Origin of the sequence: Acinetobacter zhairuonensis (assembly GCF_022601715.1) — a bacterium.
Taxonomy (GTDB): domain Bacteria; phylum Pseudomonadota; class Gammaproteobacteria; order Pseudomonadales; family Moraxellaceae; genus Acinetobacter.
In genome coordinates, this window is the sequence record NZ_JAKVIM010000023.1 from 1 (window position 1) to 55,443 (window position 55,443).

The following is a 55,443-nucleotide window of genomic DNA, read 5'->3' on the forward strand; positions in this document are numbered from 1 at the left end:
GACCGGGAGCACCTTGGCAGATGGTAGCTATGCTGTTGTTGCGACAGTGACGGATACCGCAGGCAATACAGCCAGCAGTAGTCAGGATGTAATCGTTGATACAGTTGCTGATGCACCTGATGTTATTGCAGTGGCAGGCGGTTCAGTTGGTATTGTTCCAGGCTTGGACAATGTACAGCTTGAGATTTATTACACTAATGAGAATGATGAAGCAATAGTTCTGACAGCAATTAAAGCACCTGATGGAACTTGGAGTTTAGATACGACACCAGTAAATGTAAGTATAAATCCTACCACTGGTGTAGTTAGTATTGGGCGTGATGCAGTAAAAGATGGCAGTCTAGTGAGCTCTGTGGGCACAGATCAACAAGGGAATATTGCTAGTGATGCTGATTTTGCACAATCAGATGATCTTACCCCTAGTGCAGCAGATGCACCAGACGTACTTGCACTAAATGATGGTTCGGTCACGGTAACCCCAGGTGCCGATAATGTTCGACAAGATATTCAGTATAAGAACGAGTCTAATGTAGATGTTTATTTGATTGCGGAACAGGCTGGTGATGGTACGTGGAGTTTAGATAATACCCCTCCGGGTGTAAGTATAGATCCGATTACTGGTGTTGTGACAATTGGTCAGGATGCTGTAAAAGACGGGAGTGAAGTTACATCATTGGCGTTTGATGTATCGAATAATACTGCAACGGATTCTGACTTTGCCAAGGGTGATGTGGTTACACTTTCAGTTTCTGAGGAGGGGCTTTCAGGGGGGAATCCAGATAGTACAGGTAACCCGACAGATACAACGAATCAAGCTTCAATTACTGGGACATTAAGTCTTGGTGTACTGACTGATGTATCTGTAGCAGGACCAGCAGGAATAACCTCAGACAATCAAACTGTGACTTGGAGTGGGGTATTTTCAGCAGGAGTCTACACTTTAACGGGTACTGCGGGTGGGGTTGAGGTTGCAGAATTAACGCTTTCGACTGCAGGAGCATATACCTTTACTTTAAAACAGCCTCTAGATCATTTGGATTCTCTTGCGGAAAATATTTTAGCTTTAGGTTTTACTATAACCTCGACAGATACTGTTGGTACCACAGATTCAACATTAATCATTAATGTTGAAGATGATGCACCGATTGCTGCTCCAGATATAACGCATATCGTAGATGTACAACCAACTTCGGTAGAAGGCGAGTTGGTTGTTAGTTATGGTGGAGATGGTGGTTATGTAAAGAGTATTTCGGTAGATGGTTATACCTTGACGTATTTCCCTGATTCAGATTCTATTTCTGCATCTGGTACTGCGGGTTCAATTACTTATAGTTTTAATACTACAAATGATGAGTTAACGATTAACAAAGGAACAGGTGAAGTTCTGGTGGTTGATATGTTAACGGGGCACTATAGTTACTCAGCACTTGCCACTGAAACTATTGCAGCACCAATAGTAGGCATTAATAAAACTGCAAGCCTACTAGGATTGGTAAATGCAGAGGCTTTAGATTTGATTGGGATAGGTACTAATCAACTCTTAACTGCCGTAGATCCTAATAACGATATTCAATCTGTTGTCGTCAATGCAAGTTCAGTGATTAGCGTTGGTCTGGGTAATTATTATAAATTGGACTGGTCAGCAGCTATGGCAGCTGAATTTGGTTTAAGTGTAATTGAAGATAATAACATTCTAAATTTAGTGTTAGTTACTACTCAGTCTTATTCAAAACTTACAATCACATCCTTGGATGGAGGACCAATTGATAACTTTAAATTGAATGAATTCTTAGCAACAGTTTATGTTCATCAATATGGCTTGAATTTAGTGTCGTTAGGTTTAGCGCCAACGATTTCTATTTCAGCAACAGATAGTCAACCTGTGACTTCAACGGCATCTTATACGGATTTACTGGGTGTAAGTTTATTAGATCCTAATAATGACCCAGCTGGTGTAATAGAGGGTAATGGTAGTGCTAATACACTCAATGGTACGACTTCAGATGATCGTCTATATGGCTATGCCGGAGACGATACTTTAAATGGTGGTCAAGGTAATGACTTACTTCGTGGAGGAGCTGGGACTGATGCGCTTTCAGGTGGCTCAGGCAATGACATTTTAATCGGTGGTACTGGAAACGATACGCTAACTGGTGGCTCAGGCAATGATACCTTCCTGTGGGAAAAAGGCGATCAAGGTACTGTAAATGCGGGTCGTGCTCTCGACATCATTACAGATTTTTCGAATCAGCCTGTTACAGGTGGCGGTGATATTCTTGACTTACGCGGGCTTTTAATTGGTGAGTTGGCGAAAGGTACAAGTATTGGAAATTTGGCAAATTTCTTATTCTTTGTTAAGAGTGGGGCTGATACGATTCTTTATATCAGTACTGATGGTGCCTTTGGTGCTACACCATCTTCTACACTAGCTGATCAGCAAATTACCTTTCAAAATGTTGATTTAATTGGAAGCTTCACCACTCAACAAGAGATCATTTCCAATTTATTGAAAAATGGTAACCTTTTGGTGGATCAAGCAACGACCACGACCGATGTAAATGGTACCTCATCATTTGATGTTGTGATTGCTGACAATGATGGTGATACAGCATCTACTAATCTAACCTTTGACTCCTCTACGCCATTAACGACAAATCCTGATAATGTTGCACCTGTCGCTCAAGCTACAGATGCAACTCTACTTGGATTGGTTGGTTTAGATGCACTTGGCATTATTGACTTAAATCAGCAAGCATTTGTTGTTGCGGATGCTAATCAAAACTTACGCTCAGTCGAGGTTAAGTTTACAGGTTTACTTACGGTGAATTTGGGTACTCTTACAATGTCTGCCTCAAATCAGTTGGCATCAGATTTGGGACTCGAAATTCATATTAGTAATACTGCAGGTGTGTTGAACGTTGTCGGTGCAACATCCACCATTACAATTACTGCTGTGGATGGCGGCAATATCGATAACTTGGCAATCAATGAGTTATTGGCGACCATTCAGCTTGAATCTGGTGTTGATCTACTAGGACTTTCGGCAACTCTTGGTCTTCAGGCTTTAGGTAGTTTTACAGTGACTGCAACCGATAGTTATGGATTAACGGATACGGATACAGTTTCTTCTTTATTGAATGCAAGCGTATTGCAGCGTTTATTAGGTGGAGATGCAAGCCAAGATATCATTGAGGGATCCTCAGCAAACGATACATTGAATAATAGTCTGTTAGGTACGATTCACGAGCGCCTCTACGGCTTCGATGGTGATGACACACTGAATGGTGGGAATGGAAATGACTTGCTACGTGGCGGTGCAGGTAATGATATCCTGAACGGAGAAGATGGTAACGATATACTGATTGATGGTAATGGTGCTGATACCTTAAATGGTGGTAATGGTAATGATCTGATTCTTATTTCAGGAACTGGATTTGCTGCGATTGATGGTGGTGCTGGTACTGATACCTTGACATTGTTGGGGGGGATTGATCTGGACTTATCGGCACATAATAACATTACTAATATTGAACGTATTGATTTAGCCAATGGAACCGAAGGTTCAAAACTCACCTTAACCGAATCCGATGTTCTTGAAGTCACAGGAACAAATACTCTGCAAATATTTGGTGATGCCAATGACCAGGTCGAAATGATCGGTGCAATTAAAGGCTTATCTACCAGCATTGGTGGAGTTGCGGTTACCCAATATACCTTGGGTGCAAATACAGTCTATGTTGATAACGACATTGTGAATGGTATGGGGGTTATTATTGTTTAATTCGCCAAAATCACACTAAATCTATTATCGTGTTGGTTAAACCTCTCTGATTGATCGGGGAGGTTTTTCTTTATCTAGTTTCAATTACCCATTAAAAATATGAAGTATAAAAAATCCCGCCATCAAGGCGGGATTTTTGAATTCATTTACTTACCAGCTTAACGCACCACCAGTTTGGTAGTCTGTTACGCGAGTTTCAAAGAAGTTCTTCTCTTTACGCAAGTCCATCATTTCTGACATCCACTGGAATGGGTTGTTCACACCAGCAAACTGTTCAGGTAAGCCCAACTGGCTTAAACGACGGTTACAGATAAACTTCAAGTATTCTTCCATCATCGCTGCATTCATACCTAATACACCGCGCGGCATCGTGTCACGTGCGTATTCGATTTCAAGCATTGTACCTTCAAGAATCATCTGGATGATTTCTTCTTGGAATTCAGCAGTCCAGAGATGCGGGTTCTCAATCTTGATTTGGTTAATCATGTCGATACCAAAGTTCAAGTGCATCGATTCATCACGCAAGATGTATTGGAATTGCTCTGCAACACCGTTCATCTTGTTACGACGACCCATCGACAAAATTTGGCTGAAACCGCAGTAGAAGAAGATCCCTTCGAGTACGCAGTAGAAAGCGATCAAGTTGCGCAGCAAAATTTGGTCGTTTTCAGGTGTACCAGTTTTGAATGAAGGATCGCTTAAAGATTGAGTATACTTTAAGCCCCAAGCCGCTTTACGTGCTACAGATGGAACTTCACGGTACATGTTGAAGACTTCGCCTTCATCCATGCCTAAAGATTCGATACAGTATTGGTAAGCGTGGGTGTGAATCGCTTCTTCAAATGCCTGACGTAAGATGTACTGACGGCATTCTGGGTTGGTAATGTGGCGGTAAATTGCCAATACCAAGTTATTTGCAACCAAAGAGTCCGCAGTCGAGAAGAAACCAAGTGAACGCATAACAATAGTACGCTCATCTTCAGTTAAGCCATTTTCAGACTTCCAAAGTGCGATGTCATGGTTCATGTTCACTTCTTGAGGCATCCAGTGGTTTGCACAACCGTCTAGATATTTCTGCCAAGCCCATTCGTATTTGAACGGTACAAGTTGGTTCAAGTCTGCACGACAGTTAATCATGGCTTTGTCGTCAACTTGAACACGCTGTGCGCCCATTTCAAGTTCTTCAAGACCAGGTGCAACGTCCAAAGTTTCTAGGGAAGCAGATGCTCTTGCCAACGGATCGGCTGGATCTGTTGATCGCACTGAACGGGTTCCAGCGGATTGTGCAGCTGCCACATTCTTCTGTGGTTGTTCTGCATCAGATACCAGCGGTGCAGCAGGCGCTTTTTGCGGTTCGACGGGCGCAGACTTGAGTTCAGGTGCAGCCGGTTTTTGCGAATCATCTTCGAAATCGTCCCAACTTAGGATAGACATATCAATTCTCTCTTCGTTGCGTTATATCTTTTATTAGACACCTCCGCCAAGAAGATGTCTTACTATACGCTCAATTTGTGTAAGCAAAATTAAGTTTTGTCGATAAGTGCTCTAATTTTATTCGGTAGAGCAGATTTCCCCACTACTTATTTTGCTTACGCTGTTGATTGCGAATGGCAACAAATGCGTAGACCATTGGCACATAAAAGAAAATAAAGGAACAGACCAGAACCGCGAGTCCTAACATATAGTTATGGGTCATATGGAGCATGGTCATTTCCTTTATTTAGTGAGAGGTAATTTCCCTTAGTGCTGTTGAATTGAATAACACAACAGCGTACATACATTCTATTTTAAAGAAGCAGAGGGAAATTCCTAGAAGCTCATCAATTACTGACAAGCTTCACAGTCAGGGTTATCAATTGAACATGCCATTGGCACAGGTGCTGCTTGTTCAAAACCTTCGTCTTCTACTACAGCTGCTGCAACAGGCTTTTCTTCTGCTACTGCTGCAACAGGAGCCGCTGTAACGGTAGTTGCTTTAACTGCGTTTAATGCGCCTGTATTAATAGTCGATTTTTCAGCAGATGTTGCACCTAATGCACGGAGGTAATAAGTGGTTTTAAGACCACGTAACCATGCCATTTTATAGGTAAGGTCAAGTTTCTTACCATTTGCACCAGCAATGTAAAGGTTCAATGACTGAGCTTGGTCAATCCATTTTTGACGACGAGACGCAGCATCAACAATCCAGCGTGGCTCAACTTCAAATGCAGTCGCAAAAATTGCTTTTAGCTCTTCTGGAATACGAGAAATCTTCTGTACAGAACCTTCGAAGTGTTTCAAGTCATTCACCATGACCGAATCCCAAAGACCACGTTCTTTTAACGCACGTACCAAGTACGGGTTAATTACAGTGAATTCACCAGAAAGGTTAGATTTCACATACAAGTTTTGGAATGTTGGTTCGATCGATTGAGATACGCCACAAATGTTCGAGATGGTTGCTGTTGGAGCAATCGCCATCACATTTGAGTTACGCATACCATCTTTTTGTACTTTCGCACGTAAAGAATCCCAATCTAAACGCTGTGTACGATCAACTTCGAACATACGTTCTGGACGTGATTGCGCAACTTTGTTCAATGAGTCGATTGGTAGAATACCTTGATCCCACAATGAACCTTTGAATGTCGAGTAAGCACCACGTTCAACGGCTAAGTCACTAGAAGTTTGGATTGCATAGTAGCTAATCACTTCCATTGATTCGTCAGCGAATTCAACCGCAGCATCAGAACCATACGCCATGCCCATTTCATATAAAGCATCTTGGAAGCCCATGATACCCATACCAACAGGACGGTGTTTTAAGTTCGAGTTTTTCGCTTGTGGCACAGCGTAGTAGTTAATGTCGATGACGTTATCGAGCATACGTACTGCTGTTTTAATGGTGCGAGCCAATTTCTCACGATCCAATACACCGCCTTGAACGTGTTGTACAAGGTTGATTGAACCCAAGTTACATACTGCAATTTCGTCTTTATTGGTATTCAGCGTAATTTCAGTACATAAGTTAGATGAGTGCACGACACCTACGTGTTGTTGTGGTGAACGTAAGTTACATACGTCTTTGAAAGTGATCCATGGGTGACCAGTTTCAAACAACATAGACAGCATTTTGCGCCATAAATCTTTCGCACGTACTTTCTTGTGTAGCATGTTGTTTTCTTTTGCTACAGATTCGTAGTACGCATAACGCTCAGCAAACTCTACGCCCATCAGATCGTGTAGGTCTGGAGTTTCAGAAGGTGTGAATAGTGTCCATTCAGCATCTTCAAATACACGTTGCATGAACAAGTCTGGAACCCAGTTCGCTGTGTTCATGTCGTGAGTACGACGACGGTCATCACCTGTGTTTTTACGCAGCTCTAGGAATTCTTCAATATCCAAGTGCCAAGTTTCAAGGTAGGCACACACTGCACCTTTACGCTTACCACCTTGGTTTACCGCAACAGCAGTATCGTTGGCTACTTTCAGGAACGGTACAACACCTTGTGATTTACCGTTAGTCCCTTTGATGTAAGAGTTCAAGGCACGTACTGGAGTCCAATCATTACCTAAACCACCTGCCCATTTAGACAACATTGCGTTATCACGCATTGCGCCATAAATATCAAACAGGTCATCATCAATTGTAGTTAAATAACAGCTTGATAATTGTGGGCGTAAAGTGCCTGAGTTAAATAACGTCGGGGTAGACGCCATGTAGTCAAAGCTTGAAAGTAAGTTATAGAACTCAATTGCACGCGCTTCTTTGTCTTGCTCATTAAGTGCAAGACCCATTGATACACGCATGAAGAACAATTGTGGAAGTTCGAAACGTACACCGTTTGAATGAATGAAGTAACGGTCAAATAAAGTTTGTAGACCGAGGTAGGTAAACTGGTTTGAACGTTCTGGTTGAATCGCAGCGGCTAACTTAGGTAAGTCAAAGTCAAGCAAGTCTGCAGAAAGAAGTTCTAACTCAACACCTTTTTTCAAGAATGCTTCAAGTGCATCACTTTCTAAAGTGTCGGTAGAAAGACCTAAGAATTCTAAACCAGTGGCAACAAGGTCATCACGCAATAAACGCGCTGTTACGTAAGTGTAGTTTGGTTCTTGTTCGATACGGGTACGAGTCGCCATCATCATCGTGGTCGAGATGTCTGACTCTTTTACACCGTTGTATAGGTTTTTAACGGTTTCATCGATAATCGCTTGCGCATCGATGCCTTCTAAACCTTCAGCTGCTTTAGTCACTTGGGCTTGGAGCGCGCTCAAGTCTAAAGGCTTAAGTTTACCGTCTTGTGCAGTAATTTGTAATGTTGGGTGATGGTGTGCACCTGTTTGCTGACGAGCAGACGCACGCTGTTCACGATAAATCACATAAGCACGTGCAACTTTCTGTTCGCCAGTGCGCATGAGGGCCAATTCCACTTGGTCTTGAATTTCTTCGATATGGATCGTACCGCCAGAAGGTAAACGACGGTTGAAAGTATTCATCACCATTTCAGTAAGTTGTGAAATGCGATCATGAATACGACTAGAATCAGCACTTTGTTGTCCTTCTACCGCTAAAAAGGCTTTGCCAATTGCGACAGAAATTTTTTCGGCGTCAAAAGCTGCAACGTCACCAGTTCGTTTAATCACCTGAAGTTGACCAGGGGTGGATGTGATTACGCTCATGTCAGCATAGCTCCATTGTCATCTATTGTTATGTTTATGGACCATTTGAACTGGGCAAAAAGTGTGCCACAGTGTTTGAGGAATAAACACAAGACTTAGTGGTTTAAGATTGAATTGAACACAAGATACGGGAAAATTGAGGGTAGATCAATATTGACATTTTACTAAAAATTTTTCTGATGTTTGTCAAAAAAACATAGCTCAAATTTCGCTGTTTTTATGTTTATGGTTTAAGCCTTATTAGACAAGGGTATAGCATATCAAAGCTCTATTTATCTGCTTATAGATAAACTTGTGGATAAGTGAAAAAGAATAAAATTGATCAGTCAGTTTCTGATCAATAGCTTGATTTGATTGATAAATGATCGCTTTGTAACAAGAAGTGATTGCAGGTGCTGTAAAAGTTACAATCTTAAAAAGCCAATTAATTCAACGATTAAAAAATATTACAAAAAGCTACTTAGATGTATCAGTTTGGTGAATAGCATCTTGTTTACAATGTAAACGTGTGTATATTGCAAAATTATATTACGTCGTATCTGTCGGATTTTTAAAAGATACGCTTCATCCTATTGAAGGGGCAGTTTATGAGCCAAGAAGAAAAGTTACCGAAAATTTTAATTGTAGAAGATGATGAGCGTCTTGCGCGTTTAACCCAAGAATATTTAATCCGTAATGGATTGGAAGTTGGGGTTGAACCAGATGGTAATCGTGCCATTCGTCGTATTATTGCCGAGCAACCAGATTTAGTGGTGCTCGACGTCATGTTACCTGGTGCAGATGGTTTAACCATTTGTCGTGAAGTGCGCCCTCATTATCATCAACCAATTTTAATGCTCACTGCTCGTACTGAAGATATGGATCAGGTGCTTGGTTTGGAAATGGGCGCAGATGACTATGTGGCTAAACCTGTTCAGCCGCGTGTGTTATTGGCGCGTATCCGTGCCTTGTTACGTCGTACAGACAAAGCGCCAGAAGATGAAGTGGCACAGCGCATTGAATTTGATGATTTGGTGATTGATAACGGTGGTCGTTCTGTGACTTTAAATGGTGAGTTGGTTGATTTCACCAGCGCAGAATATGACTTGCTTTGGTTATTGGCTTCGAATGCAGGTCGAATTTTATCGCGTGAAGACATTTTCGAACGTCTGCGTGGGATTGAATATGATGGTCAAGACCGTTCAATTGACGTACGTATTTCGCGTATTCGTCCAAAAATTGGCGATGATCCAGAAAATCCAAAACGAATTAAGACTGTGCGTAGTAAAGGTTATCTTTTCGTGAAAGAAACCAACGGAATGTAATTCATTGCTTATTTTTTAACACAGGACATTTGCGTGTTTAAACACAGTATATTCTTGCGCATCTATGCAGGTCTGGTTGTGCTGGTTGCAATCGTGGCGCTGTTTGGTTATCTCTTGGTGCAAATCATTAACTATCAGCGCGCGCAAGAATATCGTGAGTCTTTAACTGATGGCATTTCCTTTATTATCAGTGAGGGGATTGCACGTCAGCAAACCGTTCAGCAGAAAGTTGACTGGATTTCTGACGCGTCTGATTTATTGGAATTGCCCATTTATTATGTCGATGCCAATAAGGTTGATCTGTCGAGAGCTGAACAAAAACGTATTAGCCAGCAAAAAGCGGCAGTACGCTATGATGCGCAAAATTCAATTGCCTATATTATTATCGGGCTGAAAAATGACACCAATCATTATCTTTATGTCAAAGTAGATAAAATTGGTGAACGTCAGATGAAGGCGTTGCCGATTTTTATTCTGGACTATTTGGTGTATTACCCAGGTCAGGAAAAAGAATATCTGGAGAAAATTCAAAAGCACTTTTCTTATCCAATTGAAATTGAGAAAGTACAGAATTTACCTTTAGATTCCGAGCAAATCGGACGTTTAAGATTAGATCACAGCATTATCTTATATCGTGACAGTGCAACGGTACGCGGCACAACCATTTCCATTGTTTCTCCAATTCCAAGTTCACCATCAGAAGTGTTGGTGTTGGGTCCTGTGCCGTTGTTTAACTGGATGCCATTCCAATTGGCGGCAGGCATTACCTTACTCAGTCTGTTTGTCTTGAGCTTGGGAGTATATGGTCTGATTCTGCCAATGCAACGTAAAATTCGTGAGGTGAATTACGCATTAAATCGCATGAAATCGGGTGATTTAAGTTTGCGTTTACCTGTAGATGGTACCGACGAGATGGCGAGTTTGGCATCAAGTTACAACAGTATGTCGGATCATATTCAGCGCTTGATTGAAGCACAGCGTGAGTTAATGCGAGCGGTTTCGCATGAGCTGCGTACTCCTGTGGCGCGAATCCGTTTTGGTATGGAAATGCTGGCAGAAGAAGATGATTATGAGTATCGCATTCAGCAAGTTGATATGATTGATAAAGATATTGAGGCGTTGAATACTTTAATTGATGAAATCATGACTTATGCCAAGTTGGAGCAAGGTACACCGTCACTCGATTTTGAAAAAATTGTACTGGCTGAAGTGCTTGAACAGGTAGCAACAGAAACTGAAGCGCTGAAAACTCAAAAAGAAATTATTGTTAAAGCACCATTATCTACAGTGGTGGCAGATGCTGAGCGTCGTTATCTACACCGTGTTGTACAAAACTTGGTGGGTAATGCGGTACGCTATTGTGATCATAAAGTTGTGATTAGCGGAGGCATTAATGAAGCAGGTATGGCGTATGTCTGTGTTGAGGACGATGGTCCTGGGATACCAGAAGAAGATCGTAAACGCATCTTTGAAGCCTTTGCGCGTTTAGATGACAGTCGAACCCGTGCTTCGGGTGGCTATGGTTTGGGGCTTTCTATTGTTAGTCGTATCGCATATTGGTTTGGTGGTCGTATTGAGGTAGATGCGAGTCCGAACTTAAAAGGTGCGCGCTTTACTATGAGCTGGCCTGCAAAACGTTTTGCTAAAAGCAACACCAAGAAAAAGCTTGGTTCAAAGGAAAGTTTAGATAGTTAAGTCGAATAATTTAAATTTATGCTAAAGATAAGCCCAGATTTATTCTTGTGAGGGAGTAAGCTGGGCTTTTATCTTGCGGTGTTTCAAAGCAGTTTAATCAATAATGCTGGCATCAGGTTCAATAATGGGTTTTCCACCTTTCAAGCTTTCAAGTGCTTCCTGATTAAAATCGACCAATAAAGAATTGTTTAGCGTATCGAAGGAGTGACCAATAATCAGTTTTTGATCGCCATTTAGGGTTTCTACTTTGTAATCATCCACAATGTCAAAAATACCATCTAAATTGGTGGTGGTAGAGGCACGATCTTGACGAAATAATTCGTAGATATCACGTAGATCAAATATTGCATTGTTTGCATCGGGATGTTTGGCAATATAGTTTTCAATATGACGAATGAGTAGTTGTGCAAACAAGTAATAATTGGGTTTGTGAGTGAATTCTAGATTCATATAATTGCTCCTTATTATTTGTTTTACATGATGATATAGGAATACCATAATCGTGATCATCAGGTAATTTTGTCGTGTAGCAGTGTTGTAAATAAAATTACATATTTTTCGACATCTGCCTTTTGGGGGTGAGTTCTTTTTATTCAATTTTATGATTTTTTAACGCTATTGTATCGAATTCTTTGCAAAAGCTTTGTTGTTCAATCATTCGGGCTCTTATGAGATAAATAAAGGATTTCGGTGGAAATTGATGGGGCAGAAAAGCACATCAAATGGAAGTAATGTTGAAAAAAATGATGGAAATTTATTTTTTTATTCAATAAAGCGATAATTGGGTGTGTTTCAGTGTTTTATGCATGGAAATACTGAAAAAAGCTCAAAAAATCATCCAAAAGACTAAGACCTATAAACTAGCAAGTGAAATCATAAATCAGGTACAATTGGCGGGATTAATTTTGTGTTTGGTGTATTTGAAGGCCAATACATACATTCTTTGTTAATAAATAGGCCTGCCAGGAGTTATCCCCGCATGAGTGCCATTACTCCATACGAATGGGCAATTATTGCCTTCGTGATCGGCGTTACATTTCTTTGTGCTTTTATGCTCACAGTTCCATTACTCCTTGGGGGTAAGTCATGGGGCCGTGCTAAGCAAGAGCAGTTTGAGTCAGGCGTAGTGGGTGCAGGTGGTGCACGTATTCGCTTGTCTGCAAAGTTCTATTTGGTTGCTATTTTCTTCGTAGTTTTTGACTTAGAAGCGCTTTATCTTTACGCATGGTCTACATCTGTACGTGAAGTGGGCTGGATTGGTTTTGCTACAGCTGCTGTATTTATTTTAGTTTTGCTCGTTGGTTTGATTTATGAATTATCAACAGGTGCTTTAAATTGGTCACCTTCTGATAAACGTAAAGCAGCCGGGATTAAACCTAAAGTAGGTTCACCAAATATGAACATTGCTGACATTACCCGCTTTAACTCTATTGAAGAATTGGTAACAGACCCTACGGGTCATATTCCAGCTCAATCATCTGGTCGTGTGAAACAAAAATCACCGACTGCCTCATCTGACAAGGAGTAACTCGGGATGAAATATACCTTAACCCGTGCGAATCCGAATGCTGATCAATATCCACTTCAGGAGCGCCAGATCGTTACCGATCCGCTTGAAGAAGAAGTGAATAAGAATGTGTTCATGACTCGTTTAGAGGATGTGTTACACACAGCAGTAAACTGGGGGCGTAAGAACTCAGTTTGGCCGTTTAACTTTGGTACATCTTGCTGCTACGTAGAGTATGCAACAACCTTAACAGGTGTGCATGACTTGTCACGTTTTGGTGCCGAGGTAATTCGTGCTTCACCGCGTCAAGCGGACTTGATGATTGTAGCAGGGACATGCTTTGTAAAAATGGCACCTGTTATTCAGCGTTTGTACGAGCAAATGTTAGAGCCTAAATGGGTAATTTCAATGGGTGCTTGTGCGAACTCAGGTGGCATGTATGACATCTACTCAGTAGTACAAGGTGTCGATAAAATTATTCCTGTCGATGTGTACATCCCAGGTTGCCCGCCTCGTCCAGAAGCATTAATCCAAGCATTAATGTTGCTACAGGACCAAATTCAATTAGAGCGTCGTCCGCTATCTGCCGTAATTGGTGATGATCTTCAACCGGTGTATAAGCCAAAGATGATGCCAGAACGCGATCGTAAGAATGCACAGCGTATTGCGGTGAAAAACTTACGCTCTATGGATGAAATTAAATAATTTTAACGATGAATGTTTGATGCACCCGAGATGGGTGTAGTTGTCGTTAAGGTTGACTGAATTTGTATTAAATAGGAAGCCAAGCCAATGGCTGAAACTGACATTGCTATGCCAGAATCAACAGCAGTTGATTCACGCCCAGCATTTGCAATTATAGAAGAGCTCAAAACCAAATTTGGTGAGAACTTCTATGTGCAAACGACTTTTGAAGATTTTCCAACAGTCTGGGTTGAGCGCGCGCGCGTACAAGAAGTTTTAATGTTCTTGCGTACAGTGTCACGTCCTTACGTGATGCTGTTTGACTTATCTGCGGTTGATGAGCGTTTACGTACTCACCGTGACGGTTTGCCTGCGTCTGACTTTACAGTGTTCTATCACTTATTGTCATTAGAGCGCAATACAGATATTCGTATTAAAGTTGCTTTGAATGAGAGCGATCTCAATATTCCTACAGCAACCAATATCTGGCCAAACGCAAACTGGTACGAGCGTGAAGCTTACGATATGTTCGGGATCAATTTCGAAGGGCATCCAATGCTCCGTCGTATTTTGCTGCCAACTTATTGGGAAGGTCACCCGCTTCGCAAGGAATACTCTGCACGTGCTACGGAATATACTCCGTACATGCAGAACCAAGCAAAACAAGACTTCGAGCAAGAACACTTACGCTTTGTCCCTGAAGATTGGGGTCTAAAGCGTGGTAATGCTGACGAAGACTTCATGTTCTTGAACTTAGGTCCTAACCACCCATCTGCGCACGGTGCATTCCGTGTGATCTTGCAGTTGGACGGTGAAGAAGTGAAAGACTGTGTGCCTGACATCGGTTATCACCACCGTGGTGTGGAAAAGATGGCTGAACGTCAAACTTGGCATTCATTCATTCCATATACAGACCGTGTGGACTACTTGGGTGGTTGTGCGCAGAACATGCCTTATGTGATGGGTGTGGAACAAATGGCGGGTATTACTGTACCTGACCGTGCACAATGTATCCGTGTCATGATGTCTGAACTGTTCCGTATCAATAACCACTTGCTGTATATCGGTACTGCAATTCAGGATGCGGGTGGTATGACTCCTGTATTCTATATGTTCGCTGACCGTCAAAAAATCTATGACGCAATTGAAGCGATCACAGGTTACCGTATGCACCCAGCGTGGTTCCGTATCGGTGGTACAGCGCATGATCTTCCAAACAACTGGCAGCACCTGATTCGTGAAATTCTCGAATGGATGCCAAAGCGTTTGAAGGAATACCACACTGCAGCACTTAAAAACTCTGTATTCGAGGGTCGTACCCGTAATGTTGCGCAATACGATGCAAAATCTGCGTTGGCTTGGGGTGTAACAGGTACAGGTCTACGTGCAACAGGTATCGACTTTGATGTGCGTAAATACCGTCCATACAGTGGTTATGAAAACTATGACTTCGAAGTGCCAGTAGAGTACGAAGGCGATGCGTATGCACGTGTCATCGTTCACTACCGTGAAATTGAACAGTCATTAAAAATCATCAAGCAGTGCTTGGATAACATGCCATCTGGTCCATATAAAGCGGATCATCCATTGGCTGTTCCACCACCAAAAGACAAAACATTGCAAGATATTGAAACCTTGATTACGCACTTCTTAAGCGTTTCTTGGGGTCCTGTAATGCCTGCTGGTGAAGCTTCTGTAATGGCTGAAGTGGTAAAAGGTGCATCGAACTACTACTTGACTTCTGACAAGTCAACCATGAGTTATCGTACCCGTATTCGTACACCAACTTTTACTCATTTACAGCAAATGCCTTCGGTGATTAACGGCAGTCTTGTATCTGACTTGATCATTTATTTAGCGACAATTGACGTCGTAATGGCTGACGTGGATCGCTAAGGGGTAACGCATTATGATGATTTTGACTGATAAAAAGCCACGTGTGAACGTTGAAGGAATTTTGACTGCGGAAGAAATTCACGATATCGAACATCACATTGATCACTATCCGTACCCACGTGCAGCCTGTCTTGATGCGCTGAAGTGTGTACAGCGCCGTAACGGTTGGGTAGATGATGCGCAAATGAATGCGATTGCTCAAATGTTAAGCATGAGCCTTGCGGACCTCGAAGGTGTAGCAACATTCTATAACCGTATCTACCGCCAACCAGTAGGTCGTCACGTAATTCTTTTATGTGATTCGATTGCGTGCTTCTTAATGGGCGCAGAGACTTTGGCTGAAGCATTCCAGCGTGAATTGGGTATTCAATTTGGTCAAACGACGGCAGATGGTCGTTTTACTTTGTTGCCAATTTGCTGCCTAGGTAACTGTGACAAAGGTCCTACATTAATGATTGATGAAGACACTCACGGTCTGGTTGAAGTGACCTCAGTGAAACAGTTATTGGAGAAGTATGTATGAATACCGAACCAAAACCAATTTATGGCGACGGTAACCCAGAAACTCATCCATTAACTTGGCGTTTGAGTAAACAAGAGTTTGTCCGTAGTGCAGATGACTACGAAGCGCTTGAAGGTTATGCAGGATTTAAAAAAGCAATCACTATGCCACCGAAAGATGTGCTTGAAGTGATTAAAGCTGCAACCGTAAAGGGTCGTGGTGGTGCAGGCTTCCCAGCAGGGATCAAATGGTCACTGATGGCGCCAAATGACAATTCAGGTCCACGTTACCTGATTTGTAATGCCGATGAGATGGAACCAGGAACCTTTAAAGACCGTTTGTTGATGGAAAAACTTCCTCATCAATTGATCGAAGGCATGTTGATTGCGGGTTATACCCTTGAAGCAACCCATGGTTATATCTTTATTCGTGGTGAATACATTGAAGCTGCTCAATACTTAAATGAAGCATTAGAGCAAATCCGAGCGAAAGGTTACTTGGGTGAAAACATCCTTGGAACTGGCTGGAACTTCGAAATGCACGTGCATACTGGTGCGGGTCGTTATATCTGTGGTGAAGAAACTGCATTGATTAACTCGCTTGAAGGTCGTCGTGCAAACCCACGTACGAAACCACCGTTCCCGCAAGTTGCAGGTGCTTGGGGTCGTCCTACGATTGTCAACAACGTAGAGACCTACAACAACTTACCAGCAATCATGTTGCGTGGTCCTGAATGGTACATCAACCTTTCTGCTGGTAAATCGAAAGATCCAGGCACCAAGATTTATGGCGCATCAGGTAAGGTGAAATTCCCTGGTTTATGGGAACTTCCATTTGGTACCACTGCGCGTGAAGTGATTGAAGATCATGCTGGTGGTATGCGTGATGGCTTGAAGCTAAAAGCATGGTTACCTGGTGGTGCATCGACTGACTTCTTGGCAGCTGAACACATTGACCTTCCAATGGATGCTGAAAGCATCATGAAAGCGGGTTCGCGATTAGGTACCTGTTTGCTCATGGTTGTTGATGAAACTCAATGTATGGTTTCTGCTACACGTAACTTAGAAGAATTCTTCGCACGTGAGTCATGTGGTTTCTGTACGCCTTGTCGTGATGGTTTACCGTGGGCGGTGAAGGCACTGAAAGCATTGGAAGATGGCACAGGTAAGAAAGAAGACATCGATCACTTACAAGAACTAACGCGTAAGTTGTGGATTGGTAAAACTTTCTGTGCACATGCTCCAGGTGCAATGGAACCGTTAATGGGCGCACTTAAATATTTCCGTAGCGAGTTTGAAGCGAAAGTAGTTGATGCTGCCGCTCGAACTAGCAACGTAGAACAAGCTTAAGGAATTCGACTATGGCTACAATTCATGTCGATGGAAAATCGTACGAAGTCAACGGCTCTGAAAACTTGCTACAAGCATGTTTAAGCCTTGGCATCGACATCCCATATTTTTGTTGGCATCCATCCTTAGGTTCTGTCGGTTCATGCCGTCAATGTGCTGTGACTCAATACGCGAATCCAGAAGATACGCGTGGTCGTTTGGTCATGTCATGTATGACACCTGCATCTGACAATACCTACATCTCGATTGAAGACAAAGAAGCAAAAGATTTCCGTGCTTCGATTGTTGAATTCTTGATGACCAACCACCCGCACGACTGTCCAGTCTGTGAAGAAGGTGGTCACTGTCACTTACAGGATATGACTGTAATGACGCAACACGACCGTCGTCGTTACCGTTTCACTAAGCGTACGCATTACAACCAAGAATTAGGTTCGTTTATTGCGCACGAGATGAACCGTTGTATCGCATGTTACCGTTGTGTTCGTTACTACAAAGACTATGCGGGTGGTACAGACTTTGGTGTTTATGCCAATGCATCACGCGTTTACTTCGGTCGTCCAGAATCAGGGACTTTAGAATCTGAATTCTCGGGTAACTTGACTGAAGTATGTCCAACTGGTGTATTTACCGATAAGACTCACTCTGAACGCTATAACCGTAAATGGGACATGCAGTATGCGCCAAGCGTATGCCAAGGCTGTTCTTCTGGTTGTAACATTTCTCCAGGTGAACGTTATGGTGAATTACGTCGCGTAGAAAACCGTTTCAACGGTGAAGTGAATCAATACTTCTTGTGTGACAAAGGTCGTTTCGGTACGGGTTATGTGAACCGTGCAGATCGTCCACGTCAACCACAATTCCGTGATGGTGCTGAAGCTACTCCAGTTTCTGTAGATCAAGCATTAGACACCGTGATTGCAAATATCCAAGGTAAAAAAGTTTTGGGTATTGGTTCTCCACGTGCATCGCTTGAATCTAACTACGCACTACGTGAGCTGGTAGGTCAAGACAACTATTCAACAGGTATGTCTCAAAAAGAGCAAAACTTGGTTGAATTGGCTGCTTCGATCATGCAAACCGAGGGTGTTTACAACCCGAACATGCGTGAAATTGAAAGCTACGATGCTGTGCTGATTTTGGGTGAAGATCTAACTCAAACTGCACCACGTATGGCGTTGTCTGTTCGTCAAGCGGCGAAAAACAAAGCCAAAGAAATGGCGGCAGAACGTCGTACTCAAGATTGGTTGGCTGAGCCTGTGCAACGTATTGCGCAAGATGCGAAATCACCAATCTATATCTTGGCTGCAACGCAAACCCGTCTATCTGACGTTGCGACAGGTGAAGTGGTTGCTTCTCCAAATGACATCGCACGTTTAGGTTTTGCCGTTGCTGCGGCATTGAAAGGTGAAGTGGTTTCTGGTTTGGCTGAAGATGCGAAAGCGTTTGCACAAACTATTGCAGATACATTAAAAGCTGCGAAGAAACCATTGGTGATTTCAGGTACCAGCTTACAAGATCCTGCGATCATGGAAGCGGCTGCACAAGTAGCTCAAAATCTGGGTAACGCTGGCTTGACCTTGACGGTTCCTGAAGTGAACTCAATGGGCTTGGCAATCCTTGGTGGTCAAAGCTTAGAGCAAGCATTAGCTCAAGACTATGACACAGTGATTGTGGTTGAAAACGATCTTTATCGTCGTTTACCAGCAGCTCAAGTCAATGCTGCACTTTCAGGCAAAGAAGTAATTGTGCTTGATCACTCTGAAACTGCAACTGTTGCGAAAGCGTCAATTGTGCTTTCTGCGGCATCTTTCGCTGAAGGTGATGGTACTGTCGTTTCACAAGAAGGCCGTGCACAACGTTTCTACCAAGTGTATGACCCAAGCTACTACAAACCTGAATATGCGATCAAAGAATCTTGGCGCTGGTTACATGCCATTGAAACGGGCTTAAAAGGCAAAGCCATTTCTTGGACATTGCTTGATGATGTGATTGAAACTGTTGCGAAAAACGTTCCAGCATTACAAGCGATTGAAGATGTTGCACCAGATGCGGGCTTCCGAGTACATGGCTTGAAAATTGCGCGTGAACCACGTCGTTATTCTGGTCGTACTGCGATTCGTGCGCCTTTATCTGTTCACGAACCAAAACAACCAACGGATATTGATTCTGCATTAACATTCTCGATGGAAGGTTATGTCGGAAATCAAACTCCATCTGCACTTGTGCCATTTGCATGGTCAGCGGGTTGGAACTCTCCACAAGCCTGGAACAAATTCCAAGACAATGTTGGCGGACACTTAAAAGGTGGTGATTCGGGCGTACGTTTATTCGATCGTTTACCGAAACGTCCAGCACGTAGCTTTGTTGCACCAGCAGCGGTTGTAGTTAACCCTGAAAGTTTCCGTTTAGTGCCGATGCATCACATTTTTGCTTCTGGTGAATTCACTGTGAAGACACCTGCAATGGAGTCGCGTATTCCTGAAGCAGTATTTGCGGTGGGTGAACAAGATGCAGCGCGTCTGAATGTTCAAGATGGACAGCAAATGACGGTGAAAGCGGGTGAAACCAGCATTAGCTTACCAGTTCAAGTGATTGAGTATTTACCAGCAGGTTATATCGGTTATCCAATTGGTCTTGCACCGACTGTTTCTTTAGCAGAACCAGTTTCAGTCGCGGTAGGAGTGTAATTCATGAATCAAGAAATTATACGTCAAACACCGCTTTGGGCTGAGAACTGGCCGATTGCGTACTCTGTGATTCAAGCTATTGTCATTTTATTGGTGGTGGTTCTGATTGCAGCATTAATGTCATTTGTCGAGCGTCGTTTGCTCGGCTTATGGCAAGACCGTTACGGTCCAAACCGTGTTGGTCCTGGCGGTATGTTCCAGATTGTTGCCGACATGTTAAAAATCATGTTCAAAGAAGACTGGACGCCAAAGTTTGTAGACAAGTTAACTTTCCGTTTAGCACCAGCTGTTGCCATGGCAACTGCGGTACTGTCATTCATGGTCATTCCTGTAAGCCCATACTTGGGTGTTGCAGACATGAGCATCGGCTTATTGTTCTTTATGGCAATGGCTGGTATTGCAGTTTATGCGGTGTTATTTGGTGGTTGGTCTTCAAACAACAAATACGCATTACTCGGTGGTCTGCGTTCTGCTGCGCAAACAATTTCATACGAAGTGTTCTTGGGTATTTCACTCATGGGTGTGGTTGCAATTGCAGGCTCATTCAACATGCGTGAAATCGTAGAAGCACAACGTGATGTTTGGTTTGTTATTCCTCAATTCTTAGGCTTCATGATCTTTGTGGTTGCAGGTGTAGCGGTAACTCACCGTCATCCATTTGACCAACCAGAAGCAGAACAAGAATTGGCTGAAGGTTACCATGTAGAATATGGCGGTATGAAATGGGGGATGTTCTTCGTTGCGGAATACGTCAACGTAGTCTTGATCTCAGCACTCATCGTGACTTTATTCTTCGGTGGTTGGTTAGCGCCATTCAACCTTGAGATTTCGTTCATTCCACCAGCATTCTGGTTCATTATCAAAACAGCATTCTTTGTAATGATGTTTGTATTGGCGCGTGGTTCATTAATGCGTCCACGTTATGACCAAGTGATGAACTTTGGTTGGAAAATTTGCTTGCCATTGGCATTGGTCAACTTATTAGTGACTGGTGCTGTGATTCTGATGAATCAGGCCTAAGACAGCAGGGAGAACAAAATGTTTAAATTTCTAGCTGGAGTTGGGTCAATTGTACGTTCATTGTGGATGGTATTCAGCCACGTGACGCGTAAACGTGACACGATTTTATATCCAGAAGTACCAGCTGAAGAAATTGTACCTCCGCGTTTCCGTGGTCGTATTGTATTGACGCGTGACCCAGATGGTGAAGAGCGTTGTGTAGCATGTAACTTATGTGCTGTTGCTTGCCCAGTTGGTTGTATTTCACTGCAAAAAGCAGAAAAAGAAGATGGACGTTGGTATCCAGAATTCTTCCGCATTAACTTTTCGCGTTGTATTTTCTGCGGGATGTGTGAAGAAGCGTGTCCAACCACTGCAATCCAGATGACACCTGATTTCGAATTAGGTGAATACGTTCGTCAAGACCTTGTATATGAGAAAGAAAACTTACTCATCTCAGGTCCTGGTAAATATCCAGACTACAACTTCTATCGTGTTACAGGTATGGCTGTAACAGGTAAAGAAAAAGGTCAGGCGCAACGTGAAAGCGCACCTGTTGATGTACGGAGTCTATTACCATGATGTGGCCGTTTTATTTGATGGCACTCGTGGCCATCGTTTCTACGGTTCGTGTAGTTACTAACGCGAACCCTGTACATGCGTTACTTAGCTTGATCGTATCTTTGCTTGCTGTTGCAGGGATGTTCATGATTGTGGGGGCACCATTTGCGGGTGCACTGGAAATTATCGTTTATGCTGGCGCGATCATGGTGTTATTCGTGTTCGTGGTGATGATGCTGAACCTTGGTCAACATACCGTTGATCAAGAGCGCAAATGGTTAACGTCATCTGCTTGGGCTTATCCAGCATTAATGAGCTTTCTGATGGGCTTGGTTTTAGTTTGGATGTTAGGTTCAGACTACACCACCGCAGGTCCTGTGATGGGCACTGAAATTGTAGGTCCGAAAGCCGTTGGTCAAGCACTCTTTACTCACTACTTATTATTGGTAGAAGTTGCCGCGATGTTATTGCTTGCAGCACTGGTTGCAGCATTCCACTTAGGTAAACGTGAGCCAAGTGCAGAAGAGGACAAAGAATAATGGGCAACATCCCTTTAGAACATGGTTTGATCGTTGCGACCATTCTTTTTGCACTGGGTTTTTACGGTGTGATGGTGCGACGCAACCTATTATTTATGTTAATGAGCCTTGAAATCATGATGAATGCTGCTGCGTTAGCATTCGTTTTGGCGGGTAGTGCATGGGTACAACCAGATGGACAAATCATGTTCATTTTAATCTTGACCCTTGCTGCGGCAGAGGCTTGTATCGGTCTTGCGATCGTCCTCCAGTTTTATCATCGCTTCCATCATTTGGATGTGGATGCTGCTAGTGAGATGCGCGGATGAGTTATTTATATTTAACAGTTTTGTTTCCGCTAATCGGTTTTGTCTTATTAGCGGCGGGGCGCCAGAATTTACCTGAGAAAGTTGCAGCGATGATTGGCGTTGGGGCTGTAGGTTTATCTGCTTTATTTGCCCTTATTGCGGGGATGGATTTCGTTAACAATGGTTCTGCGCCACAAGTACAACACTTGTGGACTTGGTTCCAAGTTGGTGATTTCGCACCAGGCATTAGCTTGCACTTAGACGGCTTGTCATTATTGATGATGGGTATGGTCACGGGTGTAGGTTTCTTGATCCACATTTTTGCCTCATGGTATATGCGTGGTGAAGAAGACTTTGCACGTTTCTTCTCTTACTTCAACCTGTTTGTTGCAAGCATGTTGTTGCTGGTTCTTGGCGATAACTTGGCATTGTTATTCTTAGGTTGGGAAGGTGTAGGTCTGTGCTCGTACTTGCTGATTGGTTACTACTACCAAAACCCAGAAAACGGTTTTGCGGCAATCAAGGCATTTACCGTAACGCGTATTGGTGATGTGTTCTTACTAATTGCATTGTTCTTAATCTACCAACAGTTCGGTACATTAAACATTGCGGAAGTGGTTGCTGCGGCGCCAACAGTATTAACCCAAGGTTCATCTATGGCCATCTGGACAGCATTGATGTTGTTCCTAGGTGCTGCAGGTAAATCTGCGCAGATTCCACTACAAACATGGTTAGCAGATGCGATGGCTGGTCCTACACCAGTATCTGCATTGATCCACGCAGCGACAATGGTTACTGCGGGTGTATATCTCTGCTGTCGTATGTTCACCGTATTTGAAATGGCTCCTCAAGTGATGATGTTCATTTCGATTACAGGTGCTGTGACTTTATTGGTTGCTGGTTTTGCTGCATTGGTTCAAACCGATATTAAACGTATCTTGGCTTACTCAACCATGAGTCAGTTGGGCTATATGTTTATGGCAGTAGGCGCGGAAGCATACCAAGCGGGTCTGTTCCACATGCTCACTCACGCATTCTTTAAGGCATTATTATTCTTGTCTTCTGGTGCGGTGATTTTGGCTTACCACCACGAACAAAACATTTTCAAAATGGGTGGTTTGTTCTACAAGAATAAATTCCTGTTTGCTTGCTTCGCAATTGGTGGCGGTGCGTTGGCTGCAATTCCATTCATCACTGTTGGCTTCTTCTCGAAAGATGCAATTTTAGGTGCGGTATGGATGAAAGGTCAGGCAGTTGCACTATATGACTGCTTGTACTGGGCAGGTGTTGCAGGTGCTTTCTTAACTTCAATCTATACATTCCGTTTAATCTGGGTTGTATTCTTTGGAAAAGAAAATACGCCATATCACGAAATCAAAGGCGTGACTTACTGGGGGCCATTGGCAATTTTAGCGGTTCTTTCAACTTTCGTTGGTGCGGCACTTAAAGCACCTGTAGAAAGCATTTTGAATGCTGCAAAAATTCCAGCGGTGATTATTCCAGAAGCAATGGAAGCGGGTGTACACGGTGCAGAATATATTGCCGTGGGTATTGCGCTTGCTGGTCTTGTGATTGGTGTGATCTTATTTGCTTTTGCTTACGGTGCAGTGAAAAGTTTTGCGAAAACGTCATTGGGTGCAGGTTTGGCGAATATTTGCCGTAATGCACTAGGTTTCGATACCTTGTATGACCTGATTTTCGTAAAACCATATTTACTGATTGCTAAGATTTGTGGTCGTGACCCAATTGATGGTTTATGGCTCGTATTACCTGCAATTGTGAAAGCTGGTAACGGCTTTACAAGCTCTCGTCAAACAGGTTCATTGCGTGAATACGCATCGAGCATGTCACTGGGCATTGTGGTTCTACTGATGATCTTAGTTGTGATTCAGGTAGTGGGGAAATAAGATGGAAATCACAAACAACATGGTTTTGCCCGCGCTGATCCTCGTACCGTTCATTGCAGGTTTTTTATGTTGGTTGGTCGACAAGCTCGACCAACAACTACCACGCTATATTGCACTTGGCGGTATGCTCGTCACTTTGGGCTTAACTGTCGCTTTATGGCAAACGGGTACTTTCAGCTATGAATTGGGCGCTAAGGTCCCAACATGGTCTGCTGAATTCTTCTTGCCGTGGATTCAAACCCTCGGCATCAATATTCACTTAGCGGTTGATGGCTTATCCTTATTAATGGTGGGCTTAACTGCACTATTGGGTATTTTGGCTGTTGGTTGTTCTTGGGGTGAGATTCAAAAGAACGTAGGCTTCTTCCATTTGAACCTATTATGGTCATTGGGCGGGGTAATCGGTGTATTCCTTTCGATTGATATGTTCTTGTTCTTCTTCTTCTGGGAGATGATGCTTGTTCCAATCTACTTCTTGATTGCACTTTGGGGACATCGCGGTGCGGATGGTAAATCACGTGTTTACGCTGCAACCAAGTTCTTCATTTATACTCAAGTTGCTGGTTTAATCATGCTCATCGGTATTCTAGGCCTTGTGGTTTATGGATACATGATGACAGGTATGATCGGCTTCGATTACAACTACTTGTTAGGTGTAGCGAATACGCTTGATGCTCAGCTTCCAGCGGTAGCTTATGCATTCATGTTGTGTTTGTTTGTGGGTTTCGCAGTAAAACTTCCTGTGTTCCCATTACACGGCTGGTTACCAGATGCACACGCGCAAGCACCTACAGCGGGTTCTGTAGACTTAGCGGGTATCTTGATTAAGACAGCCGCGTACGGTTTACTTCGTTTTGTTATTCCGTTCTTCCCAGCGGCTTCTGCACAGTTTGCAGACATCGCAATCATCATGGGTTTAATTGGTATTTTCTACGGTGCTTGGTGTGCTTTCCAGCAAACCGACATGAAGCGTCTGTTGGCTTATACTTCAATTTCTCACATGGGCTTCATCTTACTTGCATTGTATGCAGGTAACATTTTGACCTTCCAAGGTCTGATGATTATGATGTTGGCGCATGGTTTATCTTCTGCTGCACTGTTCATTATGTGTGGTCAGGTTTATGAGCGCTTACATACACGTGACATGCGTTTGATGGGTGGTATTCGTGGTCAATTCCAATACCTTTCATTCTTCCTGATGTTCTTCGTGGCAGCATTAGTCGGTATTCCTGGTTTAGGTAACTTCATTGGTGAGTTCCTGATCTTGATGGGTTCTTATGCGAAGTTCCCAGTATTCACGATTTTGGCTGCAATCAGCTTAGTATTCGCTGGTCTTTATGGTCTAATTTTGATTCACAAAGCTTTGTTTGGTACGCCAAACGAAGAGCAAAAACAACATTACGCAAATCCACTGAAAGATTTGAATGCGCGTGAAGTTGGTATCTTGTTAATTTGTGCATTTGGTCTGCTTTGGCTTGGTCTCTACCCACAAACCTTCCTTGATATTTCAAATTCAAGCATGGCGTGGTTAGCTAACAGCTACATTCCAGTTCAAGAAGTCGTTGACGTTGTGCATCAAGCATCTGTTCAACTCGAAAATGTGGAGATGCAATAAGCCATGAACTTCACAATGTCTTTTTCTGAGCTTATGCCATTAGCTCCTGTAATGATCGTGGCGTTGACCGCGATCGTTGTGATGATTCTCACTTCGATTAAACGTAACCATAATTTAATCGCAACAGCATCAGTGGTCGGCTTAAACCTTGCTGCGGCAAATATTTTATTCAACATGTTTGGTGGGCAGTTTGTTCCATCAAACGTGATGGGTATGTTCATGGTGGATCCGTTCACCATGCTCTACCAATTGGTGATCTTAATTGCATCGCTTGCTTGCTGTACTTTGTCCCATGCCTATATCGAAACATATAAAGATAACCGTGAAGAACTGTATATCTTAATGCTGTGCTCGGTTGCGGGTGCAATGTTAATGGTGGCAAGTTCGCACTATGCATCTTTCTTCATTAGCCTTGAGTTAATGTCGATTCCTGTATACGGCATGTTGGCTTATACACATCAACGTGCAAACTCATTAGAAGCGGGTATTAAATATCTGGTTCTTTCTGCAACTGCTTCGGCAATGTTGCTGATGGGTATGGCATATGTTTATGCTTACACAGGTTCATTGTCTTTCTATGAATCTTTCCAAGCATTAATGCAAAATATTCGTCAACCAATGGTACTCCTTGGTTTGGCACTGATTATTTTTGCTGTTGGCTTTAAGCTTTCACTTGCACCATTCCACAAATGGACACCAGACGTTTATGCTGGTGCGCCAGCGCCGATTGCAACTTTCCTTGCAACCGCTGCAAAAGTGGCGACGATTGGTCTGTTTGTACGTTACTTGCTCACTTCAGGCGCAATCTTGGTTGAGTCTTTAGTCACAATCATCACGATTATTGCAGTGCTTTCAATCTTGGTGGGTAACTTCTTGGCGGTACGTCAAGTGAACTTGAAGCGTATTCTTGGTTATTCATCGATTGCACATTTCGGTTACTTGTTGATTGGTTTAATCAGCATGACCTATGCAAGCTTAGGCAACGTATCTGTATACGTGATCACTTATGTGTTAACGACGATTGGTGCGTTTGGTGCAGTAGCACTGATGTCTAGCCCATACAACAACGTGGATGAAGCAGAAAGTTTAGCGGACTACCGCGGTTTATTCTGGCGCCGTCCAGTACTAACTGCGACTCTAACAGTAATGATGTTGTCTTTAGCGGGTATTCCGTTAACAGCAGGCTTTATTGGTAAGTTCTTGGTGGTAATGGCTGCAGTAACCACTCAACACTGGTTCTTGGCTGCTATGATTGTTGTGGGTTCAGGTATAGGCTTGTACTACTACCTTCGTGTAATGGTGGTGATGTACATGACACCACCAGATACTCCACGTATTGACGCTGTAGATCATTGGGGTCAAAAAGTGGGTGGTATTATGGTATTACTCGCAGCACTTGCAGTACTGGTGATTGGTATCTATCCAGATCCAATTATCAAAATGGCATTACAAGCTGAGATTTTATCGCCATTACATTTCATGTTAACACGCCAATAATTGTAAAATTATCGTGTTAATCAAAAAGCCCTCGCCAGTCGGGGGCTTTTTTTTCTTATAAGATTTATAAAAAACATTTATAATACTATGAATTATATTTTGATCTTTTTAGGTGTACTCCCGTGGCTATTCATGAAATTCGTCATCCATTGATTCGTCATAAACTTGGCTTATTGCGTCGTGCTGATATTAGCACCAAGAATTTCCGTGAATTGGCTCAGGAAGTGACCATGTTGCTGACCTATGAAGCAACCAAAGATTTACCTGTGGTGGATCATGACGTTGATGGTTGGGCTGGTAAAGTGACAACACAACGCATTGCAGGTAAAAAAATTACCGTGGTCCCAATTTTACGTGCGGGTATTGGGATGTTGGATGGTTTCTTAAACCTGATTCCAAGTGCTAAAGTTTCTGTATTAGGTTTGGAGCGTGATGAAGAAACTTTAGAAGCTCGTACTTACTATAAAAAATTGGTGCCAGATGTTCAAAACCGTATTGCGATGATCATTGATCCAATGTTGGCAACAGGTTCTTCATTGGTGGCTGCAATTGATGTTTTAAAAGCCAGCGGATGTAAAGATATTCGTGTGATGGTTTTGGTTGCGGCACCAGAAGGTATCAAAAAAGTTGAAGATGCACATCCTGATGTGACCATTTTTACCGCTTCAGTGGATGAAGGTTTAAATGCACAAGGTTATATCGTGCCTGGTTTGGGAGATGCAGGTGATAAAATCTTCGGTTCAGTGCAAAAAGATTAAGTATTGCTATAGTCTATAAGGGGGCTGTGATAGCCTCTTTTTTATAGACTCAAGCTCGCTTGTTTCCAGAATAGGGGAAAATGAATGAAATCTGAGTTTCAACAAGGAAAAATTAGACAATACAACGCGGATAAAGGCTACGGTTTTATTGCGACATCCGAAGAAGATATTTTCTTTCATATCTCGGACTTTCCGCTTGCGGATGGTGAGCCGAAGCGTAATGAACGGGTCAAATTTTTAGTGGTTGAAAATGGTAATAAGCTCAAAGCAATTAAAATTGAACGTGTAGAAGACAATTCTGCGAAAGCCAAAAAAGCTAAAGTGGCTACACACAATAAATCGATTACTTCAGCTTTATTATCAAACTTTAGACGTTGATCACGAAGCAATAGCATTATTTCTTTTCGAATTTAAGAAAGAGACTTTAGGGTCTCTTTTTTATTGATTAGAATAGAAAAAATAAAAAGTTTAGGGCACATTATGTTTCTTGAGGGGAAGATCAAGCACTATAACTCTGCACGTGGTTTTGGTTTTATTCAGGTTGAGGATGAGCCGGAAGACATCTTTTTCCATATTAAAGATTTCCCGAGCTGGCACATTAAGCCCAATGAGGGAGAACAGCTCAAATTCCGTGTAGTAGAGGAACATGGGAAATTTAAGGCATCTGATATTGTTCGCCTAGATTTAAAGCCAGAGGATGATCAATTGCTCCTTGAGCAGCAGAGTTTTAGTTACCAATCGGTGCCGCTTGCAGAGCAAATCATTCAGCCCAAGAAATCGGTATCACGTCGAAAATATATAGTTTTATTCATCTTGATTGTCGTTGCTGGATTAGGGTTAGTGGCCTATCAAAAAGTTCAGGAATATCGTGTAGCGAAACAATTAAAAGCTGAACAACTTATTCAGGAACAAAAGCGCATTGTGGAACAACAGCGAGAAGCTTTAGGCAATTTGCCTGATCGTATTCTGTCGGCTCAGGGGCGCAGAAATTTAGATACGGTTGGCTATAGCATTAATACACAGCAAGCTACTACGGTTGCATCGATGAGTACGCATGGAGTTCAAGCTGCGATGATCCAGAATAGTGAATAGACTGGGAACTATCAATGTGATGGGCGAACCCACTGTAGCCAAATGCGATCTTATGATGAAGCTGTATTTTTCTTAAGAAATTGCCCAAGTACTGAAATGGATAGTGATGGGGATGGGAAGCCATGTGAACGTCAATTCCACCGTTAAAATAGCAAGAATAAAAATGCTCCCATCAGGGAGCATTTTTACAATAGGCAATTAACCTTCACAGAATTTCATAAAGGCTTTTAAGCCAGGTCCTTGGTATTTTTGACGATGTACCAGCATGAAAAGAGGACGCGAAAGTTGCCAGAAAGGCGTATTCAGCACCACCAATTGACCTTTTTCTTGTAAGGGTTCAATTGCCAATTTAGAGATACAGGACATACCAATCCCGCCAGCAACAATCTTCAAAATTGCTTCGTTATGACCAAGGGTTAAACGAATATTGGCATCGGGTAAGTCTTGTAAAATCGCATTGTCAAATACTTCACGCGTGCCTGAACCTTCTTCACGCAAAATCCATTCGACATGATCAAAATCGGCAGGACTCAATTCACGGTTTAAGCGGGCAAGAGGATGGTTTGGCGCACAGCAGACCGCCAGTTCATCATCTCGCCAATGAATGCATTGTAATTGCGGTAAATGACATGAACCTTCAATCAGGGCTAGATCCAACTGGAATTGGTTCACCGCTTCAATCATTTGGCGAGTATTACCGACTTGAAGCTGCAAATGCGCTTGCGGTTGAACTTGTAAAAAGTTCGCCATCAAGTCAGGCATTAAGTAATCGCTAATGGTTAAGGTTGCGCCTAAACGTAAATCGATACTTTGGAGTTCACCTTTGGCAGCTTGTTCAAAAGCTTCACAGCGCCCAAGAATTTCAAGAGCTTGCGGCAGCAAGAAACGACCTAAATCATTCAATTGCAGACGTTTACCTAGGCGGTCAAACAGTGGAGCCCCTAAGCCATCTTCCAGATCTGCCAGTGCCATACTTGCAGCACTTTGAGTTAACTTCACCGCGTCGCTGGCTTTGGTCACGGTGCCTTCCTGAGCGACTGCTACAAAAACAGCCAATTGGCGTAAAGTCATGCGCATGAATGTAGCCTTAACATTTAAAAAATATTAATAAATTATGTTGTCATGCTAACATGAGCGCAGTCTTTGATGCCACGTCGAAATCATGTCAATTGAAAAATTTAGCGTAGAAAAGGTTTTATCTGTACAGCGTTGGACCAATAACCTATTCAGTTTCACCATGACACGTCCTGCACATTTTAAGTTTACTGCAGGTCAATTTGCCCGTATTGGTCTAAAAGTAGGGGATGAATTGGTGGTTCGCGCTTATTCGATTGTGTCCTCACCATTTGACGAAACCTTAGAATTCTTTTCAATTGTGGTACCCGATGGGGCATTTACCTCTAACTTGCAACACTTGCAAGTGGGTGATGAACTGTATTTAGAAAAAATCCCTTATGGATTTTTAACGCTTACCCGTTATCAATTGCCATTACCACAGGATTTATGGTTGTTGGCGACAGGCACAGGTTTGGCGCCTTTTGTTTCTATGTTGCAAGACTTCGACACATGGAGCAAATATCAACATATTCATTTGGTCTACAGTGTTCGTACTGCTTCCGAATTGGCTTATGTTGAGCGAATTCAAGAAATTGCCCAGACTTTTGGTGAGGGGCATACTGGCTTTAAATTTGTTCCAATCATTACCCGTGATCCACAAGCGGACTTACATGATCGCTTGCCGATATTGATCGAGAATGGTGCACTTGAACAGGCTGTGGGCTGCCAACTGAATCCTGCGACCAGCCATGTGATGTTATGTGGTAATCCGCAGATGGTGGAAGATACCAAAGAAGCGTTAAAGGCACGCGGCTTAACGATGAATCGTCGTGGTGAAGGTAATATTGCCGTCGAAAACTATTGGTAAGCACTGGATTCGAGTGGCTTTCACTTAAATAAAAAATCCTCCGAACTGGAGGATTTTTTTATAACTTAAATTTAGTGAACAAACATATCCATGAAATCACGGATTTCATATATCGCGCTGTCCAAATCGGTACTGAGCCATGTTGGTTCAAAAAAACCGGCATAATATTCGAGTCGATCATGTGGAACCACTAAACGTACAGGACATTCTTCTTCCACTAAGCGCCAAGGCATAATCGGAACTTCACCGTCCAAAAATGCAGCCACATTACGAATATCGACAACCATGGCATTTACACATTCAGGAAATGGCATGACAGAAAATTCTTCGGTACGTCGACGGAAATATTCTAAATCACCCCATTTCAGCACATAGCTTGGCTTGGTAAATTCAATAATACCAATCAGATGCTGATCACGTGTGTAGTGTAGTCCACATTGATGTGTGACATCGGTGTCAAGATCAAGTGTGACACTTTGCTGACTATACGCCATAAAGTTTAGGAGCATTTAAAATGAGGTGCGTGATTATACTCCAATTTCACTTTAAAACGGCAGATTGGTTACATATTCTTTGCGCATGCTGGACTGACCTGAGTCATTCACTCACAAGGAAAAACCGCGAGTTTTTACCTCCAAGATAAGGCACTGATTTCTTGCATAAATCCAAATCATTTTGACCTACAAGTCAAAACTGGTACAGCTTATGCATTGGTTTTAAGCATCTAGCGAGGTCGAGGTGCTTATGTCAAATGTTAAAAGTGTAGTAGCTGAAGCCAATCCACAACATCATTCCGATGCAGAGTATTTTGCGCAGCGTAAACTCAAGCAAGGGGCGGTAGGATGGTTACTGTTAATTGGACTCGGGGTTGCTTATGTGATTTCGGGTGACTTTGCGGGCTGGAACTTTGGCTTAGCACAAGGTGGATGGGGTGGCATGTTTATTGCCACCATCATTGTCGCCATTATGTATTTATGTATGTGTTTAGCCATGTCGGAAATGTCGACCATGTTGCCCACTGCTGGAGGCGGCTATAGCTTTGCCCGTACAGCTTTTGGTCCTCTAGGTGGATATTTAACGGGTACTGCGATTCTCATTGAATATGCCATCGCGCCAGCAGCGATTGCGGTTTTTATTGGTGCTTATTGTGAATCCTTATTTGGGATTGGCGGCTGGTTTGTCTATTTACTCTGTTATCTGTTTTTCATGGGCATCCACTTAAAAGGTGCAGGGGAAGCGTTAAAAATTATCTTTATCATTACCGCTGTGGCTGCCGTGGCCTTGCTGGTCTTTATCGTAGCGATGTTCCCACATTTTGACAGTCAGAATTTACTCAATATTCCTGTCAAAGCCGATGCGGTTGGGGCGAGTGAATTTTTACCATTCGGCTATTTAGGAATTTGGGCGGCAGTACCATATGCCATCTGGTTCTTTTTGGCAGTGGAAGGCGTGCCTTTGGCAGCAGAGGAAGCCAAAGAGCCGCATAAATCTTTACCGCGAGGTTTGATTGGTTCAATGCTCATTTTAGCGGTATTTGCTTTAGCAATTTTATTCTTGGGGGCAGGCGCAGCTGGAGCGAATAGCTTAAAAGAATCAGGTGCACCATTGGTGGATGCCTTAAAAGTCGTCTATGGGGAAAACACGTGGTTAGCTGGTTTTGTGAACTTTGTCGGGCTGGCAGGTTTAATTGCCAGTTTCTTCTCGATTATTTATGCCTATTCACGCCAGATTTTTGCCTTGTCTCGCGCAGGTTATTTACCCAAGAAACTTTCATTAACAAATAAAAACCATGCACCTCATTTAGCCATCATTATTCCGGGCATTATTGGGTTTATGCTGTCTTTATCGGGAGAGGGGGATTTACTTATTTTGATGGCAGTTTTTGGTGCCACCATTTCCTATGTATTGATGATGATGGCGTATATCAAATTGAAAATTGCCAAACCGAATATGCCTCGTCCCTACAAAGCATCGGGTGGCATTGTCACTGCTTCGATTGCATTGGTCTTGGCGGCAATAGCGACGGTTGCAGGCTTTGTGGTGGATCCGAAAGTTTGGTTTATGGCAGCAGCCATATATGCGGTATTTATCCTGTATTTCTTGATTTATAGCCGTCATCATTTGGTGGCAGGAACCCCAGAAGAAGAATTTGCCAATATCCAAGCAGCAGAACAAGAATTAAATACATAAGGAGTATGGGGAGTGATCTATCGGATTAATGTCGCGCATCAGCATTATGTTTTTTCAGATTTGAAAACACTGATGGCGAAAGCCACACCTGAACGCTCTGGGGATCAGCTTGCGGGGATTGCAGCGCAAGATGCAACGGAACGTGTCGCTGCGCAAATGTGCTTGGCAGATGTGCCTTTAAAACAGTTTTTGAATGAAGCATTAATTCCTTATGAACAGGATGAAGTGACCCGGCTGATTTTGGATGAACATGATGCCGAAGCATTTTATCCCATCTCACATTTCACGGTGGGAGACTTTCGCAATTGGTTGCTGAGTGCAGATGCAACGACTGAAAAGTTGACCGCATTACAGGCAGGTTTAACCCCAGAAATGGTGGCAGCGGTCAGCAAGATTATGCGCAATCAGGATTTGATTCTGGTGGCAAAAAAATGCCGCGTAATTACCCAATTTCGTAATACCATTGGTTTAGAGGGACATTTATCCACTCGTTTGCAACCCAATCATCCCACCGATGATGTACTGGGGATTTCTGCCAGTATTCTCGATGGCTTGATGTATGGCAATGGAGATGCCGTGATTGGCATTAATCCTGCCACAGACAACTTGCAGAACCTATCGGAACTGTTAAAGCTGTTGGATTACATTATTCATGAATATGACATTCCCACCCAGTCTTGTGTGTTGACCCATGTGAGTTCAGGTATTCAATTGGCGAATAAAAATGTACCAATTGATTTGATGTTTCAGTCCATCGCAGGCACGGAACAAGCCAATACGGCTTTTGGAATCAACTTGGCATTATTGCAAGAAGGCTATGAGGCAGCACTGAGTTTAAAGCGCGGTACGGTGGGGCAGAACGTCATGTATTTTGAAACGGGTCAGGGTAGTGCATTGTCTAGTCAAACCCATCATGGAGTGGATCAGCAAACCATCGAAGCTCGAGCCTATGCGGTGGCACGCAAATATCATCCATTTTTAGTCAACACCGTAGTCGGTTTTATTGGTCCTGAATATCTCTATAACGGCAAACAGATTATTCGCGCCGGCTTGGAAGATCATTTCTGTGGCAAGTTGCTGGGTGTGCCGATGGGCTGTGATATTTGTTATACCAATCATGCCGATGCCGATCAGGATGATATGGATGTCTTGCTGACCCTCTTAGCCAATGCAGGTATTAACTTTATTATGGGCATTCCAGGTTCGGATGATGTGATGTTGAATTATCAAACCACATCATTTCACGATGCCTTATATATACGTCAGTTGTTGGGGTTAGCGCCTGCCCCTGAGTTTGCTTACTGGTTAGAACAGCAAGGTATTTTGAAACAACAATCATCTTTGCTGGAATGGCCACAGCAGATGCCTGAAAAATTCTCACGCTTGTTGCTGTCATAGTTTGGGGAGACGCTGATGAAACTACATTATGATGTGCAATATACCCCACGTTTTGAGAAAAACAGTTGGGAGCAACTGAAACAGTTTACTGATGCTAGAATTGCTTTAGGGCGTACAGGGGGCAGCCTGCCGACACGTCCACTGTTAGAGTTTCAATTGGCACATGCTCAAGCCAAGGACGCTGTTTTGAAACCGCTGGATCTGGACATCTTGAGTCAGCAATTACAACAACAGCAGATTTCTTTTGTGCAAGTGAGTAGTTGTGCGCTGAATAAAGACATCTATCTAAAACGTCCCGATTTAGGACGTGAGCTTTCAGAATCTTCAAGGCAAATGCTACAGACCATGCAAGCAGAACAACAGCCTTATGATGTCTTGATTGTAGCGGGTGATGGTTTGTCTGCACGGGCAATTGAAGATAATGCCGTGAGTTTTATTGCAAAACTACAAGAAGCTTGTGTGCAGCAGGGCTGGAGGGTTGCACCTGTGGTCATCGCGACGGGGAGTCGCGTTGCTTTGGGCGATGAAATTGCGCAAATCTTGCAGGCGAAAATGCTGGTAATGCTAATTGGTGAACGCCCTGGGCTGAGTTCTCCAGATAGCATGGGCATCTACTATACATGGCAAGCCAAGAAAGGTTGCCATGATGCCATGCGCAACTGTATTTCCAATGTACGCCCAGCAGGTTTAGATGAAGTGACTGCCGTGCAACGCTTGTTGGCATTGATGCGGAAGTCTGAGCAGTTACAGCTCTCTGGGGTCGATTTAAAGGATGAGCATGAAATGCTGATTGGGCAGGGGCAAGCGCAATTACCCCATGGTATTTTTTGAATGTAAAGCTTAAGGTCAGCAGTAAGAACCCGCGAAGCTGCTTGATATACAAATGATTTACAAGCGCTCACGTACTCATAATGCTTCTTCACACAACTTTATATTTTTTGTTGATAGTATAAAAATTCAACAAGGGATGAATTTAGTGAGGGGACCATGGTACATGATTTCAATAAACCGCCTCATGTCACGAGTGCTGAAGAAATAAGACAAAAAAAACGCTTACCAGTGTACATGCTTATCTTAGTCGGTATCTTTTTCTTAGCACTTGTGGTGTACATGCTCTCAAGCGGAACACCAAATTAAGAATGTGCAACGGGGATTGTCCTCGAAAAGAATGCTCGAGGATGGGGTTCGATGCAACTGTTCATGGTGAATTTGCTTGAGTTAAACACATATTTTAAAGTTTCTTAATTTAATTAAACAAAAGCTCTGACTGAACCAGTTGGGGCTTTTTTGCAATTGGGATGTTCCCTTTTGTTGTAATTCTGCATATGCCTGTTGATTAAAAAAAATACAAATCCTAATGTTGATAAGTACCTCACCACTTTTAAATCAAGATAACAATCTCGCTCCAAAGGAGCTGAAACATTTACAGAAATAAAAAGAGGGAACATCACATGAATGACTTTTATGACGGTGGGATGAGAAATCCTGAAATGCATGGCTGGTATTTTTGGGATCAGTTTTATCCTATTTTGGCGGCGGTTGCGATATTACTGATTGGTTGGATTATTGCTTTGATTATTGCGGCTGCAGTGAAAAAGGTTCTATCCAAATTAGGCACCAATCAAAAACTCTCAGGGGCAACAGGGCATCGTTCTAATATAGAAAATATTGTGTCTCGTGTTGTTTTTTGGATTGTATTGTTGATTGCTGTGATTGGTGCGCTCAACGCCTTGAACCTTACCAGTGTCAGTGGTCCCTTCAGTAGTATGATTCAACAGTTCTTACTATTTATTCCACAGCTTTTGGCTGCTGCTGCGGTTGCATTTATTGGCTGGATTTTTGCTAATTTGGTGAAAGTTGGACTGAAAAAGCTGCTGGATCGCACGCAATTGGATGAAAAACTGAGTGAAGATGTTGGTGTTAGTCCAATCAGTCAGAACATTAGCGAGATCGTGTACTGGCTAATTTTATTGCTGTTCCTTCCAATAGTACTTTCTATTTTAGGTCTGACAGGCTTGTTATTCCCAATTCAAAATATGTTGAATGAAGCCATTTCCTATCTACCTAATCTGTTTATTGCCATCATCATTGTATTTGTCGGCTATATTTTGGCAAAGATTGTACGTGGTATTCTTGAAGGATTGGTGCGTAGTCTAGATTTGCAAGCTCAAGCACAAAAGATTGGGTTGTTTAAAAATTCGAATTTGGCACAAGTGCTGGGTTCATTTGTGTTTGCTATTGTCATTATCACCGCACTGATTATTGCGTTTGAAGCACTCGGCATCGATTCGATTTCACAACCTGCAACTGCCATGTTGTATGAAATTATGAATGCGATTCCGCAAATTATTGCAGCGGGTCTGATTCTAATTATTGCCTATGTGGTGTCACGCTTTGTTGCCAATTTGGTGGTGGATGTGGTGGCAGGAACAGGCATCGATGATATTCCTGCAAAACTGGATATTCAGCGCTTTTTAGGCACAACTAAAATTTCATGTGTAGTTGGTTATCTGATTGTATTCTTCACCATGCTGTTTGCAGTTTCAGAAGCTGCGAATCGTTTGGGGCTAGAGCAAGTCAGTGTGCTTATTTCAATGTTTATTCAGTTTGGCGCCAATATTTTGCTGGGTGCAGTCATCTTGGTCATCGGTTTCTGGCTGGCAAATCTGGTGGCAAATATTGTACAACGCGGTGAATATCAGAGTTCGCTTTGGTTAGCCAGTTTAGTACGTGTACTTATTATGGGCTTGGTGCTTGCCATGGGTTTAAAAGCCATGGGCATAGCTGACTCCATTGTGAATCTCGCCTTTGGTTTAACCTTGGGCGCTGTGGCAGTGGCTTTTGCTCTTGCATTTGGTTTGGGTGGACGTCAACCAGCGGAACGTATACTTAGCGATTTGATTGATTGCGCTAAAAAACAGGCGAAACAACCGAATACAGATCAGAAGGTAAAAACAGAACCGATGATGACAAGTTCGACAATTTCCCAAGCGAAATCACCGTCTCAAGATGAGCAGGTGGTTCCTGATGAGTTGATAGTTGACCCTGAGCACAAGCCTTTGAATAACCCTTATGGTTCTACTGGTGAAGCGGAGCAAGATGTGGATATTCAGCCAAAAGATGACCCGAAATAACGTGTTCAATTTTATTCAGATCGATCATGCTTAGGCAGATCGATCTTTTTTGATGAGGATAGATAATGAAAAATAAAGCACCAAACAAAATCATTGCTCCAATCATTATTGCGGGAATTACTTTTGGTTTTTTAGCCAGCGCCTACAAGTTTATTTTTGCAGCGCAGGTAAAGCAACAGCAAGTAAAAGAAGAGGAGGATGTAGAGGAACAATGGTTCTAATACTTTATGCTGAGAGAGTCGCATTTTAAATATTACTGTGCTATTTATAGAAAATATTCAGCATAAACGAGTATTTAGTTTAATACGGCTGACATATTTTTGAACCATACTTGGAAGTAGAAACAACAACAATGAAGGGGATCATCATGTTAAAAATATTTTTGTCACGTTTGAATTTAGTGACCGACGCACAGCAACAGTGTTTAAATCAAATGCAAAAGGCAATTGAGCGTGTAGATGCCAATCCGCAAGTGAATTTACTGCGTACTGACTATTTAGAATAAGTGTTGAATTCGTGCATAGATTGAATTCTATTCACTAAAACGAAAACAGGCAGGGTTAAATAACTCTGCCTGTTTTTATTTTAAGGAATTAAACGTATTGCGATGCGGCATGTGCCGATGACCATGCCCATTGGAAGTTAAAACCACCTAAATGCCCAGTCACATCTAGGACTTCACCTACAAAATACAATCCTTTTTGTTTTTTACTTTCCATGGTCTTGGATGAAACCTCGGTGGTATCAACACCGCCTAAAGTCACTTCTGCAGTACGGTAACCTTCAGTTCCAGACGGTTTAACTTCAAAGGCATGTAAGCGTGTCGCAATATGTTCAAGTTTTTCATCAGACAATTGACCAATGGCTGTCTCAGCGAGCTCAGACCAAATCAGGTTTTGTAGTTCTACAACCACACTTTTAGGGAAATGTTCCGTAAGTAATGTACGAAGTAGGGCTTTAGGTTGACTGTGCTTTTTAGCCTTTAAGTATTCGTGCAAATCTACACTTGGTAGAAAGTCAATTTTAAAGCTTTGTCCCACATCCCAATAATTCGAGAGTTGTAAAGAACTCGGACCACTGAGTCCACGATGGGTAAACAAAAGGGCTTCGGTGAAAGCATTTAAGTCATTGGATAAAGTGGCATCAACTGCATTACCACTTAGGCGTGTAGTGACTTCTTTGAAGCTGTCAGAAAAGGTAAATGGCACCAAACCTGCACGGGTTGGATAGACATGATGTCCAAACTGCTTGGCGATCTCATAACCAATACCCGAACCGCCTAAGGTTGGAATGGATAAACCGCCTGAAGCAATGACCACAGATTCGGTTTCAAAATACCCCAGCGTGGTAGCCGTTTGAAAACCTTGATCATCCAGAGCAGTGATGGCTTTGACTTCGCAGTTGGTTTTAATCTCGACCAGCCCTGTTTTTTCACATTCCGCCAATAGTATGGCTAAAATTTCTTTGGCGCCATTGAGGGTGAATAACTGTCCGTGCTTACGTTCTTCGTATTCAATGCCATAAGTACAAACCAAGCCAATAAAATCCCAGTTGGTATAACGGGTCAGGGCTGAAATCACAAAGTGTGGATTATGTGAAATAAAGTTGCTTGGCTCGACATACAGGTTGGTAAAGTTACATTTACCACCACCCGACATCAGAATTTTTTTCCCGACTTTATTGGCTTTTTCTACTACCAGCACTTTACGTCCACGTTGAGCTGCCATATAGGCTGTCATTAAGCCAGATGCACCTGCACCTAAAACTAAGACATCATATTGATTTGCGGACATGGCATACTCACGGGAGAATAAAGCAGGGCATTATAGACCATCTTTTTTGCTTTTTCAGGACTATCTAAAGTTGTGCTAAACGACCTTGTAGTCCACCCGAATGAATCACCAAAATTCGACTTTGTGCAGGAAAGTGCCCTTGTTGAATCAGTTCAAACAATCCCTTTAGCATTTTGCCTGTATAGACTTGTTCAAGGGGAATCTGGTAGCGCTGCTCAAAGGCTTGAATAAATTGCAGTAGTTCTACTGTGGTTTTGGCATAGCCGCCACAACAAAATTGGTCACTAATCTGCCAGTTGGTTTTATGGGTAAGTTGCTGCACCTCAGAAGTGAGAAAATCCCCTTTTAAAGCCGAAAAGCCCAAAACTTGTTGATGCTTGCTACTGGCTTCAATCAAGCCCGTGATGGTGCCACCAGTCCCGACAGCACAACAGATCAGATCATAATTTTCACGATCCTGCGCATTCAGCATTTCTTTGCAGCCCTGAATGGCGAGTGTATTGGTGCCACCTTCTGGAATGACATAATAATCAGGATAGTCTTGTTGTAATTGAGCCAAGTAATCTGGGCTTTGCTTGAGGCGATAGTGTTCACGTGACACAAACTGCAATTGCATGCCCATCTGCTGTGCGGTTGTTAGAGTATCGTTCAGAGGTTTAGTTGCCAGTTCTTCCCCGCGAATAATTCCAAGGCTGTCGAAACCAAAGGATTTTGCCGCATACGCCGTGGCAGCTATATGATTGGAATAGGCACCACCAAAGGTCAACAGTTTGGTATAACCTTGCTGTTGTGCTTCGAGTAGATTGTATTTCAGTTTAAAAAACTTGTTGCCTGAAATCTGCGGATGAACCAAATCCAAACGCTTGATGGTGATCTCAAATCCATCCACATGAATGTGATGATAAGGAATGCTTTGGGCTATTTGGTCAAACATGAGGTTTTCATCAATCTGGTTTGCTAGAGAGTCTAAGTGAATGTATGGCAATCTGCACAGGAATTAGTGCTGTGCAGATCGGGTATCCACAGAGCTGATCACGGACATGCCTGGACGTAAATTTTCAATCCCTGCCTGATTGGGATCAATCGCAATTCTCACCGCAATACGTTGCACCACTTTGGTGAAATTACCCGTGGCATTGTCTGCCTTAAGCACGCTGAATTCAGAACCCGCAGCAGGGGAAATCTGTTCCACATGTCCTGTAAATTTTTGGTGATTTAGTGCATCGACGGTAAACCATGCCTTTTGCCCAATTTTCATGTTGGCAATTTGGGTTTCTTTAAAGTTCGCCGTGACCCAAGTTTGTTGTGGAATCAGATACAGCAATTGTGTACCAGCGGCTACATATTGTCCCACGCGTGGATTGACTTCACCGAGTTGTCCATCCATTGGTGCAGTAATGGTGCTGTAGTCTTTGGTGGTTTTGGCTTGATCCAGTTGTGCTGCGGCATTGGTAACTTGCGCCTTGAGACCTGTTTCCGCGACTTGTGCGGTTTTCAGCGCCTCTTGGGCAACCAGCACATTGGCTTGTGCCTGTTGCAGCAAAGCTAAATTATTTTGCGTATCTGCGACGGCTTTGTCTTGTTCCGATTCGGACGCGGCCCCTGAATTACCTAATTGCTGATAACGCTGCTGTTGCGCTAAAGACAGTTGATAGGCTGCACGTGCTTGTTCCACTTTGGCGTCTGCCGCCACAATATCAGCTTTACGCTGGGCGATGCTTTGAGTTTGATTTGACAGGTTATTTTGTGCCTGATCGACGCCAGCCTCTGCTTGCGTGACTTTTTGATCATAAGTGGTGGCATCAATATGCATTAGCACTTGTCCTTGTTTGACATGATCAAAATCACTGACCAAAACATCTTTTACATAACCATTAATTTGTGAAGAGAGCACCGTGGTTTTGCCTTTGACATAACTGTTGTCCGTCGACTCTATGGCACTGTCAAAAGGACCAATTTTCCATGCCCATAAAATAATGCTAATACCGATGAGCAATACCAAAAACATCAAGATTAAGGTCCGCTTTGCCGTAGGAATCAATTTACTAGGTGGTGCAGCTATCATCATCGGCTGAGGTTCCGTTCGCAGAGTTTCCTCTGATGATGTTGCAGGTTTTTGATCTTCAGACATAACAGTTTCTCAATAAATAAGGCAATGTGTTAGGAGTTGGGCAGCTTGGCGTGTTGTCGCAATTGATACTGATTACGTGCAATTAAAAATGCGCCCCACAGTAATAGCAGCAGGGCAACTACGCCGTTTAAACTAATCACATCGTTATAGGCGCGGACTTGCGCTTCACGGGTCACTACTTGATTCAGACTCTTTAAGGCTTGCTGCTGTTCTAAACTTTGATCGAGGGTGTAATGGCGTGAGCTTTGTTGATAGCTTTGCAGGCGCTGTGCAATCAGCGGATCTGTTTCAGGGAGTTGGCGAATGATTTCGGCACGATAATCTTGTGTGCGCATTTGTTGATAGGTGGAATAGAAAGAGGAACCAACCAAGCCACCAAAGGTTTGCGTGGCAGAGAACAGCACAATGAAGGTCACAATATGGGTTGGACCTTTTTGCATGGCACTCATAATTCCAGTTACCAGTAAGGGGCCAATAAACACGCCACTGGCAAAGCCCACCAAAAACTGACTGACATAGAAATTGGCAGGACGAATATCACTGGTAAGATGAAAGTCAAGACCACATGCAATCAGCACCAACACTTCGGCTAAAAGCAAATGCCAAATAATCCGTTCACGGGAAAAGGTGATGGCACTGAATAAGGTGCCTCCCACAATCCCTAAGAAGATAATGGTATATAGTGGTACAAACTGATCAGGTCCCATGCCCATGGTTTTTAAGAAATTCACCGCGGCATAGCTTTGCTCGGACATCAGAAAGCGAATCGCAAATGCGCCAATAATGAAGCGAATAGTCGATGCTGCCCCGAGCCAACGGGTCATAATCAGGGGATTAACCCGATAGTGTTCATACACCAGACCGATCACAATCAGGCTAAAACCAGCAATGAGCAGATACGCCAGCCATTTTACTTCTAGCCACCATAAAATCGGACCTTGTGTCAGCACAATGCACAGAAAGGCAAACCCTGGGGCGAGGAGGGCAAAAGTGAAAAAATCCTGCTTTTCAAACACGGCAATTCTTAAGCTGCGCGGCAATTTCAGTGACACCACCATGGCGAAACAACAGAGCGCCAAGCCAATTTCAAAGGTGTAGAGTACATTCCAGTTATTCACATCAATCAGATAAGGCGAAATGATCCACGCCAATGGAATGCCCAATTGTTGAAAGCCCAGTGCCAAATAAATACTGCGTCCGAAATCCGCGCGTTTAAAGGCTTGCATAATGTAATACATACCCAAAGAACTGAGCGGAGCCGCGACCATACCGCTGATAAAACGCACTAACACTGCCATTTCAAAGGTGTGCACAAATAAATGCAAAACTAGTATGGCAATAAACATCACTAAGCCGATTTCTGAAAATAAACGTAAGCCGTATTGCTGGCGAGCTTTGAACAAAATCAGGTTAGAACTGACATTCGCCATGACATAAGCCGCAGGAATCCATGCCGCCTCAGAAGGGGTAAGTCCATATTCACCCTGAATTAAGGGTAAATTGGCGGTAATAAAACCATTACTCAGACTCGCGGATAGAGCGATGAACAAGCCAATACAAAAATACAGAATTCGTTTTGTAGTGGAGTGAGCGATCACCGCAGGTGAACCCGGCAGCGTGGGCTTTTCTTCAGGCGTCCAGTCGGGAGCGGGTTCCAGTAAACGCGGAGTTTGCGACATAATCAGCCCGCCATCTACGCCCGAATACCATTCAGTAATAGTTCAATCGCACGCTGTGCCAATTGCTGTTGTTCAGTATCGGTTAAACCTTGAAAGGAAGTGCGTAGGATTGCCGTGATCATGGCATAGTCTTGCGTGGTTAAATCGGGACGACAGATTTGATGTTGGATGGCTTGATCAATCAAGGGCTGTAAAATCGCATCACGCCGTGCATAAATATCTACCATCAGCGGATCATCACGCTCAATCACCCGCCAATATTCCATCAGTGCAGTCAAATAGGGCAAGTTATAGACATGGTTCTGAATGAGGCGAATAAAACCATCTTCATATTGAGAAAACTCGGCAGCCCTTTGCGCGAGTCGTTCTAGCGCTTGTTCCATCAAGGCAATCACCAGAGCTCGACGGTCAGCAAAATTACGATAAAAGGTTGCTCGTCCTACATTGGCTTCATCAATCACCAGTTGCAAGGGCGCATTAATGCCATGGGTTCGGAAGACCTGAATGGCAGCTTCCAGTAATTCCTCGCGGTTTTGAGCGGCACGTTGTTGGCGAATAGTCATGATGAGCTTATTTTTTGTAGCAGCCAGTCCTAATATTTAACGGACAAATTTGTCCGTTGTAAATCATCTTGCCTGTAAGATTTTGTAAGCAGGATTCAAATTCATCATTTCATTAGACATTTTTCAGCTTCTTTTTTTATAAACGTGAAGCAGTTTTAACTTTTGTCAGGTGTTTTTCAGAGGATCGATTCAGCCATAAAAGTTGTTATAAAGCCAATAGGATTTGAAAATGAATAGTGCTATGCTGAAATTAAAATAATAATAGAAGTGAGGGTATGCGATGAAAAAAGTATCCTTCATCCTGATGTGCCTTATAGCCGGATTACTTAGCGCTTGTGATGCAAAGGATGATCTGAATAAACCGAAAACTATGGTTCGCAGTATGGTCATTGGGGGTATGCCTGTGGCAGATCAAGATTATAAACTGATTGCTCAGGAACAAACGCTGCATGAGAAGGTGGCACGTCCTTAGCTTGAACTGTCTATGCCAGTTAAATGTCAAACAAGTATTTCTTCAGCCAGACTAAATTGAAGTCATAAAAAAGAGCATCGATCAAAGATGCTCTTTTTGTATCAATGAATTAGTGGAACACCGCTTCCAAGGCTTTTAAGCCAACTTTCGGGTCAAGCAGCCCATTGTAGATTTCTGGGATGTCACGGGTGACCCCAAAGAACTCATAAATGGCAAGCATTGCGCCGCGTACCGAGTATTCGACGGTAAACACCACATCATCTTCAATTTCGACAAATTGTCCCAAGAAAGCAAAATTTTGCGAGCCTTTTGGAATCACTAAAGGTCGATCCCCTGATTTACGGCAGGCAAACAGGGCAGAGGCATAAGGCATCATGACGGTTGTCACTTCGGTGTTTGCTAAAACATGCTCCAAAATATCGTCAAAACCGAGCTGTTTGATAAGCTCAGTTAAGATTTCTTGTCCTGTAGCTTGTGACATTGGTTTTTTGACGTAATCGCCCATATGGTCAATTTCGAAACCATAGCCCCACAGGGTAAAGGTATTGTCGGGTAAATTGGCAAAGTGCGGTTGTGCAGGCACCACAATGGATAAATGCCAGCCTGACTCAAACCATGTCATGAGTGCACCAGTACCCGGCTCATTGCCTGTATAGTCGACAATACGCTTCAGCAATACGTCATCTTTCATGGTCAGGGTGAACGACTCCCATTTGTGCTCATCCACATTGCCATAAAAACTCATGGGACGTCCGAAATCGGCTGCCTTTTTCGATATAGTCTCCCATAAACGCCAACCATGGTCTTGTCGATCTCGAATTAATTCAGGCACATCTTGATTGCCACCGTAACGTGAGTCTGCGGTAATTGAACCCAAGGTAAAGATGGCAAGATCATGCTGTTTCAGATCAATTTCTTCTTTACCTTCAGGGAGTTTGACATACAGTTTTGTTGCACGACGTTCTTGCGTGCTTTCATCGCTACTAAAATCGGCATCAGTCACGTAGTGACCAAAACGCACATCGGCCCCTTGTTCGGCCAGCCAGCGCTGTAAAGGATAAATCATGGAATCGTACTGGTTGTATTTGGTTCTTTTTACGCCAGCCAAAGTATGAATGCGCGGGAGTTCCTGAATAAAACGCAAGAAATAGCGTCTTAATTCGGCTGCACTGTGCCATTTTTGAAATGCAAATGTGGTGCGCCACATCTGCCAAAAGTTACTTTGGAAAAAGCTGTCATCAAAAAACTCATCAATGCGTCTGCTGCCAATCCGTTCTTCTTTCGAAGCTAGTAAACGCAGCATTTGTGCACGATACAAGTTGCTTAACCCTAATTTAGACGCATCTAAGATGTGGTGTTCAGCATCGATTAAACGTGCTCGTGCATGGGTTTTGATCTCTGCATTAAATGCACGGCATTCTTCACGTACAGAAATGTCTGGGTTTTCTAAAGAGGGAATGCTGGAAAATAAATCCCATAAACATAAATAGGTTTCATCGGTGAGCATGCGCCCACCACGTGTGACCCAAGCATGTGCCGCTTGTGGTGTTTCACCTCCATCCATTGAACCACCTGCAATATGAAGTTCTTCTAGAATATGAATATTTTGCGCAGGAACTTTTGCGTCACGGATGGCAAAGGCTGCGGCAGCCATACCCGCAATACCACCTCCAATGATCCAGAGATGTGCTTGTTTGGCGTCGAATGTGGTTTTATTCGGCATGGATAAACCCTCGTTTGTCATTTTTTATCAGTAAGTAAAATAATCCCATGTTTTAAGTATGTGATTATGCATAGGAAAAAGCTATGAATGAAATGTGAATATTTGATGCTAAATTTTGATCAAAAAAATTGTTTTATGGAAAATCTAGAGGTGAAAAAGAAATGAAATAATCCTATGTTAACATTTCAAGTATATGAAAATTAACAATATATTTAGTTTTTACTCTAATTGGTTTGAATTTATTAAGATAAAGAAAATACTTTACAAGTGTATTGAATTAAGAGTTTTTAGCAATATGAGAATAAGCGTAGACTTAAATTTCTGAATTTTTTTATCGCCTATAGTGCATTTTTTGATAGGTTTTGGTGCATTTTTTGTCTAAAATAGTGCACCATTTTTTCTCCCAATGCATCGAGGTGCTCTTTGGAATCGCTGATCATACTAGGTTCAATTACCTTAGCTTTAATGTTGGGTGCTATTAGTCCAGGACCGACTTTTATTTATGTAGCGAAAAATTCCATTGCAATTTCACGTAAACATGGTCTGTTTACTGCGCTGGGAACAGGTACAGGTGCTGCAATATTTGGTTTATTGGCGGTCATGGGTTTACAAGCGATTTTATTGGCTGTGCCATCTGCCTATTTGATATTAAAAATTTGTGGTGGTTTATATTTGCTTTGGATTGCCTATAAAATTATTAAACATGCCAAAGAGCCAATGGATAACCCGAATGGTGCAGCAGAGCCAATGAGCTATAAACAGGCTTACCGTTTAGGCTTAATTACGCAAATGAGTAATCCGAAAATTGCAGTGATATTAGCCAGTATTTTTACTGCATTATTGCCTAAGGACATTCCAACGTATTTCTATGTAATTTTACCAATGCTGTGCTTCTTTATTGATGCAGGCTGGTATTCACTGGTTGCTGTTGCCTTATCTGCGGAAGGTCCTCGCAAAGTTTATTTAAAGTCGAAAGCGATTTGTGATCGTATCGCAGGTGGGGTAATGACCGTGCTGGGTCTTAAACTGATTTTCGGTATGAAATAAGATTTTAAAAAAGCGACCTTGAAGGTCGCTTTTTTTTATGATCATAAGAATAGTCAAAGTATTTGATTAGTCTTTAAAGTGCACGGGAATCCATTGATAACTTTTTCCATCCGCAGAGTAGATATGTCCTATTCCAGGGAAGGGTAAATGCGGTGCTGCAACCGTTTCACCATTCTTTGCATATTCAGCAAACTGTTTTAAGCGTGTTGCTACGGCCTGCTTTGGATCAACATCAAATTCAATGGCCGTTTCAGGTTTGTCGAATTGAAGAGTATGCGAATGGACAATATCTCCAATAAAGACAACGGTTTCATCCTTGGTTTTTAGTTCATAGCTGAAATGCCCTGGTGTATGTCCAGGAGTGCTAATCACTTTAAAATTTTTAATTTCATCCCCCAATTGATAGGTTTTGAAACGTTGTGTGGCTTGATAGGGAGCAATGGCTGCTTTAATTTTTTCTACTGTAGCTAAAAAGCCAGCCTGTTTCTCTTTCGGAAGTTGATTGACCTGTTTGGGGTTCAGCCAAAAACTGGCTTCTGTATTGGAAACATAGACGGTCGCATTCGGGAAATTAGCGACTCCATTTTTACTAATCCCGCAGACGTGATCAGGATGTAAATGCGTTAGTAAAATGCTATCCACCTGTTCTGGTTGATAACCTGAGGCTTTTAGATTGCTTAACACTGAACCTAAATGTGACCCAAAGCAACTTGCAGCACCAGTATCAACCAAGACAAGAGAATGTCCTGTATTGACTAAAAAGGCATTGATTGAGGTCTGTATCCCCTTTTCTTGGTCAGCATAGTATTTCTTTAAAATTTCATGCATATCTTTTTCTGGCAGATTTTTAAATAGCGTAGGTGAGATAAAATTAGTCCCATCTAAAAGTGCCGTAATTTGCGCATGACCCGCTTGATATTGGTAATAGCCTGCAACTTGATGCTGTTGCTGAATTGGCGCAGGTGGTGAAGTGGCGAATGTATGAAGACTGACTAAGCTTGTGCTGAAAAGGAGGGATGTAAGTATCTTATTCATATCAATGTGTACTATCTTTTATTGGTGTTGCCTAATTTTTAGCATGTAAACTTAATTTCATCAATTTGAAGATTGATTTCTAAGAAAAAATCTAATGAAGGTATGTGAGTTTGGTTTAAGGAACTACCTATCATGTTCAGTATTTAGAAGTATTTAAATTGTTGGATGCTGTATATCTCATTGTGCAGAACAAAATAGGAATTTTCCTTGATGGCCTCTGATGAACCAGCATTTATTTAATGATGTTAAAAACCTAGAAAAGCCTCCGGTTCATCATCCATTTTTTGCTATTGTGTTGAATCAGTTCTGTTGTGTAATACATGTGGATTATCTAGTGCTAACTCATTGAATAGCTGTTCATCAAAAATATCGGTGAGCATGCTGTCATAACGTTGAATATTGTATGCAATTAGCTGATCTGCTTCCGCCTGTGTGATGATGTGGGTAGCCACTGCATCTGTAATATGCGCTTCAAAAGTCAAACCTTGAAACTGTCCTTTAGATTCGGCCTTTTTGAATGCATTCCAAAGCGGTTCTATTTTTAGAAACATTTGGAAAGCAGATTCCATACGTCCAGAAACGTCATTCGTGTCTGTGCTGTAACAAACGTGCCGTTTTAATTCCTGACGGAAAGCATTGTCTTGCATCATATATTCAGCAACATCACGTTTTAATTGATCTGTTGGTTTGGCTACTACATTTCCAAAAGGGAAACAAATGAATTTGACTAATCCAGAAGCGAACCGGATTGGAAAATTTTCAAAAAGATCATAAAAGGCATCTTGGGCCTTATACAATGCTTTATCTAAGGCTAGTCGTGCATGAACTTGCTCCGCATCTGTTTTTTGTCCATGTTCATAAAATTTCAAAATCGCACTGGCGATGAACATCTGAGCATGAATGTCAGCTAAACGACCAGACAGCATTTCTTTACGTTTAATATCACCTGCCAGTAAGCCCAGACACATATCGGCGGTCAAGGCGAAATCGGCACTGAAACGATTAATAACTTTGTAATAAGGACGACTAAATTCATCTGCATTTTCTGGAGCATGAGCAGAACCACCTGTAAAGCCATAGGTAAAGGCACGTGCTGTACGGTTAAAGGTATACGCTAAATGTTTAAATAAAATGTCATCGAAGGTGTTGAGCACCGTGTTTTTATCTACAGCCTGTAACAGTAGTAGTTCTTCAAATAAATAAGGGTGGCAATGCATTGACCCTTGACCAAAAATCATGAGCGAACGGCTTAGGATATTGGCACCTTCTACGGTAATTGAAACAGGAATTGCCTGATATCCGAGGGCAATAAAGTTACGTGGACCCAGTTGTATAGCACGACCTCCTACAACATCCATTCCATGATTGAGTATCCGTCGCATGGTTTCTGTGGCGTAGTATTTTGCCATTGCCGTCATCACAGCAGGTTTACCCCCTTGGTTCAGACCACAAGTGACCAAATAGCGGAATGCCTCTAACATGTAAACATCACTGGCAATTTCACTGGTTGATTCTTGCACACCTTCAAAATTACCTACAGAAATTTTAAATTGCTGACGAACTTTGGCAAATGCACCGACATTTAAATACGCCATTTCACCTGCTGCTGTGGACAGTGCTGGTAGAGAAATACCACGACCAACGGCTAAGCACTCCATCAACATGCGCCAGCCTTTACCTGCATTTTTTACACCGCCAATAATCCAGTCCAATGGAATAAATACATCTTTACCTTCAATAGTGCCATTCATAAAAGGCAAGCCAGGATTATGCCTTGGGCCAGTCACTACACCTTCATGACTAGCGGGCAATAAAGCGCAGGTAATACCATATTCTTTTTTATTTGTATCACCCAATAGGCCATCTGGATCATACATTTTAAAAGCCAAGCCAATGACTGTAGCAATCGGAGCAAGTGTTATCCAACGCTTAGAAAAATTCATCCTCAAGCCTAGAATTTGCTGCCCTTCAAATTCGCCATAACAAACCACACCTGAATCTGGAATGGAGCCGGCATCTGAACCAGCTTCAGGACTAGTTAAACCAAAACAAGGAATTTCTTCACCTCTGGCTAGACTCGGTAAATAGCGTTTCTTTTGCTCTTCTGTACCGTAATGTAATAGCAATTCACCAGGTCCTAAAGAGTTCGGAACCATACAACAAACCGCCGCTGTTAAAGATCGTGATGAAATTTTGCTCATAATTCGGCTTTGCGCAAAAGAGCTAAATTGTCGCCCACCATATTCTTTTGGAATAATAAGTCCTAAAAAGCCATTATCTTTGATAAATTGCCATGCTTCGGGCGGTAAATCTTTATGCTTATGATGAATATCCCATTCATTTAGCATGTTACACAGTTGCTCAACTTCATGGTCTATAAAAGATTGCTCTTCTGTACTGAGTTGTGGATAGGGGTATGCATCAAATTTTTTCCAGTCGGGTGCCCCCATAAATAATTCTTTTTCCCACCAACTGGTGCCTGCATCCAACGCTTCACGTTCAGTACTACTCATGCTGGGCATGGCATTGGCTAGTGTTTTATAAGCAGGCTTTGTTATGAATTGCATGCGAAGCGGTTTAATCAGTAAAATCACACTGATCAAAACAAGTGGAATACTCAAAAGGAGTGACCATAGACTAAGAAAAGCAGCCAATACCGTCGCAATAATAAGGAAAAAAGAACCAGTTAATCTTGATAATTCAAAGAAAAAAATTACCCAAACGGCTATAAGCAAAAGGATGATACTCAGAATAAATAGCATTGTTTTTCGCCTCTAGTGAATGCTTGTTATGCATTTTCGCCATACTAAGACAGTCAACACTACCCAAAATAAAACTATATATTGAACTGTTATCGGTATAGTAAAAATGAGAGGAAATTTTAAAAAATATAAAAGTAGAATATTAAGGTCTCGATTTAGATTGAATAAAAAAACAACATATTTCTACCACCTTCATGCAAAGAAATGTAGAGTTAGGTAATTAACACAGGAGAAATATTTAAAAAATGAAATTAGAAAAATGGGCTTTATTGCACAAAGACCTAAAAATTAAAACTCATCTAAGCTCCCAATATTTAAGTGGATAATTGGGCAGTTAAGCTGGCCTAACTTATTTAATTCTGAATTTGAAGCATGAATTTCATTGATCTGACTTTGAAAATGTCTTCCGGTCAGTTTATCCCCCTAATAATTTGAAACAGTACATCTTGCTTTCAACTCAACTTTGGCAATGATAACCAGACCATATATTTTCAATATGGTTCTGCCTAGATTCTCAATTGTTTGAATTCATTTATTTCGATCTATTGAATCGATTCTATAATCTTTCCATAGCTTCGTATTTTTTTGCGCAATCGCTGCATATGTCTGGCCGATTAGCAATGACTTGGATGCTTTTGTCTTCTACGGATAGTTGAGTAATCTGGTGCTGTCGAATCTAAGCCATAAAGTTTAATGAGGCTTTGCACAAAGCTTGTGACCATATGCAAAGAGAGTCGAAATAGAGATTTAATCATCAAGCAACATTAAATTACGCTATCGGAGGACGAGTGGTTTCTGCTTTATTTAGCTTTTAGTGGTGCATAGCATTAGGGATTTGCATCAAACCTGATCGAGAGATTTCCTCGATTCATCAAAGCTTGGTTATACGCTTGCCAGTTGGAAATAGGATAGATTTTAGGTTCGGGCTTATTCATCTGGGAATTATACTGTTGAATAAGTCTTTACTGACTGGTTTATGCAACAAAGCCAAATTTTGTTATATAAAACAATTAAATGGAAATTTTTAGCTTAAATTAAACTATAAAATGGTGCGCCCTGCGTGACATGAATCAAATTAATAATTATATGAAAATAAACAATAATATTTATTTTCTTAAAATTGATACCCCCTAAAGTACCCCCAATCTATAAAATGCTGAAATTTGCGTTTAGAATTTAGTTTTGGACGTGGATTCTAGTCTCTGTTAGGGGGTGATGTATGTATCTAGGGCTATTGGATCTATTTTTGGATCAATTGGATGATGTTATTGAGTAGCTGTAAGTTTAAAACGTGTTTAATTGTAAGAAATATATTTATCTAGAATTTCTTTAGAATGATTATATCGCTCTTTATATTCTTTCAAGCGCAGGCTATATCGAGTAAAAGTTTCGAAATCGTCTTTTAAATGTGGTGAGCAAGTTAATATATTTTGTATATCGAATATGCTACCCTTCAATACATCAAAGTATGTGGACTCTATGCTCGTAAATAGATAGCTTTTATCTTTTTCTATTCGGTTTAAAAAAACGGTTGTAGCGGTTTTTAGATCATTATTTATAGTAGCTATATTTTCTCCTAGCAAAGAAAATAGTTGATCATCATTTTTATCTTTTAGCACCTGCATAAAAATATCTGCATTTGATACTAGCTTGTCGATTTGAAATAAATCATTGTTAATTTCTAAACAACGTTGTGATTTTAACTCCCCTACGGATTGGTCTCTCCAATCATTAAACAGGTAAGCAGCTATGATTGCTGCACCTAAAGTTGCAGCTGCACCATAGTAACTACCAGTTGTGCTTAAGGCATCTTTTGCTGCGTTAGCATCCCATGAGAATTTATAGAAAATCCAAAATGTAATTAATAAAAAGGCAAATGAGATAACCAAACTTACTGCAAAGCTAAATTTAATAGGCCGTATATTTTTCAATTTATATCCTCAATCAAAACCACATATTTTTCTCTTTAAACACAACGACGGACTAGCCAATTTATAGAAAGGCTTACTATATTTTATTTTGTGTTCAATATAGAAGTAGAGTCATGAATTGATTGTTGAGCATTGGAGAAATGATTATCGGTAGAATATAAATTTTCTTGAAAAATTTCAAAGGTTTTTAGATCCTTAAAGTGCTGTACTGCACCATGGGCACCTCTAAATAAATTACATGCGTTAAAATTGAAAGCATTACAATAATTAAAAAGATCATTTGCAAAATACCAAGGTATATTTAATTTGAGTAATAAGTGATCTTTTCCATAGTATTCAAAAATCCGCTCTAAAGAGAAGTCCTTAGGTCTAGTTTGAACTCCATGCTTTGGATCAATAAAGTTTGCAATTTCTGGAGATATTTTGGAGAGTGTTAAAAGTCCATTTTGATGGGATATATGATTGTTTATAGACTTGGGAGGTTCTATAACTTTAATAATTTTAGGATCTAGCTGAGTATTATTTAATATCCATACGCTAAAAGAACCAGATTTAGTTTGGTATTTATTACTTTCACTCATTGCACCCATACTAGCAAAATAGCATGCTGTTAAGATATTTCTTGACCAATCAAGAAAGCTGGTCTCTAAACCAAAGTGTTGAGCAAAGGTTGCGACTTCAATAAATTCATTATTCCAAAAGTCATCCATGTGATTAAGATCAAAGTTCGAAAGAACTATTTCTTGAGATTTCCTTCTACTAAAAGAGTCACCAGGTATTTGTACTCCAGCTTGATCACAAAGCCTTTGGAATTCAATAAGATTTAAATATTCTTCTTTGACTATATCCTTAGGGGTAGAAATGTGATGCATTGTTGTCTCTCTGAACAATGATGGGGTTAAACCCCACATAGTGTTTGCCTGCCCACGGAAAACAACTTCATCATATATGGTCGGTAATGGTGCAGGTATAGAACCAAAACTTGGTAAATTAATAGGGGCTATATTTTCATGCTCATATCTCAACCGTGTCATTAGTTCTTGCAAGTTATAGTTTTCAGGGCTGATAAAATCTTTAAAAGACCTATAGTCATCAAAACTCAACTCAAAATACCCATTTCTTTTTACAGTTGCTGAAAGTAAAGATGTCAAAATTATTTTCCTATATGAATTTTTGATAATCATTGAAATGAGAGTGATCAGTATTACTTCTTGAAAATATCAACCATATTCGGAAGTTTAGCTCATCAAACTTCAAATAAAGAAAGAAGTATAAAAAAGTGATTTGTTATCTAGCTTTAATCTTTAAATGTTTCATCCAAAGCCTGTTGCACAGCATCTACACGTGACTTACAGGCTTTGTAAGCAATCATCGACTCTTCAACGATCTTCATTAAATTATCGATATCAGGCTGTTCTTGGGATTCAAGCAATTCAGCATTTTTCTTAAGGATTTCGAATCCATCTTTAAAGGTTAGTTCATTCTTAGTCATTGTGGATCACCTGTGTCACATTAGCTTCGATAAGACCATCTTGGAGTTCTACTTGAATGGCTTCACCTGATATTTGTTGGATAGAACGAATAGCTTTGCCTTCACTACGGACAATCCCGTAGCCTTTGGCCATTACATTTCTAGGATTTTGTAAAAGAGTCTCACGGAGTAAGCCTTCAATTTGAGTAGAGGCAAGTTTCAATTGAGATTGAGTAAAGTACTGGGTATCGCTCTTCATTAACTCGAGTGTTCTGTTTGCTTCATTGATTTGGTTTTGCGCAAGCGTCTTAATCACTTTGATGTATTGATCGTTCTGGCCTTGATATGCAGTGATTTGATGTTGAGAGAGCAGCTTTATCTTCTGTAATGATTCAAGCACGTTCTGTACTCGCTCCTGGATAAGATTTCGAATTCCGCCAATCACTTTACTAGGAGTATCAAAAGAGCGGTTAGCCACTTCATCTAAAATTGTACGGTCTTTTTCGTGGCCAATACCTACCCAGATCGGTACTGAACGTTTACAGAGCAGGGCAGCCAAATCATAGTCATTCAAATAGGCTAGATCATTGACCGCGCCACCACCACGGATAATGACGATCAGATCAGGAGGGGAGTCAAAGTCATTGGCCCATTGCCTTAAACCAGCACTTAAAGATTCAATAATACTGGTAGGGGCTGTATTACCTTGGAATGTTGCTGAATGATAGACAAAGTGACAAACACCAGTGCGATCTAGAACATCGGCATCCTTTCGGAAGTCTCCAAGACCTGCAGCATTTTCAGGGGCAATGACCAGGACATTTTGAATATCAAAGGGTGTTGGAAGCCCCTTGTTCTTATTGACCAA

General features: G+C 41.9%; 45 protein-coding genes and 2 pseudogenes. 28 read left to right on the forward strand and 19 right to left on the reverse strand.

The genetic code is table 11. From position 1 onward, the window contains the following. The coding region (locus MKI85_RS15080; RefSeq protein WP_241628798.1) for a beta strand repeat-containing protein at positions 1-3,781 on the forward strand (3,781 nt) is incomplete at its 5' end. 150 nt (positions 3,782-3,931) lie between these two features. Here the strand turns inward: MKI85_RS15080 and MKI85_RS15085 are convergent. The 3 genes from MKI85_RS15085 to MKI85_RS15095 form a co-directional block, all read right to left on the reverse strand. Beyond that, positions 3,932-5,215 (reverse strand): ribonucleotide-diphosphate reductase subunit beta, encoded by a 1,284-nt coding sequence (locus tag MKI85_RS15085; protein ID WP_241628801.1) that lies wholly within the window; start codon positions 5,213-5,215, stop codon positions 3,932-3,934. Between the two features lie 142 nt (positions 5,216-5,357). Beyond that, positions 5,358-5,486 carry a preprotein translocase subunit YajC gene (locus MKI85_RS15090; protein WP_241628803.1) on the reverse strand — a complete coding sequence of 43 codons (129 nt, stop codon included), beginning with the start codon at positions 5,484-5,486 and terminating at the stop codon, positions 5,358-5,360. Positions 5,487-5,605: 119 nt separating this feature from the next. Next, a complete protein-coding gene (locus MKI85_RS15095; protein ID WP_241628805.1) occupies positions 5,606-8,440 on the reverse strand; it encodes a ribonucleoside-diphosphate reductase subunit alpha in 2,835 nt (944 codons plus the stop codon). Positions 8,441-9,027: 587 nt separating this feature from the next. Between MKI85_RS15095 and bfmR the strand changes: the two genes are divergently transcribed. Together bfmR and bfmS are read left to right on the forward strand one after the other, a co-directional pair. Beyond that, complete coding sequence (bfmR, locus tag MKI85_RS15100; RefSeq protein WP_016166031.1) at positions 9,028-9,744, forward strand: response regulator transcription factor BfmR; 717 nt, start codon at positions 9,028-9,030, stop codon at positions 9,742-9,744. Positions 9,745-9,777: 33 nt separating this feature from the next. Further along, the gene (gene bfmS / locus MKI85_RS15105; protein ID WP_241628807.1) at positions 9,778-11,439 is read left to right on the forward strand and encodes a sensor histidine kinase BfmS; all 1,662 of its coding nucleotides are present in this window, start codon (positions 9,778-9,780) and stop codon (positions 11,437-11,439) included. A gap of 93 nt (positions 11,440-11,532) precedes the next feature. Here the strand turns inward: bfmS and MKI85_RS15110 are convergent, their stop codons facing one another. Further along, positions 11,533-11,889, reverse strand: coding sequence for a hypothetical protein (locus MKI85_RS15110; protein WP_241628809.1), 357 nt, complete (start codon positions 11,887-11,889; stop codon positions 11,533-11,535). A gap of 529 nt (positions 11,890-12,418) precedes the next feature. Between MKI85_RS15110 and ndhC the strand changes: the two genes are divergently transcribed. From ndhC to MKI85_RS15190, 16 genes and pseudogenes are all read left to right on the forward strand, one after another. After that, complete coding sequence (gene ndhC / locus MKI85_RS15115) at positions 12,419-12,967, forward strand: NADH-quinone oxidoreductase subunit A (protein WP_241628811.1); 549 nt, start codon at positions 12,419-12,421, stop codon at positions 12,965-12,967. A gap of 6 nt (positions 12,968-12,973) precedes the next feature. Then, a complete protein-coding gene (locus tag MKI85_RS15120) occupies positions 12,974-13,651 on the forward strand; it encodes a NuoB/complex I 20 kDa subunit family protein (RefSeq protein WP_016166027.1) in 678 nt (225 codons plus the stop codon). Positions 13,652-13,738: 87 nt separating this feature from the next. Next, complete coding sequence (nuoC, locus tag MKI85_RS15125; RefSeq protein ID WP_241628813.1) at positions 13,739-15,526, forward strand: NADH-quinone oxidoreductase subunit C/D; 1,788 nt, start codon at positions 13,739-13,741, stop codon at positions 15,524-15,526. A gap of 13 nt (positions 15,527-15,539) precedes the next feature. Next, positions 15,540-16,049: an NADH-quinone oxidoreductase subunit NuoE gene (gene nuoE / locus MKI85_RS15130; protein ID WP_241628815.1), complete on the forward strand. Its 510-nt coding sequence runs from the start codon at positions 15,540-15,542 to the stop codon at positions 16,047-16,049. Next, positions 16,046-17,377: an NADH-quinone oxidoreductase subunit NuoF gene (gene nuoF, locus MKI85_RS15135; protein WP_241628817.1), complete on the forward strand. Its 1,332-nt coding sequence runs from the start codon at positions 16,046-16,048 to the stop codon at positions 17,375-17,377. Before nuoE ends, nuoF begins: the two co-directional genes overlap by 4 nt. A gap of 11 nt (positions 17,378-17,388) precedes the next feature. Continuing rightward, positions 17,389-20,067 carry an NADH-quinone oxidoreductase subunit NuoG gene (nuoG, locus tag MKI85_RS15140; protein WP_241628819.1) on the forward strand — a complete coding sequence of 893 codons (2,679 nt, stop codon included), beginning with the start codon at positions 17,389-17,391 and terminating at the stop codon, positions 20,065-20,067. Between the two features lie 3 nt (positions 20,068-20,070). Beyond that, positions 20,071-21,087 carry an NADH-quinone oxidoreductase subunit NuoH gene (gene nuoH, locus MKI85_RS15145; RefSeq protein WP_241628821.1) on the forward strand — a complete coding sequence of 339 codons (1,017 nt, stop codon included), beginning with the start codon at positions 20,071-20,073 and terminating at the stop codon, positions 21,085-21,087. A gap of 18 nt (positions 21,088-21,105) precedes the next feature. After that, on the forward strand, positions 21,106-21,648 hold the full coding sequence (nuoI, locus tag MKI85_RS15150) for an NADH-quinone oxidoreductase subunit NuoI (protein WP_116762494.1): 543 nt from the start codon (positions 21,106-21,108) through the stop codon (positions 21,646-21,648). Beyond that, on the forward strand, positions 21,648-22,166 hold the full coding sequence (gene nuoJ, locus MKI85_RS15155) for an NADH-quinone oxidoreductase subunit J (protein ID WP_171334098.1): 519 nt from the start codon (positions 21,648-21,650) through the stop codon (positions 22,164-22,166). The genes nuoI and nuoJ overlap by 1 nt, the downstream gene beginning before the upstream one ends. Next, the gene (gene nuoK / locus MKI85_RS15160) at positions 22,166-22,474 is read left to right on the forward strand and encodes an NADH-quinone oxidoreductase subunit NuoK (protein WP_004695395.1); all 309 of its coding nucleotides are present in this window, start codon (positions 22,166-22,168) and stop codon (positions 22,472-22,474) included. Before nuoJ ends, nuoK begins: the two co-directional genes overlap by 1 nt. Then, a complete protein-coding gene (nuoL, locus tag MKI85_RS15165) occupies positions 22,471-24,360 on the forward strand; it encodes an NADH-quinone oxidoreductase subunit L (protein ID WP_241628823.1) in 1,890 nt (629 codons plus the stop codon). Before nuoK ends, nuoL begins: the two co-directional genes overlap by 4 nt. Positions 24,361-24,367: 7 nt before the next feature. Continuing rightward, positions 24,368-25,975 (forward strand): NADH-quinone oxidoreductase subunit M, encoded by a 1,608-nt coding sequence (nuoM, locus tag MKI85_RS15170; protein WP_241628869.1) that lies wholly within the window; start codon positions 24,368-24,370, stop codon positions 25,973-25,975. Positions 25,976-25,978: 3 nt separating this feature from the next. After that, positions 25,979-27,472 (forward strand): NADH-quinone oxidoreductase subunit NuoN, encoded by a 1,494-nt coding sequence (gene nuoN / locus MKI85_RS15175; RefSeq protein WP_241628825.1) that lies wholly within the window; start codon positions 25,979-25,981, stop codon positions 27,470-27,472. Positions 27,473-27,594: 122 nt separating this feature from the next. Beyond that, complete coding sequence (gene upp, locus MKI85_RS15180; protein ID WP_241628827.1) at positions 27,595-28,230, forward strand: uracil phosphoribosyltransferase; 636 nt, start codon at positions 27,595-27,597, stop codon at positions 28,228-28,230. Between the two features lie 84 nt (positions 28,231-28,314). Then, positions 28,315-28,608, forward strand: coding sequence for a cold-shock protein (locus tag MKI85_RS15185; RefSeq protein ID WP_241628829.1), 294 nt, complete (start codon positions 28,315-28,317; stop codon positions 28,606-28,608). Between the two features lie 102 nt (positions 28,609-28,710). After that, positions 28,711-29,469, forward strand: a pseudogene (locus MKI85_RS15190) (cold shock domain-containing protein). Positions 29,470-29,520: 51 nt separating this feature from the next. On the opposite strand, the gene gigC reads toward MKI85_RS15190, so the two are convergent. After that, positions 29,521-30,399, reverse strand: a complete 879-nt coding sequence (gigC, locus tag MKI85_RS15195; RefSeq protein WP_241628830.1) for a LysR family transcriptional regulator GigC — start codon at positions 30,397-30,399, stop codon at positions 29,521-29,523. Between the two features lie 85 nt (positions 30,400-30,484). On the opposite strand from gigC, the gene MKI85_RS15200 reads away from it, so the two are divergent. After that, complete coding sequence (locus tag MKI85_RS15200; RefSeq protein ID WP_241628832.1) at positions 30,485-31,246, forward strand: ferredoxin--NADP reductase; 762 nt, start codon at positions 30,485-30,487, stop codon at positions 31,244-31,246. A gap of 71 nt (positions 31,247-31,317) precedes the next feature. Here MKI85_RS15200 and MKI85_RS15205 read toward each other — a convergent pair whose 3' ends face one another. Next, entirely contained in the window at positions 31,318-31,740 is a 423-nt protein-coding gene (locus MKI85_RS15205; RefSeq protein WP_241628871.1) for a hypothetical protein, read from the reverse strand. 250 nt (positions 31,741-31,990) lie between these two features. On the opposite strand from MKI85_RS15205, the gene eat reads away from it, so the two are divergent. The 6 genes from eat to MKI85_RS15235 all read left to right on the forward strand — a co-directional run bounded on the left by eat (position 31,991) and on the right by MKI85_RS15235 (position 38,473). Continuing rightward, the gene (gene eat, locus MKI85_RS15210; protein ID WP_241628834.1) at positions 31,991-33,436 is read left to right on the forward strand and encodes an ethanolamine permease; all 1,446 of its coding nucleotides are present in this window, start codon (positions 31,991-31,993) and stop codon (positions 33,434-33,436) included. Positions 33,437-33,448: 12 nt separating this feature from the next. Next, on the forward strand, positions 33,449-34,834 hold the full coding sequence (locus MKI85_RS15215) for an ethanolamine ammonia-lyase subunit EutB (protein ID WP_241628836.1): 1,386 nt from the start codon (positions 33,449-33,451) through the stop codon (positions 34,832-34,834). Between the two features lie 15 nt (positions 34,835-34,849). Continuing rightward, complete coding sequence (eutC, locus tag MKI85_RS15220; protein WP_241628838.1) at positions 34,850-35,665, forward strand: ethanolamine ammonia-lyase subunit EutC; 816 nt, start codon at positions 34,850-34,852, stop codon at positions 35,663-35,665. 620 nt (positions 35,666-36,285) lie between these two features. Further along, entirely contained in the window at positions 36,286-37,968 is a 1,683-nt protein-coding gene (locus MKI85_RS15225) for a mechanosensitive ion channel (protein ID WP_241628840.1), read from the forward strand. Positions 37,969-38,033: 65 nt separating this feature from the next. Continuing rightward, a complete protein-coding gene (locus MKI85_RS15230; RefSeq protein ID WP_241628841.1) occupies positions 38,034-38,189 on the forward strand; it encodes a hypothetical protein in 156 nt (51 codons plus the stop codon). 146 nt (positions 38,190-38,335) lie between these two features. Beyond that, positions 38,336-38,473, forward strand: a complete 138-nt coding sequence (locus MKI85_RS15235; RefSeq protein ID WP_241628842.1) for a hypothetical protein — start codon at positions 38,336-38,338, stop codon at positions 38,471-38,473. A gap of 88 nt (positions 38,474-38,561) precedes the next feature. Here MKI85_RS15235 and MKI85_RS15240 read toward each other — a convergent pair whose 3' ends face one another. The 5 genes from MKI85_RS15240 to MKI85_RS15260 all read right to left on the reverse strand — a co-directional run bounded on the left by MKI85_RS15240 (position 38,562) and on the right by MKI85_RS15260 (position 44,134). Beyond that, a complete protein-coding gene (locus tag MKI85_RS15240) occupies positions 38,562-39,761 on the reverse strand; it encodes a BaiN/RdsA family NAD(P)/FAD-dependent oxidoreductase (RefSeq protein ID WP_241628844.1) in 1,200 nt (399 codons plus the stop codon). A gap of 64 nt (positions 39,762-39,825) precedes the next feature. After that, positions 39,826-40,695: a 1-aminocyclopropane-1-carboxylate deaminase/D-cysteine desulfhydrase gene (locus MKI85_RS15245; RefSeq protein WP_241628846.1), complete on the reverse strand. Its 870-nt coding sequence runs from the start codon at positions 40,693-40,695 to the stop codon at positions 39,826-39,828. 63 nt (positions 40,696-40,758) lie between these two features. Next, positions 40,759-41,892, reverse strand: a complete 1,134-nt coding sequence (locus MKI85_RS15250; RefSeq protein ID WP_413351252.1) for an HlyD family secretion protein — start codon at positions 41,890-41,892, stop codon at positions 40,759-40,761. A gap of 29 nt (positions 41,893-41,921) precedes the next feature. Beyond that, a complete protein-coding gene (locus MKI85_RS15255) occupies positions 41,922-43,571 on the reverse strand; it encodes an MFS transporter (protein ID WP_241628848.1) in 1,650 nt (549 codons plus the stop codon). 14 nt (positions 43,572-43,585) lie between these two features. Further along, positions 43,586-44,134, reverse strand: coding sequence for a TetR/AcrR family transcriptional regulator (locus MKI85_RS15260; protein WP_241628850.1), 549 nt, complete (start codon positions 44,132-44,134; stop codon positions 43,586-43,588). A gap of 280 nt (positions 44,135-44,414) precedes the next feature. On the opposite strand from MKI85_RS15260, the gene MKI85_RS15265 reads away from it, so the two are divergent. Next, a complete protein-coding gene (locus MKI85_RS15265; RefSeq protein ID WP_241628852.1) occupies positions 44,415-44,606 on the forward strand; it encodes an NF038215 family lipoprotein in 192 nt (63 codons plus the stop codon). A 109-nt stretch (positions 44,607-44,715) separates the two neighbouring features. Here MKI85_RS15265 and MKI85_RS15270 read toward each other — a convergent pair whose 3' ends face one another. Beyond that, complete coding sequence (locus MKI85_RS15270; protein WP_241628854.1) at positions 44,716-46,329, reverse strand: oleate hydratase; 1,614 nt, start codon at positions 46,327-46,329, stop codon at positions 44,716-44,718. Between the two features lie 465 nt (positions 46,330-46,794). Between MKI85_RS15270 and MKI85_RS15275 the strand changes: the two genes are divergently transcribed. Continuing rightward, positions 46,795-47,376, forward strand: a complete 582-nt coding sequence (locus MKI85_RS15275) for a LysE family translocator (RefSeq protein ID WP_241628874.1) — start codon at positions 46,795-46,797, stop codon at positions 47,374-47,376. 66 nt (positions 47,377-47,442) lie between these two features. Here MKI85_RS15275 and MKI85_RS15280 read toward each other — a convergent pair whose 3' ends face one another. The 7 genes and pseudogenes from MKI85_RS15280 to MKI85_RS15310 all read right to left on the reverse strand — a co-directional run. Then, positions 47,443-48,411, reverse strand: a complete 969-nt coding sequence (locus tag MKI85_RS15280) for an MBL fold metallo-hydrolase (protein ID WP_241628856.1) — start codon at positions 48,409-48,411, stop codon at positions 47,443-47,445. Positions 48,412-48,698: 287 nt separating this feature from the next. Further along, positions 48,699-51,173: an acyl-CoA dehydrogenase gene (locus tag MKI85_RS15285; protein ID WP_241628858.1), complete on the reverse strand. Its 2,475-nt coding sequence runs from the start codon at positions 51,171-51,173 to the stop codon at positions 48,699-48,701. Between the two features lie 288 nt (positions 51,174-51,461). After that, positions 51,462-52,108: pseudogene (locus MKI85_RS15290) on the reverse strand (transposase). 360 nt (positions 52,109-52,468) lie between these two features. Beyond that, on the reverse strand, positions 52,469-53,104 hold the full coding sequence (locus MKI85_RS15295; RefSeq protein ID WP_241628860.1) for a hypothetical protein: 636 nt from the start codon (positions 53,102-53,104) through the stop codon (positions 52,469-52,471). Positions 53,105-53,187: 83 nt separating this feature from the next. Beyond that, positions 53,188-54,255: an FRG domain-containing protein gene (locus MKI85_RS15300; RefSeq protein WP_241628862.1), complete on the reverse strand. Its 1,068-nt coding sequence runs from the start codon at positions 54,253-54,255 to the stop codon at positions 53,188-53,190. A gap of 146 nt (positions 54,256-54,401) precedes the next feature. Continuing rightward, positions 54,402-54,596, reverse strand: coding sequence for an exodeoxyribonuclease VII small subunit (gene xseB / locus MKI85_RS15305; protein WP_241628864.1), 195 nt, complete (start codon positions 54,594-54,596; stop codon positions 54,402-54,404). Next, positions 54,589-55,443 (reverse strand): exodeoxyribonuclease VII large subunit (locus MKI85_RS15310; protein ID WP_241628866.1); only part of this gene is annotated, 855 nt, incomplete at its 5' end. The genes xseB and MKI85_RS15310, both read right to left, overlap by 8 nt.

Coding starts and splice junctions, on each gene's coding strand:
- MKI85_RS15225 (WP_241628840.1), top strand. CDS start 36,286: ATGAATGACTTTTATGACGGTGGGATGAGAAATCCTGAAATGCATGGC.
- ndhC (WP_241628811.1), top strand. CDS start 12,419: ATGAGTGCCATTACTCCATACGAATGGGCAATTATTGCCTTCGTGATC.
- MKI85_RS15285 (WP_241628858.1), bottom strand. CDS start 51,173: ATGCTATTTATTCTGAGTATCATCCTTTTGCTTATAGCCGTTTGGGTA.
- MKI85_RS15265 (WP_241628852.1), top strand. CDS start 44,415: ATGAAAAAAGTATCCTTCATCCTGATGTGCCTTATAGCCGGATTACTT.
- MKI85_RS15245 (WP_241628846.1), bottom strand. CDS start 40,695: ATGTTTGACCAAATAGCCCAAAGCATTCCTTATCATCACATTCATGTG.
- MKI85_RS15275 (WP_241628874.1), top strand. CDS start 46,795: ATGTTGGGTGCTATTAGTCCAGGACCGACTTTTATTTATGTAGCGAAA.
- MKI85_RS15270 (WP_241628854.1), bottom strand. CDS start 46,329: ATGCCGAATAAAACCACATTCGACGCCAAACAAGCACATCTCTGGATC.
- MKI85_RS15185 (WP_241628829.1), top strand. CDS start 28,315: ATGAAATCTGAGTTTCAACAAGGAAAAATTAGACAATACAACGCGGAT.
- eutC (WP_241628838.1), top strand. CDS start 34,850: ATGAAACTACATTATGATGTGCAATATACCCCACGTTTTGAGAAAAAC.
- nuoG (WP_241628819.1), top strand. CDS start 17,389: ATGGCTACAATTCATGTCGATGGAAAATCGTACGAAGTCAACGGCTCT.
- nuoI (WP_116762494.1), top strand. CDS start 21,106: ATGTTTAAATTTCTAGCTGGAGTTGGGTCAATTGTACGTTCATTGTGG.
- MKI85_RS15250 (WP_413351252.1), bottom strand. CDS start 41,892: ATGTCTGAAGATCAAAAACCTGCAACATCATCAGAGGAAACTCTGCGA.
- MKI85_RS15235 (WP_241628842.1), top strand. CDS start 38,336: ATGTTAAAAATATTTTTGTCACGTTTGAATTTAGTGACCGACGCACAG.
- nuoK (WP_004695395.1), top strand. CDS start 22,166: ATGGGCAACATCCCTTTAGAACATGGTTTGATCGTTGCGACCATTCTT.
- nuoE (WP_241628815.1), top strand. CDS start 15,540: ATGATGATTTTGACTGATAAAAAGCCACGTGTGAACGTTGAAGGAATT.
- MKI85_RS15200 (WP_241628832.1), top strand. CDS start 30,485: ATGTCAATTGAAAAATTTAGCGTAGAAAAGGTTTTATCTGTACAGCGT.
- nuoL (WP_241628823.1), top strand. CDS start 22,471: ATGAGTTATTTATATTTAACAGTTTTGTTTCCGCTAATCGGTTTTGTC.
- nuoC (WP_241628813.1), top strand. CDS start 13,739: ATGGCTGAAACTGACATTGCTATGCCAGAATCAACAGCAGTTGATTCA.
- nuoJ (WP_171334098.1), top strand. CDS start 21,648: ATGTGGCCGTTTTATTTGATGGCACTCGTGGCCATCGTTTCTACGGTT.
- MKI85_RS15090 (WP_241628803.1), bottom strand. CDS start 5,486: ATGCTCCATATGACCCATAACTATATGTTAGGACTCGCGGTTCTGGTC.
- MKI85_RS15110 (WP_241628809.1), bottom strand. CDS start 11,889: ATGAATCTAGAATTCACTCACAAACCCAATTATTACTTGTTTGCACAA.
- MKI85_RS15240 (WP_241628844.1), bottom strand. CDS start 39,761: ATGTCCGCAAATCAATATGATGTCTTAGTTTTAGGTGCAGGTGCATCT.
- bfmR (WP_016166031.1), top strand. CDS start 9,028: ATGAGCCAAGAAGAAAAGTTACCGAAAATTTTAATTGTAGAAGATGAT.
- MKI85_RS15085 (WP_241628801.1), bottom strand. CDS start 5,215: ATGTCTATCCTAAGTTGGGACGATTTCGAAGATGATTCGCAAAAACCG.
- nuoN (WP_241628825.1), top strand. CDS start 25,979: ATGAACTTCACAATGTCTTTTTCTGAGCTTATGCCATTAGCTCCTGTA.
- MKI85_RS15260 (WP_241628850.1), bottom strand. CDS start 44,134: ATGACTATTCGCCAACAACGTGCCGCTCAAAACCGCGAGGAATTACTG.
- nuoH (WP_241628821.1), top strand. CDS start 20,071: ATGAATCAAGAAATTATACGTCAAACACCGCTTTGGGCTGAGAACTGG.
- nuoF (WP_241628817.1), top strand. CDS start 16,046: ATGAATACCGAACCAAAACCAATTTATGGCGACGGTAACCCAGAAACT.
- gigC (WP_241628830.1), bottom strand. CDS start 30,399: ATGCGCATGACTTTACGCCAATTGGCTGTTTTTGTAGCAGTCGCTCAG.
- MKI85_RS15230 (WP_241628841.1), top strand. CDS start 38,034: ATGAAAAATAAAGCACCAAACAAAATCATTGCTCCAATCATTATTGCG.
- MKI85_RS15280 (WP_241628856.1), bottom strand. CDS start 48,411: ATGAATAAGATACTTACATCCCTCCTTTTCAGCACAAGCTTAGTCAGT.
- eat (WP_241628834.1), top strand. CDS start 31,991: ATGTCAAATGTTAAAAGTGTAGTAGCTGAAGCCAATCCACAACATCAT.
- MKI85_RS15095 (WP_241628805.1), bottom strand. CDS start 8,440: ATGAGCGTAATCACATCCACCCCTGGTCAACTTCAGGTGATTAAACGA.
- MKI85_RS15120 (WP_016166027.1), top strand. CDS start 12,974: ATGAAATATACCTTAACCCGTGCGAATCCGAATGCTGATCAATATCCA.
- MKI85_RS15205 (WP_241628871.1), bottom strand. CDS start 31,740: ATGGCGTATAGTCAGCAAAGTGTCACACTTGATCTTGACACCGATGTC.
- MKI85_RS15255 (WP_241628848.1), bottom strand. CDS start 43,571: ATGTCGCAAACTCCGCGTTTACTGGAACCCGCTCCCGACTGGACGCCT.
- xseB (WP_241628864.1), bottom strand. CDS start 54,596: ATGACTAAGAATGAACTAACCTTTAAAGATGGATTCGAAATCCTTAAG.